The sequence below is a fragment of the Providencia sp. PROV141 genome (assembly GCF_028481645.1).
GTDB classification, from domain to species: domain Bacteria; phylum Pseudomonadota; class Gammaproteobacteria; order Enterobacterales; family Enterobacteriaceae; genus Providencia; species Providencia rettgeri.
Genome location: NZ_JAMPPR010000026.1, coordinates 57,672 through 111,775, shown reverse-complemented (window position 1 = coordinate 111,775; position 54,104 = coordinate 57,672). Strand labels below are relative to the sequence as shown.

Here is a 54,104-nt window from a genome sequence, read left to right as displayed (position 1 = left end):
TCTTTTTTTAATAATAAGGTGGGAAAGCCACCTCATTAACTTAAAAATATTTAATCATTTAAAGGGAAATAATCATGGCAACTCCACATATTAATGCAGAAATGGGTGATTTCGCTGATGTCGTTCTGATGCCAGGCGACCCATTACGTGCAAAATACATCGCTGAAACCTTCCTTCAGGATGTTCGCCAAGTCAATAATGTGCGTGGCATGTTAGGTTTTACAGGGACTTATAAAGGTCGTAAAATTTCTGTTATGGGTCACGGTATGGGGATCCCTTCATGCTCCATTTACGCGAAAGAACTGATCACTGATTTTGGTGTAAAAGTGATTATTCGTGTGGGTTCATGTGGCGCAGTAATGGATGATGTCAAATTGCGTGATGTTGTGATTGGTATGGGCGCTTGTACTGATTCACGTGTTAACCGTCAACGTTTTAAAGAAAATGATTTTGCAGCGATTGCAGACTATGACTTAGTCCATAATGCGGTTGAAGCAGCAAAAGCAAGAAACGTGAATGTACGTGTGGGTAACTTGTTCTCAGCAGACCTATTTTACTCACCAGATCCTGATATGTTCAAAGTGATGGAAAAATACGGCATTCTGGGTGTTGAGATGGAAGCTGCGGGTATCTATGGTGTTGCCGCTGAGTTTGGTGCTCGCGCGTTAACGATTTGTACCGTTTCTGACCACATCAAAACTGGCGAACAAACCACGTCAGAAGAACGTCAAACCACGTTCAATGAGATGATTGAAATTGCACTGGATTCCGTGTTGTTAGGTGACAAATAGTCGTTAGACGTTTTCATGATGCGCTAAAATGCCACCTATTGTGTGGCATTTTTTATCGCTATTTTTTGATTCTACTCATCATCACGGCATCAACATATTGCCCATCACGGAATGCATAATCTTTCATGCGGCCTTCTAGTTCAAAGCCAAACTTTTCGTACAACCCAACGCCACTGCCATTTGCGGCGAATACTTCTAGTTCTATGCGATGGACATTCAGCCAGTTGTCACAGTAATCCACCATCACTTGCATCAGTTGTGAACCAATACCTTTGCCTTGGTGGGCTTCACTAACGGTAATCCCGAAGGTAGCCACATGGCGGCGGCGTATTTGGCTTGGTTGATGAATAACGAGTAACCCGACAACGACATCATCAATGGTTGCCACAAACTGTGTGACTAACGGGTCATTCGCACCAAGGCGGGCTTCCCATGTTTTTTCTGTTGGGTAAGGCAACTGTAATGTATTGGCGTAGGCGGAATAGTCCGTGTGCATTTGGGTGATTGCAGACACATCGTCCAGTGTTGCTCTGCGGATGGTTATGTTGTTCATTACTTTACTCATCATTGTCGTTTCTAGAATATATTAATCACATCAAAAATATATTATGTCAACTTAACAAAGTCATATAAATCTAGTAGTAGCATTAAATTTTACTGATTGTATTTAAAAATTATTGAGGGAATCGCTATCTGATATCGAAAGCTTATTGGCTTATATATTATTTTTGTGTGTCTTACCTCAAATAGGAAACCTAATATGAAGATCTTTAAAGCCATAAGCCATCACGATCATGCTACAAAGCAAACGAACCCATCAATTTCACTGAGTGATATGGTAGATAACATTATAAGAAAAGATAGCTTCTATGAGGGATCTAGCCATCTGATAATAGATAAAATAGTTAGTTTAAAGAATAGTACGAATGCTGATGGAATGAAGGAAATAACAGAGGCATGGGGTAAAGTAAATGAGGCTAACGAAAAAGCGAAGTATAAAATTAATAAGTATTTTAATAAAGGCATCGAAGCAAGTAAAAATTATTTTCTTTATCCTCCTAAACAGTCACTTCCTACTAAAGAAATACAATCAGAGCAAAAAGAAGATGGTTTTGAAAAATCAATTGTTCGAAAATCACACAGTGACGATTTATCTAATAATTCAATGCCAATAAAGAGTAATTCTGAAAGTGATAGAATTATAGAAAAGATGGAATATTGCAACGGTGTGATTACAAAACAGAAGAATGAAGTAGTTAGTGAGGAAATAAAAAAAATTAAACTAAATCAGTTGGGCAAGAGTGAGGAGGAACCTAAGTCTCAAAAAATCCTTTCTCGCCATACGATAGAGGAAGCGATTAGAATTAAAGTGATTTTTAATGGGATCTCGAATAAGTCATTAAATTTGATTAAAGCTAAAATTAAGGAAAAATTTAATAAGTTGAAGTCAAGTGAAACCCCTGAACTCTTTGAGCGCGAAATGTTAAGTGCACAGGGAATACTAAAAGAATACGATAATGAATTGGTATGTAAGAAAATAAATGAAATTATTAATCAATATTTAGATGAACATGAATTATATATTAGAGAAAATAGAAGTCCAATAAACCGAATTTGGTGTGCTATAAATTCCGTGTTTGGATTACAAGATGTTACGCCACGTAAGCTCAATGAGTTTAAAATGGCAATTATAGATGGTTTGAAAATGGAGCCTGTTGAGAATATTGATAAATATAAATCAGACTTAAGGCGGAAAATATCAAATTATACTCATGAAAATATTGCTAAGCAGATTAATGATTTCATAGACGTTTATTCAGTAGATAGAGTGAACGAATTGAAGGGAAATGAAAAATTCAGTGTTGTAAGTAAGACAGAGTTATTGGAACCTGAAAAAAATAGAGATCCGGAAGAGATAATGAAGGATATGAGTTTAAAAAAAATAATTTCACACGTATTCAATCGAATTATCAATAAAATAAGAAGAATATTTAGCTGAAATTAATCATGAATTTCATTTATGTCAAATAGGGTGGAAAGTAGAAAGATGAGCCCAATGTATTTACGGGCTCATCTTTACTCATATTAAGGCGTCATCATAAACACTTTTGAATTCTGCCCTAAATACTGACGAGCCAAGCGGTTAATATCCTCAACCGTAAGTTGACGAATAATATTTTGTTCTTGGTTTAAACGCTGATATTGCCCATCATCGGCGGCAACTTGTGCCAGCGCTTCAGTCCAATAACTAGAACTATCAGTGAATTGTGAATTTTCTGTCAGCCAAATATTTTTCGCTTCAACCAGCTCCTTCTCACTGACACCCGTTTGACGAATTTGCCCAATCGTTTTTTGGGCGATTTGCGTCATTTCTTCAGCACGCTCAGGTGACGTGGTGAAATTCAAGCGAGCGAGGTAATAAGGTTGCGGTTTTTTCGCTAGCATCTGTGAAAAACCTAATGCATAGATCCCGCTGGCTTTTTCACGTAATTCGCCGCGCAGACGTTGGCTCACAATAGTATCAATAAGCTGAATTGCTAAGCTGTCTTGTTGGTTCCACACGGCGGGTGAGGCGAATTGAATGCTGACCATGCTTTTATCACTACTACTGATGGGATAAGTTTTATTAAAACTGGCCATTTTAGGTATAATGCCTTGGTTGCGAGATACCAGTTTTTGGTTACTTTGCGGCAGTGATGCAACCCATTGCTCTAACAGCGGTTTTAGCTCACGACTATTCATTGCACCTGTAATGACCAGTGTCATATCTGCTGTTGACGTGAGTAATTGGCGGTTGGCTTGCTGCAACTGTTGAGCCGTAAATTGTTGCCAGCTACCCTGTGGATTGATCACTAAAAATTCACCATGGGTATAGCTTTCTTTATTGATATTATCGAGGAACGTGCGTTCTACGGGGGTTTTGGATAAGTTTAAAGCAAAGGATTGTTTTTGTTGCTCTAACTTTTCACCACTAAATTGCGGCGCTGTTAGCTTCAAGTTGAGTAGTTGTAGAGCCGTTTCGAGGTTATCGACAGGGGTTTTTCCACGAAAACCATGTGTGAGTAATTCACTGTATGGGCGAACGCTAATTTGGTTTTGTTTTGCCAGTAAAGCCAGATCGCGAGCGCTGTAGTTCCCATAACCGCTGCTTTCAGGAAGTTTTAATGCCCAATCGGTTAAACCTGCCGTTTGTTGTGTTTCTAACGAGCGACCACCGGGTAATTGCAAGTTAAATTGAATATCATCTTTCAGGTTTTTATCTGTTTTAACAATTACTTGAATACCATTGCTTAATATCCAATGCTCTGTTTTTTCAACCGGTAGCTTAGATTGCTCAACAATATCCCCTTTGGGAACTTGAGGTAGCTGTAGTTGAATCGCTTTGGAGCGCAGCGTAAATGGCCCTGGTGTGCTTTGGCGTATTTTAAGCCATTGTTGATTAAATGCAGACTTATCCATTGTCGCGGCATCTGTATCTGGCCCAATTAATGCTAAACGCGGGGAGGCGGTTTGTAGGAATTTAGCGACATGCTGTTGTAAATCCTGTGGTTTGACAGATTTTATCAACTGGTAGCTGTTATCTAACTGCTGGCGCTTATTCCACATCGGCATGTCATACTCAAGTGCTGTAGTGAGTTGCCCCGCTAAATATTCATTACTATAGCGTTGTTCTGAAGCGGCTTGCAGGCTAAATTTTTTCAACATGGTTTGCTTTGCAGAATCCAGTTCTTCTTGGGTAACTGGCTCAGTAGCAAGGCGTTGCAGCTCTGTAAATAAAATCTCAGTCGCACCTTGGTAATCATTGCCTTTGGGGTGGATGATCATCAACTGTTGTAAGCGCTGGTTATCTAACATTGCCCCTTGTTCATTGATGCTAATTGACGGTAAAACGCCGTTATCTACCATGACGGAGAAACGCTGGTTTAAAATGGCTAACCAGAGGTTATCGAGTAAATCTTCGGACTGCCCTAAGCGCGTATTTAGCGGTGCATTAACATCCTTTTGTAAGGCAAATTGCACATAACGCGCCCCTTGCTCTTTATCAAACACGCCTTGCACTAACATATTGGTTGAATGGGCAAATTGTTTCCACTGTGGGTTATCTTCTGCCACTTTTTCGGGTTTAGGGAGCGCAAATAAATTATCAACCTGATTGCGTACAGATGAACTATTGAAATCACCAATAATTAATAGTGACATTCGCTGAGGTTGATACCATGTTTGATAATAGTTTTTTGCTTGCTCAATCGGGGCATTGCGTACCACATCTAATGAACCTATCGGGTTGCGATCGACGTATCGGCTACCGTGGTAACGTAATTTTTCTAAACTATCATTGATGCGATAGCCCATTCCTTGGCGTAAGCGCCACTCTTCAACAATGACAGGGCGTTCTTTTTCAAAGGCATCTTGGTCAAAGGTCATATTTGACGCCCAATCAGCCATCACTTGTAAGCCCGTGGTGACTTGTGCTGTCGTGGCTTCAGGGAGTGATAATTTATATAGTGTGGAATTTAAACTGGTGATCGCATTAACATGGCTACCGAGTTTAAGTCCTTGGTGTTCAAGCTGTTTGAACCCTGTAGTTCCCGGAAAATGTTTGGTGCCTTTAAACGCCATATGTTCAGTAAAGTGCGCGAGGCCAAGTTGCTGTTCATTTTCTTGCAGTGAACCGCTACTGACCAACAAACGCAGTTCAACTCCAGGTTGATTGCGTTGTAGAAGGTAAACTTGCAGTCCATTTTCGAGTTGATAGTGTTGCAGGTCACCACGCACGGGTAACAGTGAGGTTGAATTTTGGCTCACAGATGTGCTGCCTGCGCAGCCACCGAGCAGAATGCTTACCAGTGTGGCGAAGGTAATTTTACGAAGCATATTCAGGCGTTCCTGTATTTAAGGATTTTTCACTCGCAGGTTCAACGAGCAATATTTGTTGTTCCGCAAATTGAGCAACGAAGCTCTGATGGCTAACCAAAACAATGGCGCTGTCATGGAGTTCAGCTTTCAATAGAGCAAGGAGCTCTAATGCGCTGTTTTCATCAAGGGCGGAGGTGGTTTCATCCAATAACAGTAGTTTTGGTCGGTTGAGCAATAAACGCGCAAACATAATGCGCTGCTGTTCTCCACCAGATAGGCGGTTGTTCCAATCAGTTTCGAGTGCGAGTTGGTGACGCAGCTTTTCTAACCCGACTAACATCAATGCATATTGAAAATCTTGCTGACTAAATTGGGATGTTGCTTTGGGATAAGCCAATAAGCTATCAAGCCGACTAATTGGTAAATAGAGGCATTGTGGGATCCACATCACTTTTTCTGTTCGGCTGATAGTGCCGTTGAAGAAAGGCCAATGCCCACTTAGCGTGCGTAATAAGGTGGACTTACCAACACCAGAACGGCCACGAATCAAGGTTAATTCGCCTTGTTTGGCGGTTATATTCACGGAATTAATTAAGCAGCGGTTGTCTGCGGTAGAAACGGATAATTTAGCGACCAAAGGTGGTGATTTTTCGTCGATAGTAACCACCGCTTTGTTATCGTTTTCCAATAAAACCACAAAGTTGTATAAACGAGAGACTGTAGCTTGCCATGCGGCGATTTCTTTATAGGCAAAAATAAACCAACCGAGTGAAGTGGCAACACTGGTAAAGGCTTGGCGCAATTGCATTAAGCCACCCAACATGATTTCACCCGCAAGGAATTTAGGCAATGCGAGTAATACAGGCGCTAAGGCGGTAACTTGTTGGTAACCCACTGTGTAGAAAGAGAGGTTCCGCTCACAACGGATCAAGCGGTTCCAGTTGCTAATAATTTCACCAAAGCGCCTCATCAGTTCTTTTCTATCTTGAGTTTCACCACGCTGCCCTGCAATGGCATCACCATGTTGGCGGCAATTAATTAGCGAGCTACGGTAATCCGCTTCGCGGCGCTGTTTATCCATATGCAAGCGACGTAGCGGAAAACCAATCCATTGGGTGAGAGCGATACCAATCAAGGTGTATATGATACAGGCCCAGAACATATAGCCGGGGATGGTCCAGTCGCTATCGGCAAAATTAAACGACAGGCTGCCAGACAATGTCCAAAGAATGGCCGCAAATGAAATCAGCGTTAACATTGAGTGGAGGAATGTCACCACTAAATTTAATGTCGATTCAATCAGTAAACGAATATCTTCGGCAATACGTTGGTCTGGGTTATCTGGCTCTTGTGATGTCAGCCTTAATAGGTAATGTTTGCTATTTGGCGATAACCAACGGCCAAGTACTTGCTCCGTCATGCCTTTACGCCAGCGGATAATCAGCATTTGTTTTAGGTAATTACCCATAACAACGACAAAAATTAGCCCGCTGACTAAAATCACAAAGTATTGCAATAAGCCATACAGCGCTTGGCCGTCGAGTTTTTGTAGGGCGTTATAAAAATCCCCATTCCACATGTTCATTTTGACGTTGAACCAAACCGAGGACAACGTGAGCCCGAGTGAGGCAAACAGCAGTATCCAGCACAAAAGGGCAGCACGCTGCCCCCAAAAAGGTTTTACTAAATAGAAAAATTGTTTCAGTGTCTTCATGACGTTTTATTCATTTGTTGTTTTATTTTAATGGCTTATGTTTTTTAAATTGCTCACATTGCTGGTGGATTACAGGTCGTAATTGACTTGTAACCAGAACTGACGGCCCGGGTCGTAGGACTTCAATACTCGGTCTTCAAAGACAAAGCGGTCAGCAACATTTTTATTGTTAAGGATATTGTTCACTTCGACTGAGAAGCCAAAACCGTGAGCGAATTCAGGCTTCCAACCTAAGCGGGTATCCCATGTATATTTGCTGGCAAAGTTTTGTTTGGTGTACTTACGTAATTGACCAACTTCAGGGTCGCTATAGTAAGAATTATCATAGCGAACGGCTTGGTTACGGGCTCCCCACCATTGAAGGCGGTTATACCAAGTAACATCGTATTCATCCCATACACTAGTGATTTCGAGGTTGAGCTTAATTGGCGAGTTAAAACTGGTTGAAGGCAATTTTGACGCATCAATGACTTTACCGTCATACCAGACTTTGTTGAGATTAACTTTATTGGCCGGATCGTAAGCGCTATAGCCAGCATCTTTTGGTGTATTACTTTCACTTTGTTGCCAAGTGAATGAGGCATTCATGACATGAGAAGCTTCAGCCCATTCCCATGGTTGGCTATTTTTCACTGATAAGGTTACGGTATCGTGAGAACTGCGTCCGCCGTTATCAAAGGTGCGAATACTACGAGTACTAGGATCTCGTGGGTTATCGTATTTAGTGCGGTTTCTGACTTCGTCGTAGCCTTCACGATGCACATATTGTAAGCGCCATGTGGTAGAAAGAACTTCTTGTTGCAGTGCTAAAGTGAGTTCATCGTTATAGGGGGTTTTGAGCGAATCTAACCCTTCATAGTCTTTTTGATTATCCCAATTGTTATTGTCAGGGTTAAGTGAACACGCGAAATCTTTGCTATAACCCAAGCAGTTTTGCATACCATCGTTTTGTGCACCGTATAATGCATAAGTGAGCATTGAGCGGCCATAATAACGGTTAGCTCCCGCTATTAACTGGGTTGTGCCATCACCAAAGACATCGTAGGTTCCACTTAAACGTGGGGCGATATTTGTACGATTAACAAAATCATCACGATCCAAACGTACTCCAGGGCGTAGATTCAATTTGCCATATTGGATACTGTTATCAAGGAAGATGGCGTAATTAGTGTAATCCGCAGAGTAAGAGCCTTTTTTAAACCGAGTCACATTACTTAAGTAACCATCGTATAAATCATCATTAATGATGTCGCCAGTGTAGGTGTAACGGAAATAGTCTTGATCGCGAACGTAGGTACCTTTGGTGTAACTTGCTTCAGCGCCGAGTGTTGGTTGGTGTGTTAATCCAAGTGCATCCTCTTGGGAATTAAAACGCATCACGGTTTTTAGCCCGTGGTTTTTTTGCTTGGATTCTAAGTCGCCAAGACCGCCGCTATTGCGTTCAATCATGTTCCAATTGTCGTCGAATGCCCTGATCGTTAGGGAATATTTTTGGTCATTCTTTCGGTCATCTTTTAAATCTTGTGTATTGGCAGTAACTTCCAATTGGCCTAAATCCAGCTGATGTTTAAATACAGCGGTAAAACCTAACCCATTGTGGGTTGAATCATAGCCCGAGTTGCTGATTGAAGACGAAAAAAGGCGGCTATCGTAATTGGCGTAATTAGCCGATAAATCTAACGAGCTCTTATCGGATAGATCCAATGAATATTTTAAAAAGTAATTATCTGAGGTACGGCGCTGATTTTTCTTACCTGAATCAGAGGTGATCGGCTCGACTTGGTTATTTTCCAGTACAAAGGCTTCCCCTCCCGTCACTGTCATCGGAATAGTCGAACTACGACGTGAGGCAGAGAATACGAGCCCTGAATTTTCACTCACCCCTAATTCAAACCAGCCACCAAAGTCATTTTTATCGTAGCGGTTTTGGAAACGCGCAGGGTTAGCCGTATCATTTTTAGTGGTATCAATACCTTGGGTAGAATCATGGAACAGGTTATTCCAACCGGAGCGAGTTAAGCGGTAATAGGCATGGGCGCTATTTTCCCCTTGCCAGCGACGGCTATTGACTTCAACGGTTCCCCCTGTAAACCCACCAAATTCGACAGGAATGTTATTGTCATACACTGTCATGCTGTCGATCAGGCGGCTATCGATGTAGATCCCTTGGTCGCTACTGCTCAGACGGGTCGCTGTTTCACCGAGACCACTGTCTGCGGGGTCAAAATCATTATTAAAACTAACACCATCAAGGCGATAAGCATTTTGATAGCTGCTTGAGCCGTGGATTGAAATGCGGGAAGGCTTGATTTCCCCTTGGTTCATCGAGTTACTGTCATTGTTTGCAAATTGGACAGCAGGGTTAGTTTTCATTAAATCGGTGATATTGCCATCACCGGTATTTTTCTGGCTAATCTCTTCAGACGTCACATATTGTGGTGCAGACATAACATCTGTTGCGGGGTGATTCTGAACAACGCCAGAGACTTGAGTTTCCGGTAATACCAATGTGCCTTGGCTTAAATTTTGCTGACGAATAACGAAAACACCATTTTCATTGACTAACTCTAAGCCGCTACCGATGAGTATTTTTTGTAATGCGGTTTGTGCGGAGTAGTTGCCAGACAAGGCAGGGGCGCGTAAGCCATTTAACTGACCTTTATCATAAATCAATTGGATTTGCCCTTGGCGGCTAATTTCAGCAACGGATTTATCCAGTGATTGTTCTGGTAGTGAAAATGCGAGTTCTTGTGCTGATGCAGACTGACAAACAATGGCGCTACTCACCGCAATAGCAAGGGCGAGCGGCCTTAATCGGCTTTGAGTAAACTGAATAGACATGGTTATCCCTTATTCTTAAGCTGCACAAAAAGCGTGCGAAAATAGGTCAGCAAAATGATGACTAGTTAAGAAGAGGGTGAAATGAGAATTATCCTCACCTGCAAATGAAAATATTTTTTATTTATTTTTTTTGTTTTGGATAATCAATACGTTATTTTTATCGCGATAGACGACTTGTACCGGAAGTAATGAAGGAAGGGCCTGAAAAAACTGTTCTGGCTGATGGGTATTGATGCGACCTGAGATTTTACTCTTCGCTAATTGAGCGGGAGAAAGCTCGATATTTATCGATGAGTAGTTTTTAAGTTCGTCGAGGACTTCTGAAAGTGGTTTATCAACAAAAACAAACTCACCAAAACGCCAACGAGCCACATCTAGCGGGTTGATGTGTTGGCGAGCGATTGGGCTGTTCGGCGACTGACTGACTGCACTGTCACCAGCAAGTAGGAAAACGGGTTGTTTGCTTGCGGCATCTTCAAAGCTGACAATGCCTTGGCTGACATTCACAGCAACTTGCTGAGCCACTTTGTTAACTTCAAATTCGGTTCCTACCACTTGAATTCGCCGGTTATCAGCTTGAACAACAAAAGGGCGATAAGGGTTGGATTTGACTTTAAAGTAAACATTCCCCTGTTCTAGGTACAGGTTACGCACTGGAGTTTCATAGGCGACATGAATACGGGTATTGCGGTTAAGAAACAGCTGGGAACCATCGGGCAATGTGACTTCTTTAGGCGTATCCGTTGCCACTAACGTCATATTATTGAGTAACATCGCAGGCAAGTGGCTGTAAGGCAAAAACAAAATAGCTGAAATAAAAAATGCCGCTAAGGTATTGCCCAAAGGGCGCCATAAGCGAAAAAAAGGGCGTTTTTCTTTCGGAAGTATTGTGCTAGCAGGGCGCGGCATATCATCAAAATCACGCCATAGCTCAGCAATGGCATCATACGCTTTTGCATGTTCAGGTGATGCTGCAACCCATTGTTTGAATTGCTCAGTTTCAAGGGCATTAATGCGTTGGCTATGCATGCGGGTAAACCACAGCGCGGCTTCTTCATCAATGCGGCTTTCATCATCTGATGTTTGCAAAGAGTCGTGTGTCATTACGAATTATTGCCCTGATTATCAAGGTGTTTTTTACAGTGAACAAGTGCTGCTGCAATATGTTTTTCCACCATACTGATTGAAATTTCCATTCGCTCAGCAATCTCACTTTGAGATAAGCCATCAAAACGATACAGCAAAAATGCTTCTCGTCGACGGGGGGGTAACGTTTCAAGTGCTTCGCTCAGCCGTTGGATCCGTTGCTGATGTTCCAAGATTTCACTAGGATCAGCTTGGCTCTGTTCAAAATGTGGCTCATGAGTAACGTCATCAATGGATGTCTCTGATTTAGTTTGGCGTTGGTTACGTCGCCAATGGTCAATCAAAACATGATTCGCAATTTTAAACAGATAAGCGCGGCTCTCTTTTACAGGTGTTTGTTCTTTACGGTTTAGCCATAGTGTAAACACATCCTGTGATAAATCATCAGCATCATTGCTGTTATCTAGCCGATTGCGGAAAAAGCGCACAAGTTGGCTATATGTTGACTGATACGCACCGCTAATTTTACGGGCAAGAGATTTATCAATAGTCATTTTACTGGTGTTAATGTCATAAAAGAGCACAGTTGTGCTGATTAATAATCTGCTCAGATTACTTTATTATTTAAATCAATAAGTTATTTTAATAATTATGTTTTTACTAATAATAATGAATATCATTTTTGTTTGTATTATGCCTATAATCTGCAAAAAATAAAGTCGTGAGGCAGAATATGAGCAGTATGACGGGTCAGTTAGAGCGCCCGATTTTCCGTCCACTAGGCGGTTTGGTTTTAAGTTGTCTTTTCCATGGAACACTGGCAATCATTTTTATCGGATGGTTTACCTCTTCAATTCCTAAGACTGGGGTATTACCACCCGCTATCTCGTTGCAGCTGGGTGTTTATCAGCTTGAACAGCAGGCTGAGCCTGAAATCAATCATGCCCCTAAACAACAAATGACGACACGTGAGGAATCATTGCCTGAAGTTGTTGAAAAGGTGGATAAATTACCTGAAACTGCGATCGTAGATAATGGCACATTGACGAAAGTCAGTGAGAAAAAACGACCACCGAAAAAGAAAATTCCACAAGAGAAAAAAGTCATCGAAGAAGCACCTGTTACCATGCAGGAGTCGACGGTAACTTCCGCCCCTGCATCAGGGAGCGAATCCAGTAGTAGTGCGAATTTTTCCAGTAATGCGTCTGCGGCAGTGAGTGGGCACCAAGGTTGGCAAAGTGAGGTTCATCAGCGGATAGCCAAAACCAAACGCTATCCACGTGCAGCACTGCGTTTCCGCTTAACTGGGGTCTCTCATATTCGTGTGGTTTTGGACAAGAAAGGTGAGGTTATTGCTGCCAGTTTATTGAATTCATCCGGTACGAAAATACTGGATAAAGAAGCCTTGGCAACCATTTCACGTGCTGCGCCTTTTCCTGTGCCACCAGAGACATTACTAGTCGATGGCCGGGTCGAGTTTATTGCGCCAATCGTGTTCGACACAACCTCTATTTAAATTCAACTCAATAGCCCTTTTTAGGGCTATTTATCAGATGAGTTTGGCTTATTTTTTGGGGCAGGCCGTTTAGGGCGATAAGGTCGAGGTTCTTTCTTTCGTTTCAAACGTGCTGGCTTAGCAGCTGGTGTCCCTTTGTTCTCTTGCTTGCCATCTTCATTACTGTTTTCATCTCCATTATCATCTTGATTTTCCTCTGTATTAACGACAAGTGGAGGTGCTTGCTTGTGGCCTTTCTTTTTCTTTAAACGCAGTAATGTATTCGCTAAAACGAAACCAATACACAAAGAAAGTAGAATAAAAATTCGTAATACATTGGTACTGTTATCTGCTTGTTGAATTTCGGCTGAAAGGAGCTCTGTATCAATCGTCAAGCGTAAATAGCCTTTTGGCTCTTTTGTACCTTGGATGGGAACAACAAGCTGGTATTGAAAGTTTTGTAGTGATGAGCTGTCATCTATGGCGAGCCGTTCTTTTACCGTGGTAGGCTCTCCGACTTGAGTGACCAATGTGCCGCTAGCGGTATAAATACTGGCATCTAAAATATACCTATCTTTCACCACGTTATTTAAATTGGCATTAATGCGCTCTAAGTTAAAATCTTTACTGCCTGGAACAATATAATCAGATAAGCTGAAGGCGACTTGTTCAGCAAGAACATAAGTCAATTGTTTAAATTGCTCAATTCTGCCTTGGTTTTGGCTATTTCCTAAATAAGAAATACCATGCATCAGTAAGGTTACCAGCGCAACGCAGATAACGATAATCACTGTTTTGTGGAGCCTAAAGGTAAGTTTCATTGCTTTATTGGTGCTCTCGACTTATTTTGAGTATAAAAATGTCGTTATACTTCAGGTAGTATGGGATTATCTTCAGTTTTAGCAGTAAACACATAAGGTCACAAAGCCTTAAAATTGAGTATAGTGGCTTCGTTCGGCTGCTCGCAACTTATCATTATAAAAAAGTTTTTTCGATTACAGGAGCTAATTTTCATGTCAACGAGTTTGACCTATTGTTATCTACCCGACGAAATCCAAAAATGGCCGGGGTTGCCATTGTCGTTAAGTGGTGAAGAAGTGATGCCATTGGATTATCGTGCAGGTGACAGTGGGTGGTTACTATATGGCCGCGGCTTAGATAAAGCGCGGATCAGTAATTTTCAACAGCGATTAGGGATCGCTATCGTAATTGTCTCCTCGTGGCGTATTGATGACTACCAAGTGGTCAGAATTGCCGGGAGTATTACACCTCGAATTAAAAAACTCGCTGACGAATGTTTATTAGATGTGGTGCCATTAGGGCAAATACCACGTTTGCGTTCACCGGGCCTATTACTGATGGATATGGACTCGACAGCCATTCAGATTGAATGTATCGATGAAATTGCCCGCTTAGCAGGGGTGGGAGAGCAGGTTGCAGAAGTGACTGAGCGAGCCATGCTAGGGGAACTCGATTTTACGGAAAGTTTACGAGCAAGAGTTAGCTTACTTGAAGGCGCTGATGCCGCTATTCTTGACCAAGTGATGGAAACATTGCCTTTAATGCCGGGCTTAACGAACCTCGTACGTAAGTTACAAGCGATGAATTGGCACATTGCGATAGCATCTGGTGGCTTTACTTTCTTTGCTAATAACTTGCAACAGCGTTTGAAACTTGTGGCGGCGGTTGCTAATCAACTTGAAGTCAAAAATGGCAAGTTAACGGGCAAAGTTAAAGGCCCAATTGTAGATGCGAAATATAAAGCGCAAACCTTGGTTAAATTGGCTGAAAAACTGGAAATTCCAATTGAGCAAACTGTTGCCATCGGTGACGGTGCAAATGACCTGAAGATGATCCGTAAAGCGGGGCTGGGTATTGCGTATCATGCGAAACCAAAGGTGTATGCAAGGGCGAAGGTCGCTATTCGTCATGCAGATCTGATGGGGGTGATGTGTGTGTTGAGCGGGGGCCTCAAACACGAAGAACGCTAAATATTCTTCATATTTCGTGCTGTGGCGGTGTTGGCCGCACTCGGCTGCTTGGGTCACATACTTGTGTATGCTCCCCAAGACATCCTCTTTTGCCGCCTAGCCACAACCCGAACTATTTTGAATATTGATATCGATATTTTATGGTTTGTGCTGTGGCGGTGTTGGCCGCACTTAATCACCCTAGTCACATACTGATGTATGCTCCTAGAGCTTAGCTTTACTTGCCGCCTTGCTACAACACCATCCATTTAGAATATTAAGCTAAATTAGTATTCAAAATTTTAAGAAAATTTAGTGTGCTGTGGTTCGTCGGTTGTAATACAGAATAATTTTAAGAGGAGTTTGCTGTGGCAAAAGGGGTTAAAAGAGCGTTTGTCTGTAATGATTGCGGGGCAGATTATCCACGTTGGCAAGGGCAATGCAGTGCGTGCCATGCATGGAATACCATTACGGAAGTGCGTCTGGCCTCAACAAGCTCTTCATCGCGTACTGACCGATTAACGGGCTATGCAGGAAATGCGGCTGGGGTCAGTAAGGTTCAGAAATTATCTGAAATCAGCCTCGAAGAACTGCCTCGTTTTACTACAGGGTTTAAAGAGTTTGACCGTGTGCTCGGTGGCGGAGTCGTACCTGGTAGCGCCATCCTCATTGGAGGGAACCCGGGAGCGGGTAAAAGTACCTTATTGCTACAAACCATGTGCTTGTTATCGCGTGAAATGAAAACCTTGTATGTGACAGGGGAAGAGTCTCTTCAACAAGTGGCGATGCGAGCCCACCGTTTAGGGCTACCGACTGACTCACTCAATATGTTGTCAGAAACCAGTATTGAGCAAATTTGCTTAACTGCGGAGCAAGAACAGCCCAAACTGATGGTGATTGACTCTATCCAAGTGATGCATATGGCCGATATTCAATCATCACCGGGTAGCGTGGCACAAGTGAGGGAAACCGCGGCTTATCTTACCCGTTTTGCGAAAACGCGCGGAGTGGCCATCATTATGGTCGGTCACGTCACCAAAGATGGCTCATTGGCAGGGCCAAAAGTCCTCGAACATTGTATTGACTGCTCTATTATGCTAGATGGCGATGCGGATAACCGCTTCCGTACCTTACGTAGCCATAAGAACCGTTTCGGGGCGGTCAATGAATTAGGCGTGTTTGCCATGACAGAACAAGGGCTCAAAGAAGTGAGTAACCCCTCAGCAATCTTCTTAAGCCGTGGTGATGAAATCACATCAGGTAGCTCGGTAATGGTAGTTTGGGAGGGGACAAGACCGCTGCTGGTGGAAATCCAAGCGCTCGTTGACCATTCTATGATGTCGAATCCACGGCGTGTTGCGGTCGGGCTTGAACAAAACCGTTTAGCCATTTTATTGGCCGTATTACACCGCCACGGCGGTTTACAAATGTCAGACCAAGACGTTTTTGTTAACGTCGTGGGAGGCGTTAAAGTCACAGAAACTAGTGCTGACTTAGCATTGTTGCTTTCCCTCGTTTCCAGTTTCCGTGACCGCCCATTACCTCGCGATCTGGTGGTATTTGGTGAAGTTGGGCTCGCAGGGGAAATTCGTCCAGTTCCAAGTGGGCAAGAACGTATCTCTGAAGCAGCAAAACATGGTTTTAAACGCGCTATAGTGCCTCATGCGAATATGCCCAAAAAATCACCACCCGACATGAAAGTGTATGGTGTGAAGAAATTAGCAGACGCATTAAGTATTTTGGATGAGTTATAAGCTTTTAATTTAGGGTAAAAGGAAAATACATGGCTGAATTTGACTATCTTAAAAACGCAATTAAACGGGCGGGTTACACACTCCAGCAAGTTGCGGATGCGACAGATATGACCAAAGGCTATCTCAGCCAGTTGATTAACGACAAAATTAAAAGCCCCAGCGCACAAAAGATTGCCGCCCTTCATCGCTTTTTAGGTCTTGAATACCCCAACCAACAAAAAACGATTGGGGTAGTGTTCGGCAAATTTTATCCATTACATACTGGGCATATTTATTTGATTCAACGGGCGTGCAGCCAAGTGGATGAACTTCACGTTATTCTCTGCCATGATGAGCCCCGTGATAAGGACTTGTTTGTTAACAGTTCTATGTCTCAACAGCCCACAGTAAGTGACCGTTTACGGTGGTTATTACAAACCTTTAAATATCAAAAAAATATTCATATTCACTCATTTGATGAAAATGGCATAGAGCCGTATCCACACGGTTGGGAAGTGTGGAGTGACGGAATGAAAGGCTTTTTGAAAAAGCATAATATTAACCCAAGTTTTATTTATTCAGGGGAAGCGAATGACGCTCCGCGCTATAAAAAATACTTAGGTATCGAAACTATTTTGATTGACCCTGAACGTACGTTTATGAATATTAGCGGTAACCAAATTCGCCAAGCGCCGTTTCGTTATTGGGAATATATCCCAACAGAAGTCAAACCCTTCTTTGTGCGTAAAGTCGCCATTCTTGGTGGGGAGTCAAGTGGTAAATCGACGTTAGTCAATAAGTTAGCGAATATTTTCAATACATCCAGCGCATGGGAATATGGCCGTGATTATGTGTTTAGCCACTTAGGTGGTGATGAGATGGCTTTGCAATATTCTGACTACGACAAAATTGCATTAGGGCATGCGCAGTACATTGATTTCGCAGTGAAATATGCAAATAAAGTCGCATTTATTGATACCGACTTTGTCACGACTCAAGCCTTTTGTTTGCGCTATGAAGGCAAAGAGCATCCATTTGTTCAGGCATTGATAGACGAATACCGATTCGATTTGGTAATAGTTTTAGAGAATAACACCCCTTGGGTGGCAGATGGTTTAAGAAGCTTGGGGAGCGATAAGGACCGAAAAGCTTTCCAAGACTTATTGATTGAAATGCTTAAGAAAAACAATATTGAATTTGTACGTGTGGAATCCTCTGATTACGATACGCGTTTCTTAGAGTGTGTCACCCTCGTTCAGCAGTTATTGATGTTAGATGATTTATAAAATTATCCAATAAAAACGGCATCATTAGGTGCCATTTTTATTTTACTACACTCTATTACGCTATCTATCCCTTAAATAATTTGGATTATAGGTAGGCGGCAAGGGAGTGAGTCCCTAGGAGCATACATTAGTATGTGACTAGGGCTCACGAGCGCAGCCAACACCGCTATAATCCGAAATTATGACAGGGATTTATTTGGTCATACGCTTATACTTCATCCGATGCGGCTGCAGTGCTTCCGCGCCTAACGTCCGTTTTTTGTAATCTTCATATTCAGAGAAGTTACCTTCGAAGAACGTAATATTACCTTCGTCTTGGTAATCAATGATATGGGTTGCAATACGGTCAAGGAACCAACGGTCATGGGAAATAACCATGGCGCAGCCCGGGAACTCTAACAGGGCGTTTTCCAACGCACGTAAAGTTTCTACGTCGAGGTCGTTGGTTGGTTCATCGAGTAACAGTACGTTACCGCCCACTTGCAGTAGTTTAGCTAAGTGTAAACGGCCGCGTTCACCACCTGATAACTCACCAACGCGTTTACCTTGATCAACGCCTTTAAAGTTAAAGCGGCCCACATAGGCACGGCTTGGAATTTCAAAGTTACCAATACGCATGATATCTTGGCCGTTAGAAATTTCTTCCCAGACAGTTTTGCTGTCATCCATCGCATCACGGAACTGGTCAACAGAAGCAATTTTTACGGTATCACCTAACGTGATTGAGCCTGAATCCGGTTGCTCTTGGCCTGAAATCATACGGAACAGGGTGGATTTACCCGCACCGTTAGGGCCGATAATCCCGACTATTGCCCCTTTTGGAATTGAAAAATTCAGGTTATCAATCAGAACGCGGTCACCATAAGATTTACTTAGGTTTTCAACCTCGATAACTTTATCCCCTAAACGCGGTCCAGGTGGAATAAACAGTTCGCTAGTTTCGTTACGTTTTTGATATTCAACGCTATTGAGTTCTTCAAAGCGAGCCAAACGCGCTTTACCTTTAGCTTGACGGCCTTTTGGATTTTGGCGGATCCACTCAAGTTCTTTCTCGATAGACTTACGGCGAGCGGCTTCTGTAGAGGCTTCTTGTGCCAAACGCTCATCTTTTTGCTCAAGCCAAGAAGAGTAGTTACCTTCCCAAGGAATACCTTCACCACGGTCAAGTTCGAGGATCCAACCCGCAACGTTATCTAAGAAGTAACGGTCATGCGTGATAGCCACAACAGTCCCTTCGTAGTCGTGTAAGAAACGCTCTAACCAAGCAACAGACTCAGCATCTAAGTGGTTGGTTGGCTCATCGAGCAGTAGCATATCGGGTTTTTCGAGCAGTAAGCGGCAAATTGCCACACGACGGCGTTCACCCCCAGAGAGGTTTTCAATTTTAGCATCCCAAGCTGGCAGGCGAAGTGCATCCGCCGCACGCTCTAATTGGTTATCTAAATTATGACCATCTTGCGCTGAAATAATCGCTTCTAACTCGCCTTGCTCTTTCGCGAGTTTATCGAAGTCTGCACCTTCTTCCGCATAAGCCGCATAAACTTCGTCTAAACGAGTTAATGCATTTTTCACTTCGCTAACCGCTTCTTCAACGGCTTCACGGACAGTATGCTCAAGATTTAACTTAGGTTCTTGCGGAAGATAACCGATTTTCAAACCAGGTTGTGGGCGTGCTTCACCTTCGATATCGGTATCAATACCCGCCATAATACGCAGTAATGTTGATTTACCTGCACCATTAAGACCTAAAACACCGATCTTAGCCCCCGGAAAGAAGCTCAGAGAGATATTTTTTAAAATATGACGTTTCGGTGGAACAATTTTTCCAACCCGATACATACTATAAACGTATTGAGCCAATTTATTTACCTTTTGATTTATAAAGGGAATTTTAATTTTCTGTTTCTATGCAGTAGGAATACATGACCTACTGCGATTGGATAAACAACAATAAATATTTTGGTATGAACTATACCTGATTGCGTATGTGATGGTCTAGGCTATCTGCGTTAACTCGAGAGTAAAAACCTAATAAATATAAAGTAAAAGACTGTAAAGTCGAAAAATTCAAGAACTCTCCGCTGTTACTAAATAAAAACTTTCGGTAGCATTAACATTATTGATATATGTTTAATATACGTGTAATCCTTCAAGTTGTAGCGCTAGGCTAGTCGAGCCACATAGTTTATCTATGCTCTCCGTCTATCTTCGCTTGTCGCCTACCTGCAACTCGAATTATTTGGGGTATATATAGGTTAAGGTTTTCCTGTATTTTGACTTTAGTTTAGCGATGGAGCGAGTGAATATGAAAGGTTGGTTATCGGCAGTACCTGTAACAATGTTGCTGGTTTCCAGCACTGTATGGGCGGATTCCTTACAGGCACAGCGGGAGCGTTATCAAGCAATTAAGGTTGCATGGGATGCCAATAAAATGGATGAAGTCGAGCGCTTGCTACCGACCTTGCATGATTATCCACTTTACCCTTATCTCGCTTATCGTGAGCTAACTCGAGACTTAGATATTGTATCACCTCGCCAAGTTCAGGAGTTTATTAATACTTACTCGACACTACCCGTTGCTAAAAATTTAAAAACTCGATTTGTGAATGAGTTAGCTCGTCGTCAAGAGTGGAAATCATTGCTGGAGTTTAGCCCTGAAGCTCCTAAACCCGCAGAAGCACAATGTAATTTTTATTTTGCTAATTGGGCTGTGGGAAATAAACAAGTTGCTTGGCAAGGGGCAGAAAAAGCCTGGCTAAATGGCCGTTCAATGCCGAGTGCTTGTGATAAGTTATTTAATGAATGGGAAAAAGCGGGTTATTTAACCCCTGAAATGACTCTTGAGCGCATTAATTTAGCCATAAAAGAGGGCAATACCTCGATTGCGAGTTATTTAGCTAAACGCTTGCCACCAAGTTATAAAACGATTGGTGATGCGTTAGTGAAATTACAAAATGACCCGGCCTCAGTCGTGACATTCGCCAAAACGATGACGCCAACGGATTTTACTCGCCAAGCCACCATCGCGGCTTTTAGTCGTTATGCACGTCAATCTCCTGATGCGGCTCGTACGGTACTTAATAGCATAAGTTCTGCACAAAAAATGAACATGGCAGAAAAGCAATTACTTAAAGACAGTATTGCTTGGCAATATATGGGAGATGTGACCCCTGAGCAGGCCCAATGGCGTGATGAGACCATTCAAGAAAGCAATTCATCTTCATTGAAAGAGCGTCGTGTTCGTTTGGCATTAGGGGCTGGCGATAAGAAAGGTGTCGCTTCATGGTTAAATCGCTTACCAGCGGAAGTGAAAAATAAAGAAGAATGGCAATATTGGCAGGCTATCACGTTAATTGATGCAGGTAAAAAAGCAGAAGGTGAGGCGTTACTTCGCCAATTAACAGAAAAACGCGGTTTCTACCCAATGGTTGCAGCACAGGTCTTAGAAGTTGATTACCCTGTGTATGTTAAAGCGGCGGTTAAGCCAGACTCAAGTGTCAGTCAACTCCCAGAAGTTCAGCGTGTTAGAGAGTTAATGTATTGGGAGCTAGACAACCTTGCTCGTTCGGAATGGGTGAGTTTAGTGGCATCGCTACCTGCCAACCAGCAAGAGCAATTAGCGCGTTATGCGTTTGATAATCAGTGGGCTGATCTCAGCGTGCAGGCGACTATCACCGCTAAACTTTGGGATCACCTAGAAGAACGTTTCCCATTAGCGTGGGATAAAGAATTCAATTTATATACCAAATCGAAAGATATTCAAAAGAGCTATGCAATGGCAATCGCTCGCCAAGAAAGTGCGTGGAATCCACAAGCTCGTTCACCTGTCGGAGCAACAGGTTTGATGCAATTGATGCCAGCAACAGCAAAACATACCGCGCAAAAACAAGGTATTAACTACGTAAATGCTAGTCAATTAACTAATCCCACGACCAATATTGAGCTGGGAACAGCATATCTGGAAGATGTTTATCAGCAGTTTGGTAATAACCGCATTTTAGCTAGTGCAGCTTATAATGCAGGCCCATCTCGTGTGACTCGTTGGTTAGGCAATAGTGGTGGGCGTATTGATGCAGTCGCATTTGTGGAAAGTATCCCGTTCTCAGAAACTCGCGGCTATGTGAAAAACGTGTTGTCATATGACTTATTCTATCGGCACTTTATGGGGCAGAAAAATAGTAAGGTGCTGCTTTCTAATGAGTGGAATATGAAATACTAATTCGCGTCATCCTTCGCACTGTAGCGGTGTTGGCTGCACTCGCTAGCCCTAGTCACATACTTATGTATGCTCCTAGGGCCTAGCTCTTTTGCCGCCTTGCTACAGCACGAATGCTTTAGCGTGTTGGTGGGTATGGGAAATGTTTATTTCTAACTTTCCACATCGGTCGATTAGATATTATTCAAACTATCTAAAGCGTTATTAGCTAACTAAATGAAATTTGGTTATTTTTTGTATTATTGAAGCTTGAAAAGCGTTTGGTTGATGATTTCTAATAAGAGTGTGTTATTATTTGTACTAGTTAAATAGTATGAGTGGATAAACGATGACAGCAAATCAACACCAAGATCCGGCTCTAACAGCCGATGAGAACGCTGACTGGCTGCGCTTTGTGAATTTATTACAATTGGCATTTGAACAAGATATTCATTTGCCAGTTCTTCAGTTATTACTCACGCCAGATGAGCGTACAGCGTTAGCGACTCGCGTTAAAATTGTGCAAGAACTGATGCGCGGCGAAATGAGCCAAAGAGAACTGAAAAATGAGCTCGGCGTGGGAATTGCGACTATCACTCGAGGTTCGAATAGTTTGAAATCAGCGCCTATTCCTGTGAAGGAGTGGTTGGAGCAACAACTCCTCTAAAATATTCGTCATACTTCGTACTGTGACGTTGTTGACTGCTCTCGGCTACTCGGGTCACATACTTATGTATGCTCCCCGAGCTATCCTCGTTGGTCGCCTAGTCATAGCACGAATTATTTAGAATATAAATACGCGTCATATTTCAAATTGTAGGGGTGTTGGCTGCGTTTGCTAACCCTAGTCACAGACTTGTGTATGCTCCTAGGGCTTAGCGTCACTTGCCGCCTACCTACAATTCGAACTATTTAGCGTATTGGTATCTGTCATATTTCAAATAAATAGACACAAAAAAAGTATGGTTTCCCATACTTTAGTGTGAAAAGAGTGGTGTTTAATCGCACATGCAATTTTAATTATTTTAAGTATAATTAATCTTCTACTTGGTTTAGCTCTTTATAAATTTCATGCTTAATGGGAACCAAGGCCAATATCAAGGCTTGTTGGTAAACACTGGTGCGAGTTAATACCCCGTCAGTGAAAAAACCAATGGCACCACCTTGTTGTTTGATATTATCGATGCCTGTTAAAAAGGCCATTTCATCACCGAGTTCACGGCCTTCACGAATACCCGCCAGAATTTTTTCTGGGATCATAATACTGGCAGAGCGAGATTCACCGCGTATTTGCTTATGCTCAATCACTATCCAAGCAAATGTCATATCGTCTTCGATACCCGCTTCAATACCAACCCAAAAATCCGCTTCAGGGCGAACTTGTCGAGAGGCCATGACGCGCTGTCTAGCCCCAGTACGGGTTTCATTATTACCGATAGGTTGCTGTGGAACGCTGCTATCGACATTAATATCTTCAATTTGATAACTGCCAGCCCCAAAAACAGCATCGAAAGCAAGATGGATCGCTTTAATTTTGGCAGGATTAGTCGTTGCAGCTATAACTTGGTACATTAATTATTTTCCTTTGAACACATACTTCGAAAAGTAATAACGGAACACATCTATGTTACAGGTTTATCTTGTTCGCCATGGCGAAACTGAATGGAATTTAGCTCGTCGCATCCAGGGACAATCCGATAGCCCTCTGACCGCCACTGGACGACTGCAAGCAAGGCAGGTGGCTGAGAGGATAAAGTCAGAAGGCATTACCCATATTATCACTAGTGATATGGGACGCACACTGGAAACTGCACAAATAATTGCAAGTGTATGCGGGTGTGAAATTACCACAGAACCGCGTCTACGTGAACTAAATATGGGCGTTCTTGAGCAAAGAGCAATAGAGTCGTTAACGCCAGAGGAAGAACAGTGGCGTAAAAGCTTAATTGATGGCACTCGTGGAGGACGAATTCCAGAGGGTGAATCGATGGAGGAGCTATATACACGCATGTTTGCAGCACTAAACAGTTGTTTAGATTTGCCTGAAGGGAGTCGCCCACTGATTGTTAGTCATGGCATTGCGTTAAGTACGTTAATTAGCCGTATTATGGGGGTTCCTGCCTATTCAGAACGTCGCTTACGTTTACGTAATTGTTCTCTATCTCGTGTTGATTACCAAAACAGCCCATGGTTAGCGAATGGCTGGATAGTTGAAACAGCTGGTGAGGTGACACACTTGTCGCAGCCTGCTCTCGATGAACAGCAAGGTTAACGATTTAGAAAAAGGAGTTTCAACAAACTGAAACTCCTCTACTTTAAGGTGTTGCGGTCGAACCTGTTTTGATTGGGACATAATAATCAAAGGTATCGATATGTGTTTTTGGGTCATCATTTTCTGGGGTGATATGACGTAAATCGATATTTTTTAATCGATAATGTTCGATGTCATAACCAGGACGACGTGTTAAATTCAGCTTAGGCAGATATACACCATAAATTTGGTATAAAAACTCTTGTAATGCATCTCGAGTTGGTGTGCCGTTGAACGAAAATTTAACATAATGACCACTTGGCAACGTTAAACTTGTGTATTGGTCAGTGTTAAAACTTGCATCTTCGGGTCTTACCGCAGTGGTATAAAACACCGTTTGTTCATCTTCTTTTTCTGGATTATGAATGGCATGGTGCAAGCCAAAAACTTCTGACGCAATAGTCGTCGTATTATCCAAATAGTAGTGCCAAAATGTCTGGCGCATTTGCGAACAGGCCGTTGACCACTCTTCTAACGCATAAGAACAACTTTGTTCCAAGCCAACCAGCTCTTGCGCTGGCATTTGCAAGAATTCATGTTCAATATTCGTGTGATTATCTAAAATAATCGGTGGGCAAATTCCTGCTGCACACCATTCTTCACTTCGGCGGTAAAAAGCAGGGGTTAGGTTAAATTGCTTTTTAAAGGCTCGAGTAAAAGTTTGTTGCGAATCAAAACGATACTGTAACGCAATATCAAGAATTGGTCGGCTGGTTAGCCGCAATGCCACAGCTGCACGAGAAAGCCTTCTGGCTCGAATATAAGCACCAATCGCTTGGTCAGTCACCTCTTTGAACATTCGTTGTAAATGCCATTTAGAGTAGCCAGCTTTTGCTGCAACATTATCCAGTGAGAGTGGTTTGTCTAGGTTGTCATCTATCCAGCGAAGCAAGTCGCGAATAATATTAGTTTGATCCATGTATATCCCCAGCCAATGCGACTTATAGAACAGATATAATCTATCAATGAATTGCTATTCTATATCAAGTTATCTTTTTCGTTTATAGTAAATGAGTTGTATTTGATAATTAGTTAAGAAAGTGAATAATAAGTCTCGTTTTACTACGAAGTTTTACCGATTTTTAGTTGAATAGGGAATTCAGTATGCGTCGTTCCAGATTAAAAAATATCGTACTTGCAGCATTATTATCAGTGTTGCCGGGCATCACATTTGCTGAAGAAATTGGTTCAGTCGATACTGTTTTTAAAATTTTCGGCCCTGACCATAAAATTGTCGTTGAAGCATTTGATGACCCCGATGTTGAGAATGTGACTTGTTATTTAAGCCGTTCAAAAACAGGGGGAATCAAAGGTGGCTTAGGTTTAGCAGAAGATACTTCTGATGCTGCAATTTCATGCCAGCAAGTTGGGCCGATTGAGTTAAATGACCGTGTCAAACGCAAACCAACGAAAGGGCAGGTTGTTTTTCAAAAACGAACATCTTTAGTTTTCAAGAAATTGCAAGTTGTACGCTTTTACGATCCAAAACGTAATGCATTAATTTATTTGACTTATTCAGATAAGATGATCGATGGTTCACCAAAGAATGCGCTAAGTGCAGTACCGATTATGCCTTGGTGATCACAAAAACAGTTGAGCCGCTATACTCGCAATAAAAATCACTCGCAAATAAAAAATCCGTTGCCCGAAAGACAACGGATTTCGATAACTAGTAAATAATTAGCTTTCTAATTATTCGTCTAAGTCACCACAGAAACGATAGCCTTCACCGTGGATGGTAGCGATAATTTCTGGTGTGTCAGGTGTCGATTCAAAATGTTTACGAATACGACGGATCGTGACGTCAACAGTTCTGTCGTGTGGTTTTAATTCACGGCCAGTCATTTTTTTCAGCAGGTCTGCACGAGTCTGAATTTTTCCTGGGTTTTCACAGAAATGCAGCATCGCACGGAATTCACTACGGGGTAATTTGTAGTGCTCACCCGCAGGGCTGACTAATGAACGGCTGTTGATGTCTAATTCCCAACCATTAAACTTATAGCTTTCCACTAAACGACGCTCTTCCGTACCACCCGCTAAATTCATTGTACGGGACAGTAAATTGCGTGCACGAATAGTCAGTTCGCGTGGGTTAAATGGTTTAGTGATATAGTCATCAGCACCAATTTCAAGGCCAAGGATTTTATCGACTTCGTTATCACGTCCTGTTAGGAACATTAACGCAATGCTTTCTTGCTCACGAAGCTCACGAGCAAGTAATAAACCGTTTTTACCTGGTAAATTAATATCCATGATGACTAAATTGATGTCGTGCTCAGAGAGAACGTTATTCATCTCTTCGCCATCAGTTGCCTCATGAACCACATAGCCTTCCGCTTCAAAGATGCTTTTAAGCGTATTGCGTGTGACAATTTCATCTTCAACAATCAAAATGTGTGGGGTCTGCATAGTTGCTACCTAAAGTATTAAAATAAAAATACTGAACTCACAAGCCGTTTCCAGTTAGGTGGTTATTGATATTGTTCTCTGGAAAAAAACGTTTATGAGTATAAATTTGTTATGAAATTCAACAGTGACATTATGTTGCCATTTTAGGCAAAAGACTTTAACTGCAAGTCAAAATATAAGCACTTTCCCAATATTGTACTGTTAACAGCAATATAACAGCTAATACTGCATTTACCACCTAAAAAACTAACTTTTGTTGATACATATCAAAATCAATTGTAGCACGTTAACAAAAATTGTTAGGTAGATAATTATATAAATTAATGCGGTGTTTAGGAATCAGATAGCGTCTAAAAAAGGGGAGTAGTTGATGCATAGGGTATGCTTCGGCTTGGTATCAATGAATATAGTCTTCAATGAGTTAAATATACCATTATAAATAATGTTTAATTTGTGACTTACCTCCAATTTTGAAATGTTATTTTGCTACAGAAAAAGGTTAAAAATTTATCTTTCTAGAGATAACGGAGTGTAAATATTTAATTTGTAATTTTTTATTTCATTTAGTTAGGAGAAATACTTATTTTGTTTTGATGTGACTGTATTTTAACAATTCCATAGCATTTGTTTATAATTTAAACGAATGAAAAAATCATAAAATTAAGTATCAATACTTACTTGTGTAATCTGTTGTCATTGGTGCTCATGTATTGATGAACATGGGGTAAATGATAAAAAATATAGCTGCTAAATGCATCGATTAAGTGGGTCATTGTTGTTCATTTTTTCATTTTGATTTTCTTCACAAGAAATCGCTAAAAGCTATCTGCCTTGTCTATTTAATAGACAATTTCATTTCTTATTAGGTAAAAAATTATTTAACTTAAAATTTAAGTTTTTTTGGTTTTTAACACCATTATTGGGGTGATAGGTATCTTTTTGTGAATGTGTTTTTCGCGCTGATAGATAATTTATCAAATAAAAAAAGAGTTTTAAAAGGGATGTTTTGCAAATAAATTTGACAAAATATACCAATTGCTTTAACCGTATAGGGAGAAACTTAAAAGAATCTAAGAGACAGACAGAATCTATGCGTAATATCAGCCTGACTATTATTATTACCACCACCACCGTAACCACAGGAAACGGGGCGGGCTGACGCATCCAAAAAATAAAAATGAAAAAGCCCGCATACTTAACCGATGCGGGCTTTTTTTTGGTGTTAATTCAGGAGAGAAATACCATGCGTGTGCTTAAATTTGGCGGTACTTCGGTTGCAAATGACGAACGAGTACTGAATGTTGCTGACATCGCTGAAAGTAAACTAGCAGATGGACAAGTGGCTTTGGTGTTATCCGCGCCAGCAAAAATCACTAACCATCTGGTTGCTATGATTGAAAAAACGGTTGCAGGACAAGATGTCATCACGCATGTTAATGATGCTGAAATGATTTTTGCTAACCTTTTAAAAGGATTAAAAGAAAAACAACCCGGTTTTGAGTATGACCGATTAAAAAAACTGACAGAGCAAGAATTCGCACAAATCAAACAAGTACTGCATGGTATTACTCTTCTCGGACAATGTCCGGACAGCATTAACGCAGCAATTATCTGCCGTGGTGAGAAACTTTCTATCGCCATTATGGAGTCGGTGCTAAAAGCACGCGGCCGTAATGTGACTGTAATTAACCCAGTAGAGAGCTTACTCGCGAAAGGCCATTACCTTGAGTCTACCGTTGATATAAATGAGTCAACAAAACGAATTGCTGATTTAAATATACCGAAAGATCATTTTGTCTTAATGGCGGGCTTCACCGCAGGTAATGACAAAGGTGAATTAGTGGTATTAGGTCGTAATGGGTCTGATTATTCAGCTGCAGTTTTAGCGGCATGCTTACGGGCTGATTGTTGTGAAATCTGGACTGATGTTGATGGGGTTTATACTTGTGACCCGCGTTTAGTACCCGATGCACGTCTGTTGAAAGGTATGTCATATCAGGAGGCTATGGAGTTATCCTACTTTGGTGCCAAAGTTCTCCACCCCCGCACCATCGCCCCAATTGCTCAATTCCAAATCCCTTGCCTGATAAAAAATACCACTAACTTAAGCGCTCCGGGGACTTTAATTGGTGATGGCCAAACTGACGATAGCACACCAGTGAAAGGGATCACCAACCTGAATAACATGGCGATGATTAACGTATCTGGCCCCGGTATGAAGGGAATGGTGGGTATGGCTGCACGCATTTTTTCAGTCATGTCTCGTAAAGGGATCTCGGTCGTCCTGATCACACAGTCTTCATCAGAATATAGTATTAGCTTTTGTGTCCCGCAAAATGAATTAGTGAGAGCACGTGCCGCACTGGAAGAAGAGTTTTACCTAGAGCTGAAAGATGGCGTACTTGATCCTCTGGATGTGATGGAGCAGTTGGCGATTATTTCAGTTGTGGGTGACGGTATGCGCACGCTGAAAGGCATTTCAGCGCGTTTCTTCTCCGCTTTAACTCGCGGTAACATTAACATTGTCGCTATCGCACAGGGGTCTTCCGAACGCTCTATTTCCGCCGTTATTGCCAATGAGTCTGCGACAACAGCGGTACGCTTATGTCACCAAATGCTATTTAATGCTGAACAGGTTATTGAAGCCTTTATCATTGGTGTTGGTGGCGTTGGTAATGCATTAATTGAGCAAATTCATCGCCAGCAACAATGGTTAAAACAAAAGCATATTGATTTACGTGTATGTGGTATTGCTAATTCACGGGCAATGTTAACGGATATGCAAGGGATTGATTTAGATAACTGGAAAGCGGAGCTAGCGGAAGCGAAAGAGCCATTTAGTTTAAGCCGTTTAATTCGCTTAGAGCGTGAATACCATTTCTTGAACCCTGTCATTATTGACTGTACATCAAATCAGGAAATTGCAGAGCAGTATGTCAATTTCTTGAAAGATGGTTTTAATGTGGTCACACCGAATAAAAAAGCCAATACTTTGTCGATGGATTACTACCATCAGTTACGTGTAGCAAGTGAAACATCGAAACGTAAATTCCTCTATGACACTAACGTAGGCGCGGGCTTGCCGGTTATTGAGAACCTGCAAAATTTATTGAATGCAGGAGATGAACTGGTTCATTTCAGCGGAATTTTATCCGGTTCTTTATCATTCATCTTTGGTAAGTTAGACGAAGGCATGTCTTTATCCGAAGCTACAACACTCGCTAAAGAAAAAGGTTTTACGGAACCAGACCCTCGTGATGATTTATCCGGTATGGATGTGGCGCGTAAATTATTAATTTTAGCGCGTGAAGCGGGTTATAATTTAGAATTGCAAGATATTGAAATTGAACCTGTTTTACCTGTTGATTTTGATAGCAATGGTTCTGTTCCTGAGTTTATGGCACGTTTACCACAACTGGATGCACAATTTGCACAGCGCATAAAAGCCGCAGAAGCGGAAGAAAAAGTGTTACGCTATGTTGGGCTGATTGAAGAAGGGCGCTGCCAAGTGAAAATCGTTGCCGTAGATGGCAATGACCCACTCTTCAAGGTTAAAAATGGTGAAAATGCACTGGCTTTCTATACACGCTATTACCAACCAATTCCTTTAGTATTAAGAGGTTATGGCGCAGGTAATGATGTTACTGCGGCTGGTGTATTTGCGGATATGCTGCGCACCCTTTCATGGAAATTGGGAGTTTAATAAGTGATTAAAGTTTATGCACCGGCTTCAATTGGTAATGTGAGCGTCGGGTTTGATGTCCTAGGGGCAGCAGTTTCACCTGCAGACGGTTCATTATTAGGTGATTGTGTAACAGTTGAAGCGGCGGATACTTTTTCCCTGACGAATCAAGGAAAATTCGTTGCTAAGCTGCCGAAAAAAAATGAACATAATATTGTTTACCAATGTTGGCAGCTGTTTTGTGAGCGTCTTGGTCAGCCATTAAATGTTGCGATGACGCTTGAAAAAAATATGCCAATTGGTTCAGGGCTTGGTTCTAGTGCCTGCTCTGTTGTCGCCGCATTGATGGCGCTAAACGAATTTGCAGAGAAACCATTTGATGATACCCAACTGCTTGGCATGATGGGGGAATTGGAAGGGCGTATTTCTGGTAGTGTGCATTACGATAACGTTGCACCGTGTTTTTTAGGCGGCTTACAACTGATTATCGAGCAAAATGGTATTATTTCACAGCCTGTACCTGCATTTGAAAATTGGTATTGGGTAATGGCCTATCCAGGAATTAAAGTATCAACCGCGGAAGCGCGTGCAATCCTGCCTGATAGCTACCCACGTCACGACATTGTAAACCATGGTCGATACTTATCAGGGTTCATTCATGCATGTCATACAAACCAGCCGTTACTTGCAGCAACGATGATCCAAGATGTTGTTGCTGAGCCTTATCGTACACAACTATTACCGGGTTTTGCGGCAGCACGCCAGAATGCAAAAGAAATAGGTGCATTGGCGTGTGGTATCTCTGGCTCAGGGCCAACACTGTTTGCTATTTGTGATGAGAAACATATCGCTGAAAACATGGCGAGTTACTTGCAACAACATTATATTCAGAATGATGAAGGCTTTGTGCATATCTGCCGTTTGGATCTGGCCGGGGCAAGGACAATAGGGTAAATAATGAAACTGTATAATTTAAAAGATAACAATGAACAAGTAAGTTTTGCGCAAGCGGTTAAGCAAGGGTTAGGGAAGCAACAAGGCCTATTCTTTCCCCAAGATCTGCCTGAATTTAGTGCGGCTGAAATCGACGAATTATTAAAATTAGATTTTGTCACACGTAGCAGCCGTATTTTAAGTGCTTTTATTGGTGATGAAATTCCATCAGAAGAGCTAGCAGCGAGAGTTAAAGCCGCATTTGCTTTCCCTGCGCCAGTTTCTAAAGTTGAAGATGATGTCGCAACGTTGGAGCTATATCATGGGCCAACGCTCGCATTTAAAGACTTCGGTGGCCGCTTTATGGCTCAGGCGTTAGGTCAAGTTGCTGGTGAGCAACCTGTGACCATTTTGACGGCAACTTCAGGGGATACCGGAGCGGCAGTTGCTCACGCATTCTATCGTCTTAATAACGTGCAAGTTGTTATTCTCTATCCAGAAGGGAAAATCAGTCCACTGCAAGAAAAACTTTTTTGTACACTGGGTGAAAATATTCATACGGTTGCGATTAAAGATGACTTCGATGCGTGTCAGGCATTAGTGAAACAGTCATTTGATGATGAAGAGTTGAAAAAGGCGCTGTACTTAAACTCAGCGAACTCGATCAATATCAGTCGCTTACTTGCACAGATCTGCTATTACTTTGAAGCGGTTGCACAGATCCCAGCAGAAAAACGCGATCAACTAGTGATCTCGGTTCCGAGTGGGAACTTTGGGGATCTTACTGCAGGTTTATTAGCTAAATCATTGGGTTTACCTGTCAAACGCTTTATTGCAGCAACTAACGTAAATGATACTGTGCCGCGTTACCTTGTTGATGGGCAATGGAAACCAAAGCAAACTGTGGCTACATTATCGAATGCTATGGATGTTAGTCAGCCGAACAACTGGCCTCGTATTGAGGAGTTATTCCGCCGTAAAGGTTGGTCGCTTGATGAGCTGGGTTATGGTGCAGTAAGTGACGAAGTAACTAAAGAAACCGTTCGTGAATTAGATAAAAAAGGATATTTATCTGAGCCACACGCGGCAGTTGCTTATCGTGTGCTGCGTGACCAGTTACAAGAAGGCGAATACGGGCTATTTTTAGGCACGGCACACCCGGCTAAATTTAAAGAAAGTGTTGAAGAGATCCTAAATAAGGCTATACCGTTACCAAAAGAGTTAGCGGAGCGTGCGGAGTTACCGCTACTTTCGCACTTTTTACCGTCTGACTTTACCCAATTACGCACATTTTTAATGAAATTAGCACCTAAACAATAAAGAATACGTGGATACGAAAAACGGAAGCAGAAGCTTCCGTTTTTAATGATAAGACCATTTTTTGTTAAGGTAATTATATGGTTTCATATTGCCACATCACTTATTCACAGCTAATGAATTTGCCTATTAGAGTGTACTAATGCCGTCGAGGCCATCTCTACCACCATCTGAACCACCACGTCCCCCTTTACCACCTTGGCTGCCATTACCACCATTACCGCCATTTCCACCTCCGGAACCATTTCCGCCATTGCCTCCATTCCCCCCATTACCGCCGTGTCCTCCATTCCCACCATTGCCATTCATGGTGCCGTTACCTCCATTTCCTCCATTGCCCACACCATCGCCATTTCCCCCATGGCCACCATCACCACCAGTAACGCTACCATTTCCGCCATTACCTCCATTACCGTTACTTCCTACCTCTGCATCCCCACCATCGCTACCATTGCCATTATTTGAACCTGTTCCGCCATTCCCCCCATTCTGCCCATCACCACCTTGTCCAGCTTGGCCACCTAGACCACCTTGACCATGACTTCCATCTTGGCCATGGTTTCCGTTTTGCCCATGGCTTGCAAAGCTAGAAATTTTAGAAAAATAATATTGGCCATTTAGTATTGAACATATTTTATTATTAATTTCATTAATATTGAGTTCATTTTTTAATAAGCATTTAGATGGGGTATTAAATAAGGAATGGGAATAACTTGAGATGGAATAAGAACTAATTAATAACAGAATAAATGAAGTGCAAACCTTATGATTCATATATTTCTCCTTTCCCCCTCCAAAAAGAAGGGGGATGAATTTAGTATTGAGATAAATTAATGCCCATTACCGCCGTTACCACCATGACCTCCGTTACCGCCATTACCACCATTACCGCCGTTACCACCATTACCTCCGTTGCCACCATTGCCGCCATTATGTAAGTGTAATGAGTATTCAATAGAAGAAATCGATAATAATTTAGATTCAAAAGAAGTTGCTGATGCTAATATTGGAAATAGCAACGATGCAATAATAATAGATGTTTTATACATAAAAAACCTCATTGAAAAGTTTAAATGAATGTGAACTGCAAGTGAATTGTAATTCACAGATTCGAATAATCAATAAAGGATCTATTTATTTAGATAATAAAAAATGTAATAGGGTGAATCATTATAATAATCTTTAAACTTACTATAATGATTTTCTGATTAAAATAGACTTTGGTTTTATTTAATTAAACTAAATAATTTTATTTAAAATTAATTAGTTGTTATCTTTTGCTATTTTCATAATTTCATTTTGAATTGGTGCCGAAGAGCTATTTTTATTGAAGCTTAGCATAGTAATAGCCTTCTCATTTTCATTCATATCGGAAAATAATTTAGTTGTTTTTACTACCGATTTTTTATAGTTAGGTGATTGATTTTGATGGCGGCTGATCATATTCAGCATTGCTGGAGATGTATTGTTTTGATTAAAATTCAATGCAGTAGCAGCTTGAGTATGTTCATCTAATTGAAGGAATGACTGAGGTGAGTTAATTATATTATTAACCGAAATACCCGCTTGCTTCAAATGGTTATTAATCGATTTTAGATTGGAATAAGAGGTATTATTTTCAGTGAAACTGAGAGCAGTTGCTGCATTATAATGAATTTCTTTTTCTGTTTGAGCTGCTGTTACATGTGTTGTTACAGCAGAAATTGCTAAAGCAAAAATAATTTTTTTCATTGTGAACCCTTATTAAGTTAAATAATTTATCTTATAACTATAATAAGGCTTTATTTCTGTCTGAATACTGACAACAAAATGACAAAATTGCCATTTATAGTGAAAATTTAATTTTATTTAATAGGTAAAAATACAGTGAAACGTGTTGAAAAATCATCTGATGTTACAGTGATCCTGCCTTTATGTGCTGATATAATCGATTTGACGATGGCTAATCCGATACCGCTTCCTTCATTTTTTCGTTGTCTTGATTTATCCACGCGATAAAACCTATCAAAAAGTTTTGCTAAATGTTCTTCTGGTATTTTTATACCGGGGTTGCTGATGATTAATTCAATTCCCTCTTTTACATTCGAAATATTAATACTGACAGAATCGCCTTTTGGGGTATAGCGGATAGCATTTGAGATTAAGTTAGTAATCGCTCTCCTTAACATGTCTTTATCGGCCATAATAGAGGTTGTTTCACCAATTAGCTTGAGTTTTATTTCATTCTCTTCTGCGAGATATTCAAAATAATCAAATATAAGCTCTATTTCAGCTTTAATATTAATCATTTTTTTCTCTGGGATCAGCCTATTATCATCTGCTTGAGCAAGAAAAAGCATATCAGATATCATTCGTGATAGACGGTTATATTCCTCCAAATTAGAATATAACACTTCAACGAGCTCTTCTTTACTGCGATTTTTACTCAGAGATATTTGAGTTTCAGTCATTAAATTAGTGATTGGCGTACGCATTTCATGGGCAATATCTGCTGAGAAATTCGTTTGCCTTACGAAAACATCTTCAATTTTTACTAACATCTGATTAAATGATTTGGTTAATTGCTTTAATTCATTCGGCACAGAGTCAGGATTTAAACGAACGCTTAAGTTTTCAGAAGTCACATTTTTGATTTCATCGCTGACATCTTTAAGGGGTTTTAATCCTTTAATTACAAGGAAATAAACGACAAGAATAGTAAATAAACACAATATAATAGCACTAACAATTAAATTATTTATTAATGAACTCAGATAATCATGATGAAAATTCAATGATAGTGCTGTCACTAACCGATATTGTTTAGACTCTGTAGTGGAACTGACTCGAATGAAGCTTTCAGATAGGCGATAATTTTTAAGCTCTGCTTTTTGGCTATTTTTATGAGAATCATAATTTTTTAAGTATGTAATGAGCTTATCTGTTGCATTGGGTGATATTAATTCATTTCCTTGATTGTCAATGAGATAAATAGTGATATCTTGATGCTCATTAATAATGGTTTTAATACGTGCATATTGTTCACTTTGTGAATCTGCATTGTCATTTAACAAGCTACGGATCGTTAAGTTCAACTGGTTAAGTGTATATTCATCTTGTTGCTTGAAATGTAACATAACTGAGTTGATCATGATCGAGCTAAATAATAATAAAGCAAGGGAGAGGGTAATACTGATCAAAACAATAAGACGAATTGAAATAGAGACAGGAGATCGAAATAACTTAATCATTTTCAGGGATCTCAAGTAAATAGCCCATTCCTCTAATGGTATGAATCAATTTAGGTTCATAGCCTTGATCTATTTTTGCCCTCAGCCTTTTAACTGCAACATCAATGACATTGGTATCACTATCAAAATTCATGTCCCAAACTTTCGAGGCTATCAGAGAACGAGAAAGAACTTCACCTTGATGAAGAATAAAAAATTCCAATAAAGAAAACTCTTTACTGGTGAGTATAATTTTATCATTTTCGCGGGTAACGCGCCGTTTGATCAGATCAACATGCAAATTAGCGATGGTAAATTGTGTTTTTTGGATGCTGTTATTGCCTCTGCGCAATAACGTTCTCACTCGGGCAAGTAGCTCAGAAAAATCAAATGGTTTAACGAGATAATCATCAGCACCTAACTCTAACCCTTTGACTCGATGTTCAACATTACCTAAAGCCGTAAGCATGAGTATTGGTGTATTTTTTCCTGCACTCCGCAAATTTTTTGCAATCTCCCAGCCGTTAATATCCGGCAACATCACATCAAGAATAATTAAATCATAGTCTTCAGTTGTGGCCATATGCAGGCCTGTAATGCCATTTTCGATAGCATCAACAATAAACCCGGACTCACTTAAGCCTTTAGATAAGTATTCTCTCGTTTTATGTTCATCTTCAACAATAAGTAATTTCATCTTAGACCTAGCAGACAGGTAAACAATACTGCCATTCTAAGCACTACCATAACGAAATGTAAAATGACAAATTTGTCATTTTCATGTCATGAATCTAACAGCTGTTCTTTTTTACTATAGTCTCAATTTTAATCACTAGAGGCATGGCTATACCATGTATTCCCCAAAAATATTAATTATAGCTTATGCCTTAATTTTGACGGGTTGTGTTTCGCTAGCCCCTGAATATCAACGTCCTAATCTTAATGTACCTCATCAATTTAGTAGCAATATTTCTGATGCAGTAAAGCAGGCTCAAATAGAATTATCGATTCCTAGTTGGGACCAATTTATTCAAGATCCACAAATGAAAAGTGTGATAGAAATTGCGCTTGAGAAAAACAGTGATTTATATCTTGCTGCGTTAGATGTAGAAGAAGCTCGTGTGCGTTTTGGGCTAGCGGAAGCTGAAAAATATCCTCAAGTTAGTTCATCAATGAGTGGTGACTATAGCCAATCATTAGAGTCTGGCACATCGTTCAATAAGAAATATAGTGCGGGTATTGATATCAGCTATGAACTGGATTTTTTTGGACGTATTAAAAATTTATCTGATGCAGATAAAGCAAAATTTATCGCTTCCCAAGAGATGAAGCGTGCGACACAAATTATAACAATCAAAACGGTAGCAGAAGCGTATTTAGATGTGGTGTATAACCAAAAACTATTATTAATTGCACAAGAGACGAAACAAAGTTACCTCAATAGCCAATCGATAGTAATGCAAAAAGTGGCGGCTGGAAAAGCGGGGTTATCAGATTTAGAACAAGCTAAAGGACAAGTGCAGTCTATTTCTATTAATATCGAAAAAATTGAAAGTGAAATTGCTAAAAATGAAAATTTATTGAATTTTTTGGCGAATGATTATGTAACAAAGATAAACTCAGAGTTAGGGCACTACGAACCGAACTATCCCTTGATTACAACACCTTCAAATATTCCTTCTGAAATATTATTAAAACGCCCAGATATTATGGCTGCGGAACAAAATATTATTTCTGAGAATGCCAATATTGGTGTAGCGAGAGCCGCTTTTTTTCCTTCAATTTCCTTTAATACGGGTATCGCAAATAATAACGAGTCCTTAACTGGGCTATTTGATTCTTCAAATGGTATTTGGAATTTTATTCCTAAAATCACGTTACCTATTTTTACTGGAGGCTCAAATAGCCGAAATTTAGAGTTGGCAAATATTAGAAAAAATAAAGCGATTGTTAATTATGAAAAAAATATTCAGGTGGCATTTCGTGAAGTGAAAGATGCCTTAGTGATCAAATCGAGTTTAGAAAAACAACTTATATCCCAAGAGCAATATGTCAACACGCTGCAAAACGTCTTAATACAGAAACAAGCCAGTTATCGATATGGTGGTTTTAGTTATCTCGATGTTCTTGAAGCACAGCGTAGCTTATTTACTGAACAGCAAAATTTATTGATGTTGAAAATAGAACAGCAGAAGAATGAAATAAATTTATTCTCTGCACTAGGTGGCGGACTAATAAAATCATGAAGGTAAAAATGAAAAAATTAAATACAGTATTTTTTGCAATTTCAATGGCGATGTTAACAGCAACTGGCTATGCAAACGGCGCTGAACATAACCACTCTATTTATCCAGAAAAAGTCGCAGAACCGACAATCAATACAGAAGGAAAGCTCATTTCGATTGATAAAGAGAACAAGAAATTAACGATAAATCATAAAGAAATTGAAAGCATTGGCTGGCCACCAATGACGATGCGTTTTACTTATGAAAATGAAAATATGATCAACGGCTTACAAGAAAATGATGAATTAAAATTTTCATTTGTACAACAAGGTAATCTTTCAATGTTGAAATCCGTCGAAAAGATAAACTAAATAGATAGAGAGATGTTATGTCATTAGTTAACCTGACCAAATTGCTATTGGTAATTATTTTATCGAGCGTTATTTCAATTTTATTTTATCGTTATTTTTTCGTTGTAGAAAATAATAGCCAATCAGTTGAAAAACAAGAACGCACCGTATTGTATTGGTATGACCCAATGTATCCCAATACTAAATTTGATCAACCAGGAAAATCTCCTTTTATGGACATGGACCTTGTCCCTAAATATGCGGATGAAAACTTGGCTTCAGCGGATAGCAAGGGGATAACAATTAACCCAACACAGACACAAAATTTAGGGCTTAAAACGGTGGATGTAAAGTGGGGAAAACTAAACTATGACTTAACATTTCCAGCTGAAATTGTGTTTAATGATCACCAATTTGCTATCGTACAAGCACGAGAAAATGGTTTTGTTGAAAAAGTTTATCCATTCACAGTCGGTGAGAGGATCCAAAAAGGCGTTCCTATTGCTGAGCTAACGATCCCAGCATGGGTTGAAGCACAAAGCGAATACCTCGCACTTAAGCAAATGAATGCGAGCCAACAAGATCTTAATAGCGTCATTGAGCGTTTACGTTTAAATGGCATGCCAGAAGGCGCGCTTTCTCAGTTTATTAAAACAGGAAAAGTGCAAACACGTTTTACTGTTCAAGCCCCTATTTCTGGGGTAATTACTGCACTTAATCTGCGTTTAGGAATGAATGTATCCAAAGAAGTCGTTATTGCACAAATTCAAGGAACTGATCCATTGTGGATTAATGCATCAGTTCCTCAGTCTGTCGCTGAATTACTTAATCAACAAACACAATTTACAGTTTCTATTCCTGCCTATCCTTCACAGTTATTTATAGTGAAAAACTGGTTGATATTACCCAGTGCGGATCAAGCAAGCCGCACCATTAATATTCGCACGGAAATTGCGGATCCCAACCATTTATTAAAACCGGGCATGACGGCGTATTTAAATCTAATTGCAGAAGGTACGGAAAGTTTATTGATCCCTTCACAAGCCATTGTGGATTCAGGGAAAGAACAGCATGTTATTGCTGTTGGTGAGAATGGTGAATTTATTCCGAAAAGGGTGCGAGTGCTGAGTGAATCCCAACAAATGACGGCAATATCTGAAGGCTTACAAGTGGGCGAGCATATAGTGACTCAGGGGATTTTCCTGATTGATTCTGAAGCGAATATTGCTGGGGCATTAGCCAAGATGGAAGCGCTTCCCGAACCATCGGTGTCATCTAATCATTCATCACATAAATCTCAGGAGTAGAGTATGTTGGAATGGATTATAAGACGCTCAGTTGCTAACCGGTTTTTAGTGCTAATGGGAGTCGTATTTTTAGTTATTGCAGGTATTTGGAGCATTCGCAGTACACCTGTTGATGCATTACCTGACTTATCTGATGTACAAGTGATCATCAAAACCACTTATCCAGGGCAAGCGCCACAACTAGTCGAAAACCAAGTCACATACCCGATAACGACGACAATGTTATCTGTGCCGGGAGCAAAAACGGTGCGTGGTTTCTCTGCCTTTGGTGACTCATATGTTTATGTTATTTTTGAAGATAATACCGATTTATACTGGGCTCGTTCACGAGTTTTAGAATATTTAAACCAAGTTCAAAACCAATTACCTAAAGGTGCAGTGGCATCCATTGGGCCTGATGCGACAGGTGTTGGTTGGATTTTTGAATATGCTTTAGTGGATAAAACGGGAAAGCATAATTTAGCGGAACTGCGTTCGTTACAAGATTGGTTTTTGAAATATGAATTGAAGGCGTTGCCGAATGTTTCAGAAGTTGCAACCGTCGGTGGTGTGGTTAAATCCTACCAAATCTTAGTTGACCCACTCAAGCTTAGCCAATTTTCAGTGACATTACCTGAAATAAAGCAGGCAGTTGAAATGGCTAACCAAGAAGCGGGTGGTTCATCGATTGAAATTGCTGAAGCTGAATATATGGTTAGAGCAAGTGGTTACCTTCAATCTATTGATGACTTTAATAAAATCTACCTAAAAACACCAGAAAATGGCGTACCCATTTACCTGCAAGATGTTGCTCGAATACAGGAAGGCCCCGAAATGCGCCGTGGGGTTGCTGAGCTAAATGGAGAAGGCGAGGTTGTGGGTGGTATTATTTTGCTTCGTTCAGGTGAAAATGCACGTAATGTGATTCATGATGTAAAACAAAAGCTTGAAGATTTAAGTGCTAGCTTGCCGGAAGGCATCGAAATTATCACTACTTATGATAGAAGTATTCTTATTGATAACGCGATTGATAATTTGAGTTATAAGTTACTGGAAGAATTTATTGTTGTCGCATTAGTATGTGCTGTTTTTTTATGGCATTTCCGTTCTGCGTTAGTGGCTATTATTTCCTTGCCTCTTGGATTATTTATTGCCTTTATCGTCATGCGCTACCAAGGAATAAATGCAAATATAATGTCATTAGGGGGCATTGCAATTGCGATTGGGGCCATGGTGGATGCCGCCATTGTTATGATAGAAAATGCGCATAAAAAATTAGAAAAGTGGCAGTATGAAAATGAAGGTAAAGTCATTGATAATGCCCAGCGTTGGAAAGTTATTACGGACTCTGCTGTTGAGGTTGGACCCGCATTATTTATCAGCTTATTAATTATCACATTGTCTTTTATTCCTATCTTTACGTTGGAGGGGCAAGAAGGCCGTTTATTCGGTCCACTCGCATTTACAAAAACCTATGCCATGGCGGGGGCTGCAGCGCTAGCATTAATTGTTATTCCAATTCTAATGGGGTATTGGATCCGCGGTAATATTCCAAATGAAAATAAAAATCCACTGAATCGTTGGTTGATTTCACTCTACAGCCCTATTTTAACGAAGGTATTGGCATGGCCAAAAACAACCTTGTTAATTGGTTTCTTATCTTTATTTACCGTGATATGGCCATTAAAACATTTAGGTGGTGAATTTCTTCCTGCGATTAATGAAGGTGACTTACTTTATATGCCTTCAACGCTACCGGGGGTTTCTCCTGCACAAGCGGCATTTTTACTACAAAATACAGATAAGTTAATCAAAACTATTCCTGAGGTGGATACGGTATTTGGAAAAGTCGGTAAAGCTGAAACAGCTACGGATTCAGCTCCGATGGAAATGATTGAAACAACGATACGTTTGAAGCCGCAAGCACAGTGGCGAGACGGCATGACTCTCGAACAAATTATTGATGAGCTGGATGAAACTGTGCGTTTACCTGGAGTTGCAAACTTATGGGTTCCACCTATTCGCAATCGTATTGATATGTTGTCTACGGGAGTTAAAAGCCCTATAGGTATCAAAGTATCGGGCAGAGATCTCGAAGAAATTGATGCATTAGCCCAAGAAATTGAAAAAGTTACAAAATCGGTGCCCGGGGTTGTTTCTGTTTTAGCCGAGCGATTAGTTGGTGGGCGCTATATTGATGTCAAAATCGATAGAGAAAAAGCAGCGCGTTTTGGTATGAGCATCAGTGACGTACAAGTTTATATTTCAATGGCGACTGGCGGGGAAATGATTGGGGAAACAGTTGAAGGGATTGAGCGTTATCCAATTAGCATAAGATATCCTCAAGATTACCGAAATAGTGTATCTGCGATGAAATTGTTGCCAATTTTAACGCCGAGTAAACAGCAAATTGTGCTTAGTGATGTTGCGGATGTATCCGTGAATATGGGCGCTCCAATGTTGAAAACGGAGAATGCAAGACCGACTAGCTGGATTTATATTGATGCACGCGATCGCGATATGGTCTCTGTTATTAAAGATATTGATGCAGCAATAAAAGATAACATCCAAATGAAGCCGGGTCTTAGCTATTCCTTTACAGGGCAATTTGAATTACTTGAAAGGGCTAATCAAAAGTTAATGTTAATGGTTCCCGCTACCATCATGATTATTTTTGTATTGCTTTATTTAGCATTCAGACGATTTAGTGAGGCTTTGCTGATTTTATTAAGCTTACCTTTTGCTTTGGTTGGGGCTATTTGGTTCCTTTACTGGATGAACTTTAATTTATCGGTTGCGACAGGAACTGGATTTATTGCATTAGCAGGTGTAGCAGCTGAATTTGGTGTGGTTATGTTGATTTATTTACGCCATGCAATCGAAGATAAAGAAAAACAGCAAGGAATAAGCAGCTTATCAGATAAAGATTTAGACCGTGCATTATATGAAGGGGCTGTTTTGCGTGTTCGTCCTAAAGCCATGACGGTTGCTGTAATTTTAGCGGGTTTATTACCCATATTACTTGGAACAGGCGTTGGTTCCGAAGTGATGAGCCGTATCGCGGCACCGATGATTGGCGGCATGATCACCGCACCGTTATTATCCCTATTTATTATTCCTGCAGCTTATAAATTAATCTGCCAGTTACGTCATAATAAATAATGATGAATATTCACCATGACTATTTTGAAGGTAAATTAAAGATGAAAAAATTAATGTTGAGTGGAATGTTATTACTGTCATTCTCTGCATTTTCTCAAAACCAGAGCGTGCAATTGTATAAAGATGCAAACTGTGGTTGCTGTGAATTGTGGGGCGAAGGGATCAAAAAAGCGGGATATAACGTTGAAGTGAACGAAATCAGTTATGATGAATTAAATCAACTCAATGATGAATTGAAGGTCCCTTATAACTTACGCAGCTGCCACATAGCTAAATACAAAGGCAAAGTGATTGTTGGACATGTTCCTGTGAGTAGCCTTGATGCGATTGGTGCTTTACCGGCAGATGTGGTGGGAATTTCTGTTCCGGGTATGCCAATTGGTAGCTTAGGTATGGAGCAGCCAGATGGCCGTACTCAGCCTTATTCTGTGGTGCAGTTTAAAGCAAATGGTGAATATCGTTAATTAAGATGTATTTCATTAAGTTGCAGGATTTCCTGCAACTTATGTATTTCATTAGCTTTCTAATATTAATTCGATAGCTTTGAGCTCTTCTTGCGTAAAATTACGATTTTTTAGGATCCCCATCGCATCATCAATTTGGCTGATACGGCTTGCGCCGATGAGCACTGAAGTGATCCTATCATGTCTCAGTAACCATGCTAAGGCCATTTGATTTAGCTTCTGTCCTCTTTTTACCGCCAGTTCGTTCAGCTGTTTAACCTTTGATAAAACGTTGGATGTGAGTCTTTCTGGCGGTAAAGAAGGGTTACCCGCAGCGCGTGAATCCGCAGGAATACCATTAAGATAGCGATCAGTTAAAATCCCACCTGCTAACGGAGAGTATGCGATAGAGCCGACACCTTCTTCTTCCAGTAAATCGAGTAAATCTTCTTCAGGAGTGCGTTCTAGCATGGAATATCTAGGTTGGTGAATCAGGCAAGGGGTTCCTAATTCATTGAGAATATTAATAGCTTCTTTAGCTAAATTTGTTGGGTAATTAGAAATTCCCACATACAGCGCTTTTCCTTGGCGAACAATGAGATCTAGTGCTCCCATGGTTTCTTCTAATGGAGTATTGGGGTCAGGTCGATGATGATAAAAGATATCCACATAATCTAAACCCATGCGTTTTAAACTTTGATTTAGGCTTGCAACCAAGTATTTTTTACTTCCCCAGTCGCCATAAGGGCCATCCCACATAGTGAAACCAGCTTTTGATGAAATGATCATTTCATCTCGATAAGGTAGAAAATCCTGTTGCATGATCCTACCAAATGTACTTTCGGCAGATCCTGGCGGTGGCCCATAATTATTCGCAAGATCGAAATGGGTGATCCCAAGGTCAAAAGCATGGCGAAGCATGGCTTGGCAATTATCAAAGGGTTTGTTATCGCCAAAGTTGTGCCATAACCCTAATGAAATCAGTGGTAAGCGCAATCCGCTACGGCCACATAAACGATATTCCATTTCAGTATAGCGTTTTGATGATGCGACATAAGGCATACTTCACCTCCAAAATAGTGGGTAAAACTCAATTTATACTGTCATAAAGCTAAAAAGTAGGCTGAGGAATCAATGCTAATTCGTGCTTAGTGAGAAGGTTTATGAGTAAATTGTGATTGAGCCCGAAAAAAGAATGAAGTATTTTGAAATACGTGGGTGTCTGTTGTGTGTCAGTTCCCACGTTTTGTGCATTAAGCTTGTTCTGGGCGTGTAAATACTAACTCGCTACCTTTAGATTGGCTTTCATTAAATTGATAGCCTTCTAAATTAAAATCAGCTAGTTGGTCTGTTTTCGTTAATTTGTTTTGGATGATAAAGCGGCTCATTAAACCCCGAGCTTTTTTTGCATAAAAGCTGATAACTTTATATTTACCATTTTTTTCATCCAGAAAAATAGGCTTGATAATTTGGCCATCCAGTTTTTTTGTATTTACTGATTTGAAATATTCATCTGAGGCAAGATTGACCAATACTTGGTCTTTTTGCTCTGCTAATGCATGATTTAATTGCTTGGTGATAATGTCTCCCCAAAACTCATACAAATCTTTTCCACGGGTGTTTTTTAAACGAATTCCCATTTCTAAGCGATAAGGCTGCATTAAATCTAGCGGTCTTAAAACACCATAAAGGCCTGATAATATACGTAAATGGGATTGAGCAAACTCAAAATCGTTTTGAGAAAACGTTTCTGCTTGCATACCCGTATATACATCACCTTTGAAGGCGAGGATCGCTTGGCGTGCATTTTCTGGGGTAAAGTCCGCATGCCACTCTGCAAAACGAGCGGCATTGAGCCCTGCAAGTTTGTCACTAATTTTCATTAAACTGGCGATATCCGCGGGGGTTAACTTACGACAGACATTAATTAATTTTTGAGACTCAGAGAGTAATTCAGGCTGAGTAAATTGCTGTGTTGCAAGTGGGCTTTCGTAGTCTAATGTTTTTGCAGGTGAAATTGTAATAAGCATGACTTGACCCTTAATAAAGAATGATACTGCTTACTTTAGCAAAAATTCTGCCTAATTGGCTAATTGATACGATAAGCCAAACCAATATTATTCTTTATTACAATAACAGCACAATATAACTTGCTAAAAGGATTCAGTTTCTAATTGGTTAGCGAAATCGATTGCCAATCAAATAGTTGCTTTTGACTAGATTTACTTGCTTGCAGCAATATGGATGCATGATATTATCTGTAGACGGTGCGGCGATAGCCACAATTCCTTTATAATACGCAAAGTAATTCAAGTTGCAGTTTGTTAGCCAACGCAACTACATTCGCAAGAATTGTAAGTAGCCAACATCGCTACAACTTGGAATATGACGGGTATAACAACGAGATTAAAGAAATGACCGATAAACTAACCTCATTACGTAGTCTGACAACTGTTGTTGCTGATACTGGCGACATCGAAGCGATGAAGCTTTACAAGCCACAAGACGCGACCACAAATCCATCGCTGATCTTAAATGCTGCACAAATTCCTGAGTACCGTAAATTAATTGATGAAGCGGTAGAATGGGCACGTAAGCAAAGCAATAATCGTGAGCAACAAATCGTTGATGCTTGTGACAAGCTGGCTGTTAATATCGGTCTGGAAATTCTGAAATTAGTTCCGGGTCGTATTTCTACTGAAGTTGATGCACGCCTTTCTTATGATGAAGAAGCTTGTATTGCTAAAGCGCGTCACTTAATCAAAATGTACAACGATGCAGGCATCAGTAATGACCGTATTCTGATTAAACTGGCTTCGACTTGGCAGGGTATCCGTGCTGCTGAGAAACTGGAAAAAGAAGGCATTAACTGTAACCTGACTTTATTATTCTCTTTTGCTCAAGCACGTGCTTGTGCGGAAGCGGGTGTATACCTGATTTCTCCATTTGTGGGCCGTATTCTTGACTGGTACAAAGCGAATACAGATAAAAAAGAATTCGCGCCACATGAAGATCCAGGTGTGGTTTCTGTTACTGAAATCTACAATTACTACAAAGCTCACGGTTATAAAACGGTGGTTATGGGCGCAAGCTTCCGTAACGTGGGTGAAATCATTGAACTAGCAGGTTGTGACCGCTTAACTATCTCTCCAGGGTTATTGAAAGAGCTGTCAGAATCACAGGGTGAATTAGTACGTAAACTGACAGATGCAGGTAAAACTCAAGAGCCAGGCGCTAAGTTGACAGAAGCAGAGTTCTACTGGCAGCACAATCAAGATCCAATGGCGGTTGATAAACTGTCTGACGGTATTCGTAAGTTTGCAGTAGACCAAGAGAAACTGGAAAAAATGATTGCAGATTTACTGTAATTTATTTCTTTTTTTCGTTAAAACCCAGCCGGTTGGTTGGGTTTTTTTATATCCATTTTTCATTGAGTTAGTTCTCAATTTAAAGATAAAAACACCTCGGCACTGCATGCAATCATTCATCATGATATGATATCGCTCCTGTTTATTCTTAAGTGAACAGTTTTTGATTGAATAATTTCTTTGAGGTTTGTATGGATGAATTGCGCATAGGTCTGGTTTCTGTTTCTGATCGTGCTTCGAGCGGTATTTATGAAGATAAAGGCATTCCTGCATTAGAGGAGTGGTTAGCCAAAACGCTGACAACACCTTTTCGCATCGAAACTCGCCTGATCCCTGATGAGCAAATCATGATAGAGCAAACATTATGTGAGCTGGTGGATGAATTTGCTTGCCATTTAGTCCTAACTACTGGGGGCACAGGCCCCGCTCGTCGCGATGTCACACCTGACGCAACCCTTGCGATTGCAGACCGTGAGATGCCGGGGTTTGGTGAACAAATGCGGCAAATTAGCCTAAAATTTGTACCTACTGCGATATTATCACGGCAAGTTGGAGTAATACGTAATCAGGCCTTGATTTTAAATTTACCAGGGCAGCCTAAAGCAATTGCGGAAACACTAGAAGGCTTAAAAGACAAAGAAGGGAATGTAGTCGTTTCTGGTATTTTCGCCAGTGTTCCTTATTGTATTCAATTGCTTGATGGCCCATATGTGGAAACAGATCCTACGGTTGTGAAGGCATTTAGACCTAAATCAGCAATTCGTTCTGAGTAGTATTTCAATATAATCAGGTGAGCATTGACTCACCTGATTAATAATATTTAATGCATAAAATCACATACGTTAGTCAAACTTAACCACGTTGGCCAATCGGTAATACTGTTTTGCCATATTGCTCATTTAATATTTCCGCAACCGCTAAATAAAATGCGCTAGCACCACAGATAATTCCTTCAAAACCTGCAAATTTTAGTAATACCGCATTTCCCGTGATATTACCAATCGCTAATAAAGCGAATAATACAGTTAAGCTACCAAAGACAAATTGCAAAACAAAATTAGCTTTGAATGTTCCCAAGAACATGAAAAAGGTAAAAATTCCCCAAATAGCGAGGAAAATACCTAAAAATTCAGGTGAGGTTGCTTCGGCTAATCCCATTGAAGGTAAAAATAATAGACCAACTAATGCAACCCAAAACATTCCGTAAGAAGTAAATGCGGTTGCACCGAATGTATTGCCTTTTTTGTATTCAATCAGGCCCGCAATAAATTGAGCAATACCACCATAAAAAATGCCCATACTTAAAATAACGGATGAAAGAGGGAAAAAACCTGCGTTATGAATATTTAGCAGGATGGTTGTCATACCAAAGCCTAGTAAACCAAGTGGGCCTGGATTTGCAAGAGAGCTAGACTGCATATAACCTCTGGTAAAATATATAAAATTCAAATAGATAAAAAACAAAAAGTTTTGCCAAAGTAACAGCGGCGGCGCATCATACGCAGTTTTGATTGTTTAAACCATGATCACAAGACAGGTTTTTTTGCAATAAATGCAATTTTTTTTGATTCTCCCCCTTGATGAATGAATTTGTGACCCCATCTTAAAAGCATCAACTGATATCAATCCAAATTATTGCGTATTGAAAAATAATTTAGGCTCAGAGTGAAAACTCCCTTGAAAATGAAATATTGAGCCTCATATAGATTGATATCGAAATCATAGTGAAAAGAATTCCTTTGGAGGCGTTTTAGATGGGTAAAATCATTGGTATCGACTTGGGTACAACTAACTCATGCGTTGCAATTATGGATGGTACTACAGCTCGTGTTCTAGAGAACAGCGAAGGTGATAGAACGACTCCTTCCATCATTGCGTACACTCAAGATGGTGAAATTTTAGTTGGTCAGCCAGCAAAACGTCAGGCTGTGACTAACCCAGAAAATACTTTATTTGCAATCAAACGTTTGATTGGTCGTCGTTTCCAAGACGAAGAAGTTCAGCGTGACGTTTCTATCATGCCATATAAAATCATTGCGGCTGATAACGGCGATGCATGGTTAGATGTGAAAGGCCAAAAAATGGCTCCACCACAAGTTTCAGCTGAAGTTCTGAAAAAAATGAAGAAAACAGCTGAAGACTATTTAGGTGAGCCTGTAACAGAAGCGGTTATTACTGTACCTGCTTACTTTAACGATGCTCAGCGTCAAGCGACTAAAGATGCGGGCCGTATCGCTGGTTTAGAAGTAAAACGTATCATTAACGAACCAACAGCTGCTGCATTAGCATATGGTTTAGATAGAGAAGTGGGTAACCGTACTATTGCGGTTTATGACTTAGGTGGTGGTACATTTGACTTATCAATCATCGAAATTGATGAAGTTGATGGCGAAAAAACCTATGAAGTTTTGGCAACCAATGGTGATACTCACTTAGGTGGTGAAGACTTCGATACTCGTTTAATCAACTACTTAGTTGAAGAGTTTAAGAAAGAACAAGGTGTTGACCTACGTAACGACCCGTTAGCGATGCAACGTCTGAAAGAAGCTGCAGAAAAAGCAAAAATTGAGCTGTCTTCTGCACAACAAACAGACGTTAACCTGCCGTACATTACAGCGGATGCAACAGGTCCTAAACACATGAATATTAAAGTGACTCGTGCGAAATTAGAGTCACTGGTAGAAGATTTAGTTAAGCGTTCAATGGAGCCAGTTAAAGTTGCTCTGCAAGACGCAGGCTTAAGCGTGAGCGAAATCAACGACGTTATCTTAGTTGGTGGCCAAACACGTATGCCAATGGTTCAAAAAGTTGTTGCTGATTTCTTTGGTAAAGAACCACGTAAAGACGTGAACCCAGACGAAGCAGTTGCAATGGGTGCGGCAGTACAAGGTGGTGTTTTAGCGGGCGATGTTAAAGACGTTCTGTTACTTGACGTAACGCCTCTGTCTTTAGGTATCGAAACCATGGGCGGTGTGATGACTTCGTTAATTTCGAAGAACACCACTATCCCAACAAAACACAGCCAAGTGTTCTCAACAGCGGAAGACAATCAAGCTGCGGTAACTATCCATGTTCTGCAGGGTGAGCGTAAACGTGCGAGTGACAACAAATCACTGGGTCAGTTTAACTTAGATGGTATTCAAGCTGCACCACGTGGTATGCCACAAATCGAAGTGACTTTTGATATCGATGCGGATGGTATCTTGCATGTTTCTGCGAAAGATAAAAATAGCGGACGTGAGCAAAACATCACCATTAAGGCTTCTTCAGGTCTGAATGACGAGGAAATCGAAAAAATGGTACGTGACGCAGAAGCAAACGCTGAAGCTGACCGTAAATTTGAAGAGTTAGTTCAGGTTCGTAACCAAGCTGACCAATTAGTTCATGGTACTCGTAAACAAATTGAAGAAGCCGGTGATAAATTACCAGCTGAAGATAAAGCGAATATCGAAAAAGCAACTTCTGAGTTAGAAGTGGCAGCAAAAGGTGAAGATAAAGCGGATATCGAAGCGAAAATCCAAGCTTTAGTCACTGCATCTGCAAAACTTCTGGAAATTGCACAGCAACAAGCTCAAGCGGGCGGTGCAGCTGGCGCAGAAGCGAAGAAAGATGATGATGTTGTTGACGCTGAATTTGAAGAAGTTAACGACAAAGACAAAAAATAAAGCCCTTAGCGGGCGCAGTAGCTGTAGCAAATGATAGTTAATGGTTACTGATACCGGATACGGGCGTCGAGGGAACTCTACGCCCGTTCCGCATGTTAAGGGTAATGAGAATGGCGAAAAGAGATTTTTATGAGGTGTTAGGCCTCGAAAGAAATGCTTCTGAGAAAGATATTAAGCGTGCTTATAAGCGTTTAGCGATGAAGCATCACCCCGACCGTAATCAGGGTGATAAAGACTCGGAAGATAAATTTAAAGAAATTAAAGAAGCTTACGAAGTTCTTTCTGACGAGCAAAAACGCGCCGCTTATGACCAATATGGTCATGCTGCGTTTGAACAAGGCGGAATGGGCGGCGGCGGTGGCTTTGGTGGTGGCGCTGACTTTAGTGATATCTTTGGTGACGTCTTCGGTGATATTTTTGGAGGCGGCCGCAGACAGCAGCGCCCAAGCCGTGGTTCTGACCTACAGTACAACATGGAACTGACTCTTGAAGAGGCTGTCCGTGGAGTGACCAAAGAAATCCGTATTCCGACCTTAGAAACCTGTGACGTTTGTCATGGTAATGGTGCGAAACCGGGAACCAGTGCGGATACATGCTCAACGTGTCACGGTATGGGCCAAGTCCATATGCGCCAAGGCTTTTTCTCTGTACAACAGCCTTGTCCAACTTGCCATGGTCGCGGTAAAGTAATCAAAGATCCATGCAACAAATGTCATGGTCATGGCCGTGTTGAGAGATATAAAACACTGTCAGTTAAAATTCCAGCGGGTGTCGATACGGGGGACCGTGTTCGTTTATCAGGGGAAGGTGAGGCCGGAGAAAACGGAGCACCAGCAGGAGATTTATTCGTTCAGGTTCATGTGTTACCTCATAATATTTTTGAGCGTGATGGTAATAACCTGCACTGTGAGGTGCCGATTAACTTTGCTGATGCAGCACTGGGCGGCGAAATTGAAGTGCCAACCCTCGATGGGCGTGTAAAACTGAAAATCCCAGCAGAAACTCAAACTGGTAAAATTTTCCGCATGAAAGGGAAAGGTGTGAAATCGGTACGTGGTGGTCTGCAAGGTGATTTAATGTGCCATATTGTTGTTGAAACACCCGTTAAGCTGAATGAGAAACAAAAAGAGTTACTCAAAGAATTTGGTGAATCATTAGGTGGAAAGAGCGGTGAGAAAAACAGCCCACGCTCTAAAAGCTTTTTAGATGGTGTGAAAAAATTCTTCGATGATTTAACAAATAAATAATGAGTGGCTAATTAAACGAGAATGGCTGACTGAGCATATTGCCAAGTCAGCCATTTTTTTATCTTATTTTACAACTTCACCGCTAGCAACCACGGTTTCGCGGACTTTATTGGCAAAATCTTGAGCTTCTTTGATAATTGAATTTTCATCAGCAGTCAGTATTTTACGGTCTTGCATCAATACTTTGCCATCAACTATGGTATGGCGGACATTGGCTCCATTAGCCCCATATACCAGCGCAGCATATGGGCTATACATAGGAACCATATTTGGTGATTTGGTATCAATAACAATAAGATCAGCTAATTTCCCAGGTTCGAGAGAGCCCAGTTTATCTTCCATGTGTAACACGCGCGCAGAGCCCATTGTCGCCATATCAACAACAGTAATTGGTGGCATCGCCGCTCTATCTTTATTTGCTAGTTTGTGAATTTTACCCACTAAATTCAGCTCATTTAACGTCGTTAACGTATTACTCGACATTGGTCCATCTGTTCCCAAGCCAACACGGATCCCTTTTTCAAGCATGGTTGTCACAGGGGCAACACCCTTAGCTGACTTAGTATTCGCACTGATATTATGTGCAACACCAACATCATATTGTTTGAGCAAATCCATATCTTTTTCATCAACCATAATGGCATGGGCAGCTATTACTTTATTGTTCAGTGCACCTATGTCTGCCATATATTGAACCGGGCTTTTGCCACCAGTGCGTTTGGCGATCTCTTCTTGCTCACGATCGGTTTCTGCTAGATGGATCATCACGGGAACATCAAGTTCTTGAGATAATTTTGCTATTTTTTGTAAATGCTCTGTTGTGTTAGTATAGGGTGCATGGGGTGCAAAAGCAGGAGTGATACGTGGGTGATCTTTGTATTGATTGATAAAGTTTACGGCATAATTGATGCCTTCATCTGCATTTTTTGCATCAGCGACAGGAAATTGAATAACAGATTCACCAAGGACAGCTCTTAAACCAATTTTATCAACGGTTTTAGCCACTTCATCTTCAAAATAATACATATCAACGTAAGTTGTGACACCGCCTTTAATCATTTCTACATTAGCAAGGTTTGCTCCGACTCGAACCATTTCACGGGAGACCATTTTATTTTCTAATGGGAAGATATAACGGTGTAAACGGTCTGGTACGTCATCGGCTAAAGAACGAAATACGGTCATAGATGCATGTGTATGCGTATTAATTAGCCCTGGCATGACAATATCACCATCAACATTTAGTACATTAGGTGCTTGGTAACGTTGAGTAAGCTCAGGGCCACCAACGGCAATAATTTTATTGCCTTTGATGACAACCGTACCATGGTCAATAACCTGTTTTTGAGCATTCATTGTTAAGATGGTGCCATCTACAATTATGATGTCAGCGGGTGTAGCTGCAAAGCTAGAAAAAGAAGCACTAATAATGGAAATAGCTAGTAAAGATTTTAAAAGCGACATTTTGGCCTCATATCTGGTGAGAAAATATAAAAACTATAGGTAAATAAAAAGAAATAATACTATTTTTAATTAAAACAAAATTGATTGCTTGGTAACTGAACATTTAAATAATAATAATTTTATTAATGACTTAATTTTGCTAATAAAACACCAAAAACAATAACAACACAGGCAACGACTCGCATGACGTTGAATTTTTCTTTAAGAAAAGCAATAGATAGGAACATAGCGAATAGCACACTAGTTTCTCTAATTGCAGCGACCATGACAATGGGGGCTTGGCTCATCGCCCATATGGCAATACCATAGCTAATCAGTTGCATTAACCCACCAAGTAACCCAGAGCGCCAGTATTGTTGAATTCCAACAACTAGGGTACCACGATATTTGATAAAGCCAGGTACAGCTAACACAATCCCATTCAATAGAAATAACCAAAGTGTATACACCACAGGGTCTTCACTTGCTCTGGCACCATAGCCATCAGATAAGGTATAGCAGGCAGTAAAAAAGGCAGTTGATATGGCAAAAGCCAGAGCTTTTCCTTTGATATTTAAAGTGAATTTCTTCCCTGCAAAGGCAATAAGCACTACGCCAGAAATGATAAATAAAACACCAATAAGGCCCATTAATGGAATTAGCTCACTAAATAGCAAAGCACCGAGTAGTGCAGTCATTAATGGCGCAGACCCTCGTGATATGGGGTATATCTGGCTTAAATCACCATGTGTATAAGCCTGGCTTAAAAAATAGGTATAGCCAATATGAAATAATACCGATAAAGCTAGCCAATGGATGGCTTCTGGTGATGGCAGGCCTAACCAAAATATTGCTGGTAGCGTTAAGATGCCAGAAAAAACAGAAATCATGACTAAACCGAAAAAGCGGTCATTGCCAAATTTAACAATGGCATTCCAGCTTGCATGGCAAAAAGCGGCAAAAAGTACGGCAAAGAGTACGTGAGTTGTCATTAGTGAATTGTAATCTTGAGTTTTTTATTGGCAATCTAATCGCATTTTTTTTGCGAAGCGCTTTGCAAATATCTTGCAAGTAGTCTCCCACATT

At 40.7% G+C, this 54,104-nt stretch carries 44 protein-coding genes and 1 other annotated feature; of the genes, 23 read left to right on the top strand and 21 right to left on the bottom strand.

Annotated elements, in window-relative coordinates:
- The first annotated feature begins 74 nt into the window (after positions 1–74).
- Complete coding sequence (gene deoD / locus PSF09_RS18155) at positions 75–791, top strand: purine-nucleoside phosphorylase (protein WP_004914779.1); 717 nt, start codon at positions 75–77, stop codon at positions 789–791.
- Between the two features lie 58 nt (positions 792–849).
- Here deoD and PSF09_RS18150 read toward each other — a convergent pair whose 3' ends face one another.
- On the bottom strand, positions 850–1,344 hold the full coding sequence (locus PSF09_RS18150; RefSeq protein WP_272684279.1) for a GNAT family N-acetyltransferase: 495 nt from the start codon (positions 1,342–1,344) through the stop codon (positions 850–852).
- Positions 1,345–1,551: 207 nt separating this feature from the next.
- Between PSF09_RS18150 and PSF09_RS18145 the strand changes: the two genes are divergently transcribed.
- Positions 1,552–2,790 carry a hypothetical protein gene (locus tag PSF09_RS18145; RefSeq protein ID WP_272684278.1) on the top strand — a complete coding sequence of 413 codons (1,239 nt, stop codon included), beginning with the start codon at positions 1,552–1,554 and terminating at the stop codon, positions 2,788–2,790.
- Positions 2,791–2,876: 86 nt separating this feature from the next.
- Here PSF09_RS18145 and PSF09_RS18140 read toward each other — a convergent pair whose 3' ends face one another.
- The 5 genes from PSF09_RS18140 to PSF09_RS18120 form a co-directional block, all read right to left on the bottom strand.
- Positions 2,877–5,666, bottom strand: a complete 2,790-nt coding sequence (locus PSF09_RS18140) for a M16 family metallopeptidase (protein WP_272684277.1) — start codon at positions 5,664–5,666, stop codon at positions 2,877–2,879.
- Positions 5,656–7,362, bottom strand: a complete 1,707-nt coding sequence (locus PSF09_RS18135; protein WP_272684276.1) for an ABC transporter ATP-binding protein/permease — start codon at positions 7,360–7,362, stop codon at positions 5,656–5,658. Before PSF09_RS18135 ends, PSF09_RS18140 begins: the two co-directional genes overlap by 11 nt.
- A gap of 69 nt (positions 7,363–7,431) precedes the next feature.
- Positions 7,432–10,203, bottom strand: coding sequence for a secretin and TonB N-terminal domain-containing protein (locus PSF09_RS18130; protein WP_272684275.1), 2,772 nt, complete (start codon positions 10,201–10,203; stop codon positions 7,432–7,434).
- A 117-nt stretch (positions 10,204–10,320) separates the two neighbouring features.
- Positions 10,321–11,307, bottom strand: coding sequence for a FecR family protein (locus PSF09_RS18125; protein WP_272684274.1), 987 nt, complete (start codon positions 11,305–11,307; stop codon positions 10,321–10,323).
- Positions 11,307–11,843, bottom strand: coding sequence for an RNA polymerase sigma factor (locus PSF09_RS18120; protein WP_096864546.1), 537 nt, complete (start codon positions 11,841–11,843; stop codon positions 11,307–11,309). Before PSF09_RS18120 ends, PSF09_RS18125 begins: the two co-directional genes overlap by 1 nt.
- Before the next feature lie 179 nt (positions 11,844–12,022).
- On the opposite strand from PSF09_RS18120, the gene PSF09_RS18115 reads away from it, so the two are divergent.
- Positions 12,023–12,805: an energy transducer TonB gene (locus PSF09_RS18115; RefSeq protein WP_272684273.1), complete on the top strand. Its 783-nt coding sequence runs from the start codon at positions 12,023–12,025 to the stop codon at positions 12,803–12,805.
- A 26-nt stretch (positions 12,806–12,831) separates the two neighbouring features.
- Here PSF09_RS18115 and PSF09_RS18110 read toward each other — a convergent pair whose 3' ends face one another.
- Complete coding sequence (locus tag PSF09_RS18110; RefSeq protein WP_419182220.1) at positions 12,832–13,575, bottom strand: AhpA/YtjB family protein; 744 nt, start codon at positions 13,573–13,575, stop codon at positions 12,832–12,834.
- Positions 13,576–13,797: 222 nt separating this feature from the next.
- On the opposite strand from PSF09_RS18110, the gene serB reads away from it, so the two are divergent.
- The 3 genes from serB to nadR all read left to right on the top strand — a co-directional run bounded on the left by serB (position 13,798) and on the right by nadR (position 17,773).
- Positions 13,798–14,775 (top strand): phosphoserine phosphatase, encoded by a 978-nt coding sequence (gene serB / locus PSF09_RS18105; protein WP_004914755.1) that lies wholly within the window; start codon positions 13,798–13,800, stop codon positions 14,773–14,775.
- A 347-nt stretch (positions 14,776–15,122) separates the two neighbouring features.
- The gene (gene radA / locus PSF09_RS18100; protein ID WP_004914753.1) at positions 15,123–16,508 is read left to right on the top strand and encodes a DNA repair protein RadA; all 1,386 of its coding nucleotides are present in this window, start codon (positions 15,123–15,125) and stop codon (positions 16,506–16,508) included.
- A 29-nt stretch (positions 16,509–16,537) separates the two neighbouring features.
- The gene (gene nadR, locus PSF09_RS18095; protein ID WP_210838172.1) at positions 16,538–17,773 is read left to right on the top strand and encodes a multifunctional transcriptional regulator/nicotinamide-nucleotide adenylyltransferase/ribosylnicotinamide kinase NadR; all 1,236 of its coding nucleotides are present in this window, start codon (positions 16,538–16,540) and stop codon (positions 17,771–17,773) included.
- A 192-nt stretch (positions 17,774–17,965) separates the two neighbouring features.
- On the opposite strand, the gene ettA is transcribed toward nadR, so the two are convergent.
- The gene (gene ettA / locus PSF09_RS18090; protein ID WP_004914750.1) at positions 17,966–19,633 is read right to left on the bottom strand and encodes an energy-dependent translational throttle protein EttA; all 1,668 of its coding nucleotides are present in this window, start codon (positions 19,631–19,633) and stop codon (positions 17,966–17,968) included.
- A 445-nt stretch (positions 19,634–20,078) separates the two neighbouring features.
- On the opposite strand from ettA, the gene sltY reads away from it, so the two are divergent.
- Positions 20,079–21,992, top strand: a complete 1,914-nt coding sequence (gene sltY / locus PSF09_RS18085) for a murein transglycosylase (RefSeq protein WP_272684271.1) — start codon at positions 20,079–20,081, stop codon at positions 21,990–21,992.
- 325 nt (positions 21,993–22,317) lie between these two features.
- Positions 22,318–22,635, top strand: a complete 318-nt coding sequence (trpR, locus tag PSF09_RS18080) for a trp operon repressor (RefSeq protein ID WP_004914745.1) — start codon at positions 22,318–22,320, stop codon at positions 22,633–22,635.
- Between the two features lie 368 nt (positions 22,636–23,003).
- On the opposite strand, the gene yjjX is transcribed toward trpR, so the two are convergent.
- Positions 23,004–23,540 (bottom strand): inosine/xanthosine triphosphatase, encoded by a 537-nt coding sequence (gene yjjX / locus PSF09_RS18075; protein ID WP_004914743.1) that lies wholly within the window; start codon positions 23,538–23,540, stop codon positions 23,004–23,006.
- Between the two features lie 52 nt (positions 23,541–23,592).
- Between yjjX and gpmB the strand changes: the two genes are divergently transcribed.
- A complete protein-coding gene (gene gpmB, locus PSF09_RS18070) occupies positions 23,593–24,240 on the top strand; it encodes a 2,3-diphosphoglycerate-dependent phosphoglycerate mutase GpmB (RefSeq protein ID WP_102138956.1) in 648 nt (215 codons plus the stop codon).
- 43 nt (positions 24,241–24,283) lie between these two features.
- Here gpmB and robA read toward each other — a convergent pair whose 3' ends face one another.
- Positions 24,284–25,198 carry an MDR efflux pump AcrAB transcriptional activator RobA gene (gene robA / locus PSF09_RS18065; protein WP_004914738.1) on the bottom strand — a complete coding sequence of 305 codons (915 nt, stop codon included), beginning with the start codon at positions 25,196–25,198 and terminating at the stop codon, positions 24,284–24,286.
- 185 nt (positions 25,199–25,383) lie between these two features.
- Here robA and creA point away from each other — a divergent pair, with 185 nt between their 5' ends.
- A complete protein-coding gene (gene creA / locus PSF09_RS18060; protein ID WP_004914737.1) occupies positions 25,384–25,860 on the top strand; it encodes a protein CreA in 477 nt (158 codons plus the stop codon).
- A gap of 111 nt (positions 25,861–25,971) precedes the next feature.
- On the opposite strand, the gene arcA is transcribed toward creA, so the two are convergent.
- Entirely contained in the window at positions 25,972–26,688 is a 717-nt protein-coding gene (gene arcA, locus PSF09_RS18055; protein WP_004905684.1) for a two-component system response regulator ArcA, read from the bottom strand.
- Between the two features lie 1,090 nt (positions 26,689–27,778).
- Between arcA and thrL the strand changes: the two genes are divergently transcribed.
- The 4 genes from thrL to thrC all read left to right on the top strand — a co-directional run bounded on the left by thrL (position 27,779) and on the right by thrC (position 32,623).
- Positions 27,779–27,847 carry a thr operon leader peptide gene (thrL, locus tag PSF09_RS20455; protein WP_071548816.1) on the top strand — a complete coding sequence of 23 codons (69 nt, stop codon included), beginning with the start codon at positions 27,779–27,781 and terminating at the stop codon, positions 27,845–27,847.
- Positions 27,786–27,907, top strand: a sequence feature (Thr leader region). (Overlaps the previous gene by 62 nt.)
- A gap of 24 nt (positions 27,908–27,931) precedes the next feature.
- On the top strand, positions 27,932–30,391 hold the full coding sequence (gene thrA / locus PSF09_RS18050) for a bifunctional aspartate kinase/homoserine dehydrogenase I (RefSeq protein ID WP_272665637.1): 2,460 nt from the start codon (positions 27,932–27,934) through the stop codon (positions 30,389–30,391).
- Between the two features lie 3 nt (positions 30,392–30,394).
- A complete protein-coding gene (gene thrB, locus PSF09_RS18045) occupies positions 30,395–31,324 on the top strand; it encodes a homoserine kinase (RefSeq protein WP_210840276.1) in 930 nt (309 codons plus the stop codon).
- 3 nt (positions 31,325–31,327) lie between these two features.
- Positions 31,328–32,623 (top strand): threonine synthase, encoded by a 1,296-nt coding sequence (gene thrC, locus PSF09_RS18040; protein ID WP_272665636.1) that lies wholly within the window; start codon positions 31,328–31,330, stop codon positions 32,621–32,623.
- A 126-nt stretch (positions 32,624–32,749) separates the two neighbouring features.
- Here the strand turns inward: thrC and PSF09_RS18035 are convergent, their stop codons facing one another.
- The 5 genes from PSF09_RS18035 to PSF09_RS18015 form a co-directional block, all read right to left on the bottom strand.
- Positions 32,750–33,394: a hypothetical protein gene (locus PSF09_RS18035; RefSeq protein WP_272665635.1), complete on the bottom strand. Its 645-nt coding sequence runs from the start codon at positions 33,392–33,394 to the stop codon at positions 32,750–32,752.
- 56 nt (positions 33,395–33,450) lie between these two features.
- Positions 33,451–33,669, bottom strand: coding sequence for a hypothetical protein (locus PSF09_RS18030; RefSeq protein ID WP_272665634.1), 219 nt, complete (start codon positions 33,667–33,669; stop codon positions 33,451–33,453).
- A 214-nt stretch (positions 33,670–33,883) separates the two neighbouring features.
- A complete protein-coding gene (locus tag PSF09_RS18025; RefSeq protein WP_272684270.1) occupies positions 33,884–34,351 on the bottom strand; it encodes a hypothetical protein in 468 nt (155 codons plus the stop codon).
- Between the two features lie 113 nt (positions 34,352–34,464).
- On the bottom strand, positions 34,465–35,850 hold the full coding sequence (locus tag PSF09_RS18020; protein WP_272665632.1) for a Cu(+)/Ag(+) sensor histidine kinase: 1,386 nt from the start codon (positions 35,848–35,850) through the stop codon (positions 34,465–34,467).
- Positions 35,843–36,526 carry a heavy metal response regulator transcription factor gene (locus PSF09_RS18015; RefSeq protein ID WP_210836600.1) on the bottom strand — a complete coding sequence of 228 codons (684 nt, stop codon included), beginning with the start codon at positions 36,524–36,526 and terminating at the stop codon, positions 35,843–35,845. The genes PSF09_RS18020 and PSF09_RS18015 overlap by 8 nt, the downstream gene beginning before the upstream one ends.
- Positions 36,527–36,680: 154 nt before the next feature.
- On the opposite strand from PSF09_RS18015, the gene PSF09_RS18010 reads away from it, so the two are divergent.
- Genes PSF09_RS18010 through PSF09_RS17990 form a run of 5 tightly spaced genes read left to right on the top strand, consistent with a single transcriptional unit; the run spans position 36,681 to position 43,316 of the window.
- The gene (locus PSF09_RS18010; protein ID WP_272684269.1) at positions 36,681–38,075 is read left to right on the top strand and encodes an efflux transporter outer membrane subunit; all 1,395 of its coding nucleotides are present in this window, start codon (positions 36,681–36,683) and stop codon (positions 38,073–38,075) included.
- A gap of 8 nt (positions 38,076–38,083) precedes the next feature.
- On the top strand, positions 38,084–38,425 hold the full coding sequence (locus PSF09_RS18005) for a copper-binding protein (protein ID WP_272665630.1): 342 nt from the start codon (positions 38,084–38,086) through the stop codon (positions 38,423–38,425).
- A gap of 17 nt (positions 38,426–38,442) precedes the next feature.
- Entirely contained in the window at positions 38,443–39,711 is a 1,269-nt protein-coding gene (locus PSF09_RS18000) for an efflux RND transporter periplasmic adaptor subunit (RefSeq protein WP_272665629.1), read from the top strand.
- 3 nt (positions 39,712–39,714) lie between these two features.
- Positions 39,715–42,852 carry an efflux RND transporter permease subunit gene (locus PSF09_RS17995; RefSeq protein ID WP_272665628.1) on the top strand — a complete coding sequence of 1,046 codons (3,138 nt, stop codon included), beginning with the start codon at positions 39,715–39,717 and terminating at the stop codon, positions 42,850–42,852.
- 41 nt (positions 42,853–42,893) lie between these two features.
- Positions 42,894–43,316: a DUF411 domain-containing protein gene (locus PSF09_RS17990; protein ID WP_272665627.1), complete on the top strand. Its 423-nt coding sequence runs from the start codon at positions 42,894–42,896 to the stop codon at positions 43,314–43,316.
- A 51-nt stretch (positions 43,317–43,367) separates the two neighbouring features.
- Here PSF09_RS17990 and PSF09_RS17985 read toward each other — a convergent pair whose 3' ends face one another.
- On the bottom strand, positions 43,368–44,357 hold the full coding sequence (locus PSF09_RS17985; protein ID WP_004914707.1) for an aldo/keto reductase: 990 nt from the start codon (positions 44,355–44,357) through the stop codon (positions 43,368–43,370).
- A gap of 191 nt (positions 44,358–44,548) precedes the next feature.
- Complete coding sequence (gene yaaA / locus PSF09_RS17980) at positions 44,549–45,325, bottom strand: peroxide stress protein YaaA (protein ID WP_272665626.1); 777 nt, start codon at positions 45,323–45,325, stop codon at positions 44,549–44,551.
- A 384-nt stretch (positions 45,326–45,709) separates the two neighbouring features.
- Between yaaA and tal the strand changes: the two genes are divergently transcribed.
- Positions 45,710–46,663 (top strand): transaldolase, encoded by a 954-nt coding sequence (gene tal, locus PSF09_RS17975; RefSeq protein WP_210836618.1) that lies wholly within the window; start codon positions 45,710–45,712, stop codon positions 46,661–46,663.
- Positions 46,664–46,854: 191 nt separating this feature from the next.
- Entirely contained in the window at positions 46,855–47,436 is a 582-nt protein-coding gene (gene mog / locus PSF09_RS17970; RefSeq protein WP_004914701.1) for a molybdopterin adenylyltransferase, read from the top strand.
- A 79-nt stretch (positions 47,437–47,515) separates the two neighbouring features.
- Here the strand turns inward: mog and satP are convergent, their stop codons facing one another.
- Positions 47,516–48,082 carry an acetate uptake transporter gene (gene satP / locus PSF09_RS17965; protein ID WP_272665625.1) on the bottom strand — a complete coding sequence of 189 codons (567 nt, stop codon included), beginning with the start codon at positions 48,080–48,082 and terminating at the stop codon, positions 47,516–47,518.
- 335 nt (positions 48,083–48,417) lie between these two features.
- Between satP and dnaK the strand changes: the two genes are divergently transcribed.
- The gene (gene dnaK, locus PSF09_RS17960) at positions 48,418–50,328 is read left to right on the top strand and encodes a molecular chaperone DnaK (RefSeq protein ID WP_272665624.1); all 1,911 of its coding nucleotides are present in this window, start codon (positions 48,418–48,420) and stop codon (positions 50,326–50,328) included.
- A 110-nt stretch (positions 50,329–50,438) separates the two neighbouring features.
- A complete protein-coding gene (dnaJ, locus tag PSF09_RS17955) occupies positions 50,439–51,575 on the top strand; it encodes a molecular chaperone DnaJ (RefSeq protein WP_272684268.1) in 1,137 nt (378 codons plus the stop codon).
- 63 nt (positions 51,576–51,638) lie between these two features.
- Here the strand turns inward: dnaJ and PSF09_RS17950 are convergent, their stop codons facing one another.
- Entirely contained in the window at positions 51,639–53,039 is a 1,401-nt protein-coding gene (locus PSF09_RS17950; protein ID WP_272665622.1) for an amidohydrolase, read from the bottom strand.
- A gap of 122 nt (positions 53,040–53,161) precedes the next feature.
- The gene (locus PSF09_RS17945) at positions 53,162–54,010 is read right to left on the bottom strand and encodes an EamA family transporter (RefSeq protein WP_272665621.1); all 849 of its coding nucleotides are present in this window, start codon (positions 54,008–54,010) and stop codon (positions 53,162–53,164) included.
- Between the last annotated feature and the right edge of the window lie 94 nt (positions 54,011–54,104).

Bases quoted from the DNA above. Each gene is read 5' to 3' on its own strand.
- deoD (WP_004914779.1), top strand. From the start codon at position 75: ATGGCAACTCCACATATTAATGCAGAAATGGGTGATTTCGCTGATGTC.
- PSF09_RS18150 (WP_272684279.1), bottom strand. From the start codon at position 1,344: ATGAACAACATAACCATCCGCAGAGCAACACTGGACGATGTGTCTGCA.
- PSF09_RS18145 (WP_272684278.1), top strand. From the start codon at position 1,552: ATGAAGATCTTTAAAGCCATAAGCCATCACGATCATGCTACAAAGCAA.
- PSF09_RS18140 (WP_272684277.1), bottom strand. From the start codon at position 5,666: ATGCTTCGTAAAATTACCTTCGCCACACTGGTAAGCATTCTGCTCGGT.
- PSF09_RS18135 (WP_272684276.1), bottom strand. From the start codon at position 7,362: ATGAAGACACTGAAACAATTTTTCTATTTAGTAAAACCTTTTTGGGGG.
- PSF09_RS18130 (WP_272684275.1), bottom strand. From the start codon at position 10,203: ATGTCTATTCAGTTTACTCAAAGCCGATTAAGGCCGCTCGCCCTTGCT.
- PSF09_RS18125 (WP_272684274.1), bottom strand. From the start codon at position 11,307: ATGACACACGACTCTTTGCAAACATCAGATGATGAAAGCCGCATTGAT.
- PSF09_RS18120 (WP_096864546.1), bottom strand. From the start codon at position 11,843: ATGACTATTGATAAATCTCTTGCCCGTAAAATTAGCGGTGCGTATCAG.
- PSF09_RS18115 (WP_272684273.1), top strand. From the start codon at position 12,023: ATGAGCAGTATGACGGGTCAGTTAGAGCGCCCGATTTTCCGTCCACTA.
- serB (WP_004914755.1), top strand. From the start codon at position 13,798: ATGTCAACGAGTTTGACCTATTGTTATCTACCCGACGAAATCCAAAAA.
- nadR (WP_210838172.1), top strand. From the start codon at position 16,538: ATGGCTGAATTTGACTATCTTAAAAACGCAATTAAACGGGCGGGTTAC.
- sltY (WP_272684271.1), top strand. From the start codon at position 20,079: ATGAAAGGTTGGTTATCGGCAGTACCTGTAACAATGTTGCTGGTTTCC.
- trpR (WP_004914745.1), top strand. From the start codon at position 22,318: ATGACAGCAAATCAACACCAAGATCCGGCTCTAACAGCCGATGAGAAC.
- yjjX (WP_004914743.1), bottom strand. From the start codon at position 23,540: ATGTACCAAGTTATAGCTGCAACGACTAATCCTGCCAAAATTAAAGCG.
- gpmB (WP_102138956.1), top strand. From the start codon at position 23,593: ATGTTACAGGTTTATCTTGTTCGCCATGGCGAAACTGAATGGAATTTA.
- robA (WP_004914738.1), bottom strand. From the start codon at position 25,198: ATGGATCAAACTAATATTATTCGCGACTTGCTTCGCTGGATAGATGAC.
- creA (WP_004914737.1), top strand. From the start codon at position 25,384: ATGCGTCGTTCCAGATTAAAAAATATCGTACTTGCAGCATTATTATCA.
- arcA (WP_004905684.1), bottom strand. From the start codon at position 26,688: ATGCAGACCCCACACATTTTGATTGTTGAAGATGAAATTGTCACACGC.
- thrA (WP_272665637.1), top strand. From the start codon at position 27,932: ATGCGTGTGCTTAAATTTGGCGGTACTTCGGTTGCAAATGACGAACGA.
- thrC (WP_272665636.1), top strand. From the start codon at position 31,328: ATGAAACTGTATAATTTAAAAGATAACAATGAACAAGTAAGTTTTGCG.
- PSF09_RS18035 (WP_272665635.1), bottom strand. From the start codon at position 33,394: ATGAATCATAAGGTTTGCACTTCATTTATTCTGTTATTAATTAGTTCT.
- PSF09_RS18030 (WP_272665634.1), bottom strand. From the start codon at position 33,669: ATGTATAAAACATCTATTATTATTGCATCGTTGCTATTTCCAATATTA.
- PSF09_RS18025 (WP_272684270.1), bottom strand. From the start codon at position 34,351: ATGAAAAAAATTATTTTTGCTTTAGCAATTTCTGCTGTAACAACACAT.
- PSF09_RS18020 (WP_272665632.1), bottom strand. From the start codon at position 35,850: ATGATTAAGTTATTTCGATCTCCTGTCTCTATTTCAATTCGTCTTATT.
- PSF09_RS18015 (WP_210836600.1), bottom strand. From the start codon at position 36,526: ATGAAATTACTTATTGTTGAAGATGAACATAAAACGAGAGAATACTTA.
- PSF09_RS18010 (WP_272684269.1), top strand. From the start codon at position 36,681: ATGTATTCCCCAAAAATATTAATTATAGCTTATGCCTTAATTTTGACG.
- PSF09_RS18005 (WP_272665630.1), top strand. From the start codon at position 38,084: ATGAAAAAATTAAATACAGTATTTTTTGCAATTTCAATGGCGATGTTA.
- PSF09_RS18000 (WP_272665629.1), top strand. From the start codon at position 38,443: ATGTCATTAGTTAACCTGACCAAATTGCTATTGGTAATTATTTTATCG.
- PSF09_RS17995 (WP_272665628.1), top strand. From the start codon at position 39,715: ATGTTGGAATGGATTATAAGACGCTCAGTTGCTAACCGGTTTTTAGTG.
- PSF09_RS17990 (WP_272665627.1), top strand. From the start codon at position 42,894: ATGAAAAAATTAATGTTGAGTGGAATGTTATTACTGTCATTCTCTGCA.
- PSF09_RS17985 (WP_004914707.1), bottom strand. From the start codon at position 44,357: ATGCCTTATGTCGCATCATCAAAACGCTATACTGAAATGGAATATCGT.
- yaaA (WP_272665626.1), bottom strand. From the start codon at position 45,325: ATGCTTATTACAATTTCACCTGCAAAAACATTAGACTACGAAAGCCCA.
- tal (WP_210836618.1), top strand. From the start codon at position 45,710: ATGACCGATAAACTAACCTCATTACGTAGTCTGACAACTGTTGTTGCT.
- mog (WP_004914701.1), top strand. From the start codon at position 46,855: ATGGATGAATTGCGCATAGGTCTGGTTTCTGTTTCTGATCGTGCTTCG.
- satP (WP_272665625.1), bottom strand. From the start codon at position 48,082: ATGCAGTCTAGCTCTCTTGCAAATCCAGGCCCACTTGGTTTACTAGGC.
- dnaK (WP_272665624.1), top strand. From the start codon at position 48,418: ATGGGTAAAATCATTGGTATCGACTTGGGTACAACTAACTCATGCGTT.
- dnaJ (WP_272684268.1), top strand. From the start codon at position 50,439: ATGGCGAAAAGAGATTTTTATGAGGTGTTAGGCCTCGAAAGAAATGCT.
- PSF09_RS17950 (WP_272665622.1), bottom strand. From the start codon at position 53,039: ATGTCGCTTTTAAAATCTTTACTAGCTATTTCCATTATTAGTGCTTCT.
- PSF09_RS17945 (WP_272665621.1), bottom strand. From the start codon at position 54,010: ATGACAACTCACGTACTCTTTGCCGTACTTTTTGCCGCTTTTTGCCAT.